The organism is Phytohabitans houttuyneae (assembly GCF_011764425.1).
GTDB lineage: Bacteria > Actinomycetota > Actinomycetes > Mycobacteriales > Micromonosporaceae > Phytohabitans > Phytohabitans houttuyneae.
Window position 1 is genome coordinate 2,112,616 of record NZ_BLPF01000001.1, and the last position, 57,671, is coordinate 2,170,286.

37 protein-coding genes and 4 pseudogenes (2 of these 41 only partly in view) are annotated in these 57,671 nt (G+C 69.7%); 14 read left to right on the forward strand and 27 right to left on the reverse strand.

Annotated features, from left to right (window positions below):
• A protein-coding gene (gene miaB, locus Phou_RS09515; protein WP_173055412.1) for a tRNA (N6-isopentenyl adenosine(37)-C2)-methylthiotransferase MiaB crosses the window boundary here: on the reverse strand, positions 1–1,445 show its 5' portion. The gene continues 13 nt to the left of window position 1, outside the view; the window shows 1,445 of its 1,458 coding nt (coding positions 1–1,445); the start codon lies at positions 1,443–1,445; the stop codon falls past the left edge of the window.
• Between the two features lie 55 nt (positions 1,446–1,500).
• Here miaB and Phou_RS52415 point away from each other — a divergent pair.
• Positions 1,501–1,701: pseudogene (locus Phou_RS52415) on the forward strand (DUF2277 family protein); the annotation flags it as partial.
• 62 nt (positions 1,702–1,763) lie between these two features.
• On the opposite strand, the gene Phou_RS09525 reads toward Phou_RS52415, so the two are convergent.
• A complete protein-coding gene (locus tag Phou_RS09525; RefSeq protein WP_173052338.1) occupies positions 1,764–2,261 on the reverse strand; it encodes a hypothetical protein in 498 nt (165 codons plus the stop codon).
• A gap of 156 nt (positions 2,262–2,417) precedes the next feature.
• Here Phou_RS09525 and Phou_RS09530 point away from each other — a divergent pair, with 156 nt between their 5' ends.
• The 4 genes from Phou_RS09530 to Phou_RS09545 all read left to right on the forward strand — a co-directional run bounded on the left by Phou_RS09530 (position 2,418) and on the right by Phou_RS09545 (position 6,048).
• Positions 2,418–3,164 carry an amino acid ABC transporter ATP-binding protein gene (locus Phou_RS09530; RefSeq protein ID WP_173055414.1) on the forward strand — a complete coding sequence of 249 codons (747 nt, stop codon included), beginning with the start codon at positions 2,418–2,420 and terminating at the stop codon, positions 3,162–3,164.
• A gap of 60 nt (positions 3,165–3,224) precedes the next feature.
• Positions 3,225–4,109 (forward strand): glutamate ABC transporter substrate-binding protein, encoded by an 885-nt coding sequence (locus tag Phou_RS09535; protein ID WP_173055416.1) that lies wholly within the window; start codon positions 3,225–3,227, stop codon positions 4,107–4,109.
• Between the two features lie 40 nt (positions 4,110–4,149).
• A complete protein-coding gene (locus Phou_RS09540) occupies positions 4,150–4,857 on the forward strand; it encodes an amino acid ABC transporter permease (RefSeq protein WP_173055418.1) in 708 nt (235 codons plus the stop codon).
• A gap of 213 nt (positions 4,858–5,070) precedes the next feature.
• Complete coding sequence (locus Phou_RS09545) at positions 5,071–6,048, forward strand: amino acid ABC transporter permease (RefSeq protein WP_173055420.1); 978 nt, start codon at positions 5,071–5,073, stop codon at positions 6,046–6,048.
• A gap of 152 nt (positions 6,049–6,200) precedes the next feature.
• On the opposite strand, the gene rny is transcribed toward Phou_RS09545, so the two are convergent.
• From rny to Phou_RS09580, 7 genes are all read right to left on the reverse strand, one after another.
• Complete coding sequence (rny, locus tag Phou_RS09550) at positions 6,201–7,979, reverse strand: ribonuclease Y (RefSeq protein ID WP_173055422.1); 1,779 nt, start codon at positions 7,977–7,979, stop codon at positions 6,201–6,203.
• Positions 7,980–8,396: 417 nt separating this feature from the next.
• A complete protein-coding gene (locus Phou_RS09555; RefSeq protein ID WP_173055430.1) occupies positions 8,397–9,119 on the reverse strand; it encodes a 3-keto-5-aminohexanoate cleavage protein in 723 nt (240 codons plus the stop codon).
• Positions 9,120–10,500: 1,381 nt separating this feature from the next.
• Positions 10,501–11,298, reverse strand: a complete 798-nt coding sequence (locus Phou_RS09560; RefSeq protein ID WP_173055432.1) for a regulatory protein RecX — start codon at positions 11,296–11,298, stop codon at positions 10,501–10,503.
• An 11-nt stretch (positions 11,299–11,309) separates the two neighbouring features.
• A complete protein-coding gene (gene recA / locus Phou_RS09565) occupies positions 11,310–12,359 on the reverse strand; it encodes a recombinase RecA (protein ID WP_173058220.1) in 1,050 nt (349 codons plus the stop codon).
• Between the two features lie 227 nt (positions 12,360–12,586).
• The gene (locus Phou_RS09570; protein WP_173055434.1) at positions 12,587–12,787 is read right to left on the reverse strand and encodes a DUF3046 domain-containing protein; all 201 of its coding nucleotides are present in this window, start codon (positions 12,785–12,787) and stop codon (positions 12,587–12,589) included.
• Positions 12,788–13,145: 358 nt separating this feature from the next.
• Positions 13,146–14,519: a cation:proton antiporter gene (locus tag Phou_RS09575; RefSeq protein ID WP_173058221.1), complete on the reverse strand. Its 1,374-nt coding sequence runs from the start codon at positions 14,517–14,519 to the stop codon at positions 13,146–13,148.
• Positions 14,520–14,567: 48 nt separating this feature from the next.
• Positions 14,568–14,999: a cold-shock protein gene (locus tag Phou_RS09580; RefSeq protein WP_173055436.1), complete on the reverse strand. Its 432-nt coding sequence runs from the start codon at positions 14,997–14,999 to the stop codon at positions 14,568–14,570.
• A gap of 389 nt (positions 15,000–15,388) precedes the next feature.
• Between Phou_RS09580 and Phou_RS09585 the strand changes: the two genes are divergently transcribed.
• Positions 15,389–16,978 carry an MBL fold metallo-hydrolase gene (locus Phou_RS09585; RefSeq protein ID WP_173055438.1) on the forward strand — a complete coding sequence of 530 codons (1,590 nt, stop codon included), beginning with the start codon at positions 15,389–15,391 and terminating at the stop codon, positions 16,976–16,978.
• Positions 16,979–17,047: 69 nt separating this feature from the next.
• Here Phou_RS09585 and dpgD read toward each other — a convergent pair whose 3' ends face one another.
• The 4 genes from dpgD to Phou_RS09605 all read right to left on the reverse strand — a co-directional run bounded on the left by dpgD (position 17,048) and on the right by Phou_RS09605 (position 21,096).
• On the reverse strand, positions 17,048–17,854 hold the full coding sequence (gene dpgD, locus Phou_RS09590; protein ID WP_173055440.1) for an enoyl-CoA-hydratase DpgD: 807 nt from the start codon (positions 17,852–17,854) through the stop codon (positions 17,048–17,050).
• Positions 17,854–19,221: a (3,5-dihydroxyphenyl)acetyl-CoA 1,2-dioxygenase DpgC gene (gene dpgC / locus Phou_RS09595; protein WP_218578908.1), complete on the reverse strand. Its 1,368-nt coding sequence runs from the start codon at positions 19,219–19,221 to the stop codon at positions 17,854–17,856. Before dpgC ends, dpgD begins: the two co-directional genes overlap by 1 nt.
• Positions 19,222–19,260: 39 nt before the next feature.
• Complete coding sequence (locus tag Phou_RS09600; protein WP_218578909.1) at positions 19,261–20,304, reverse strand: ParB/RepB/Spo0J family partition protein; 1,044 nt, start codon at positions 20,302–20,304, stop codon at positions 19,261–19,263.
• Positions 20,305–20,784: 480 nt separating this feature from the next.
• Positions 20,785–21,096 (reverse strand): phosphopantetheine-binding protein, encoded by a 312-nt coding sequence (locus tag Phou_RS09605; RefSeq protein ID WP_173055442.1) that lies wholly within the window; start codon positions 21,094–21,096, stop codon positions 20,785–20,787.
• A 294-nt stretch (positions 21,097–21,390) separates the two neighbouring features.
• Here Phou_RS09605 and Phou_RS09610 point away from each other — a divergent pair, with 294 nt between their 5' ends.
• The gene (locus Phou_RS09610) at positions 21,391–21,708 is read left to right on the forward strand and encodes an acyl carrier protein (protein ID WP_173055444.1); all 318 of its coding nucleotides are present in this window, start codon (positions 21,391–21,393) and stop codon (positions 21,706–21,708) included.
• Positions 21,701–23,056 (forward strand): NAD(P)/FAD-dependent oxidoreductase, encoded by a 1,356-nt coding sequence (locus Phou_RS09615; protein ID WP_173055446.1) that lies wholly within the window; start codon positions 21,701–21,703, stop codon positions 23,054–23,056. The genes Phou_RS09610 and Phou_RS09615 overlap by 8 nt, the downstream gene beginning before the upstream one ends.
• A 47-nt stretch (positions 23,057–23,103) precedes the next feature.
• Here the strand turns inward: Phou_RS09615 and Phou_RS09620 are convergent, their stop codons facing one another.
• Together Phou_RS09620 and Phou_RS09625 are read right to left on the reverse strand one after the other, a co-directional pair.
• Positions 23,104–24,234 (reverse strand): acyl-CoA dehydrogenase family protein, encoded by a 1,131-nt coding sequence (locus tag Phou_RS09620; protein ID WP_173055448.1) that lies wholly within the window; start codon positions 24,232–24,234, stop codon positions 23,104–23,106.
• Positions 24,235–24,279: 45 nt separating this feature from the next.
• Positions 24,280–25,314 (reverse strand): ketoacyl-ACP synthase III family protein, encoded by a 1,035-nt coding sequence (locus Phou_RS09625; protein ID WP_173055450.1) that lies wholly within the window; start codon positions 25,312–25,314, stop codon positions 24,280–24,282.
• Positions 25,315–25,482: 168 nt separating this feature from the next.
• Between Phou_RS09625 and Phou_RS09630 the strand changes: the two genes are divergently transcribed.
• Positions 25,483–26,958 (forward strand): amino acid adenylation domain-containing protein, encoded by a 1,476-nt coding sequence (locus Phou_RS09630; RefSeq protein WP_173055452.1) that lies wholly within the window; start codon positions 25,483–25,485, stop codon positions 26,956–26,958.
• A gap of 268 nt (positions 26,959–27,226) precedes the next feature.
• Here Phou_RS09630 and dpgB read toward each other — a convergent pair whose 3' ends face one another.
• The 6 genes and pseudogenes from dpgB to Phou_RS09655 all read right to left on the reverse strand — a co-directional run bounded on the left by dpgB (position 27,227) and on the right by Phou_RS09655 (position 34,071).
• On the reverse strand, positions 27,227–27,937 hold the full coding sequence (dpgB, locus tag Phou_RS09635; RefSeq protein WP_218578911.1) for an enoyl-CoA-hydratase DpgB: 711 nt from the start codon (positions 27,935–27,937) through the stop codon (positions 27,227–27,229).
• Complete coding sequence (dpgA, locus tag Phou_RS09640) at positions 27,934–29,058, reverse strand: 3,5-dihydroxyphenylacetyl-CoA synthase DpgA (protein ID WP_173055454.1); 1,125 nt, start codon at positions 29,056–29,058, stop codon at positions 27,934–27,936. The genes dpgB and dpgA overlap by 4 nt, the downstream gene beginning before the upstream one ends.
• Positions 29,059–29,247: 189 nt before the next feature.
• Positions 29,248–30,276, reverse strand: coding sequence for a ParB/RepB/Spo0J family partition protein (locus Phou_RS09645; protein ID WP_218578913.1), 1,029 nt, complete (start codon positions 30,274–30,276; stop codon positions 29,248–29,250).
• Between the two features lie 563 nt (positions 30,277–30,839).
• A complete protein-coding gene (locus tag Phou_RS54940) occupies positions 30,840–32,090 on the reverse strand; it encodes an aminotransferase-like domain-containing protein (protein WP_308784484.1) in 1,251 nt (416 codons plus the stop codon).
• A gap of 63 nt (positions 32,091–32,153) precedes the next feature.
• A pseudogene (locus Phou_RS54945) lies at positions 32,154–33,173 on the reverse strand (alpha-hydroxy acid oxidase); the annotation flags it as partial.
• Positions 33,174–33,192: 19 nt separating this feature from the next.
• Positions 33,193–34,071 (reverse strand): siderophore-interacting protein, encoded by an 879-nt coding sequence (locus Phou_RS09655; protein ID WP_173055458.1) that lies wholly within the window; start codon positions 34,069–34,071, stop codon positions 33,193–33,195.
• Positions 34,072–34,310: 239 nt separating this feature from the next.
• Here Phou_RS09655 and Phou_RS09660 point away from each other — a divergent pair, with 239 nt between their 5' ends.
• Positions 34,311–35,114: an alpha/beta fold hydrolase gene (locus tag Phou_RS09660; RefSeq protein ID WP_218578915.1), complete on the forward strand. Its 804-nt coding sequence runs from the start codon at positions 34,311–34,313 to the stop codon at positions 35,112–35,114.
• Positions 35,115–35,859: 745 nt separating this feature from the next.
• On the opposite strand, the gene Phou_RS09665 is transcribed toward Phou_RS09660, so the two are convergent.
• Both Phou_RS09665 and Phou_RS52420 read right to left on the reverse strand, forming a co-directional pair.
• Positions 35,860–39,348 carry a non-ribosomal peptide synthetase gene (locus Phou_RS09665; RefSeq protein WP_173055460.1) on the reverse strand — a complete coding sequence of 1,163 codons (3,489 nt, stop codon included), beginning with the start codon at positions 39,346–39,348 and terminating at the stop codon, positions 35,860–35,862.
• 62 nt (positions 39,349–39,410) lie between these two features.
• A pseudogene (locus Phou_RS52420) lies at positions 39,411–45,418 on the reverse strand (amino acid adenylation domain-containing protein); the annotation flags it as partial.
• A 520-nt stretch (positions 45,419–45,938) separates the two neighbouring features.
• Here Phou_RS52420 and Phou_RS54375 point away from each other — a divergent pair.
• Together Phou_RS54375 and Phou_RS09695 are read left to right on the forward strand one after the other, a co-directional pair.
• On the forward strand, positions 45,939–46,781 hold the full coding sequence (locus Phou_RS54375) for an ABC transporter ATP-binding protein (RefSeq protein WP_218578917.1): 843 nt from the start codon (positions 45,939–45,941) through the stop codon (positions 46,779–46,781).
• Positions 46,782–46,863: 82 nt separating this feature from the next.
• Entirely contained in the window at positions 46,864–47,889 is a 1,026-nt protein-coding gene (locus Phou_RS09695) for an ABC-2 membrane transporter-related protein (protein WP_173055464.1), read from the forward strand.
• An 85-nt stretch (positions 47,890–47,974) separates the two neighbouring features.
• On the opposite strand, the gene Phou_RS09700 is transcribed toward Phou_RS09695, so the two are convergent.
• Both Phou_RS09700 and Phou_RS09705 read right to left on the reverse strand, forming a co-directional pair.
• On the reverse strand, positions 47,975–48,505 hold the full coding sequence (locus Phou_RS09700; RefSeq protein ID WP_173055466.1) for a flavin reductase family protein: 531 nt from the start codon (positions 48,503–48,505) through the stop codon (positions 47,975–47,977).
• An 8-nt stretch (positions 48,506–48,513) separates the two neighbouring features.
• Positions 48,514–50,103, reverse strand: a complete 1,590-nt coding sequence (locus tag Phou_RS09705) for a tryptophan halogenase family protein (RefSeq protein ID WP_173055468.1) — start codon at positions 50,101–50,103, stop codon at positions 48,514–48,516.
• A gap of 581 nt (positions 50,104–50,684) precedes the next feature.
• Here Phou_RS09705 and Phou_RS09710 point away from each other — a divergent pair.
• Together Phou_RS09710 and Phou_RS09715 are read left to right on the forward strand one after the other, a co-directional pair.
• The gene (locus Phou_RS09710; protein WP_246273751.1) at positions 50,685–52,532 is read left to right on the forward strand and encodes an ABC transporter ATP-binding protein; all 1,848 of its coding nucleotides are present in this window, start codon (positions 50,685–50,687) and stop codon (positions 52,530–52,532) included.
• 95 nt (positions 52,533–52,627) lie between these two features.
• On the forward strand, positions 52,628–53,572 hold the full coding sequence (locus Phou_RS09715) for a TauD/TfdA family dioxygenase (protein WP_173055476.1): 945 nt from the start codon (positions 52,628–52,630) through the stop codon (positions 53,570–53,572).
• Between the two features lie 111 nt (positions 53,573–53,683).
• On the opposite strand, the gene Phou_RS55395 is transcribed toward Phou_RS09715, so the two are convergent.
• Together Phou_RS55395 and Phou_RS51010 are read right to left on the reverse strand one after the other, a co-directional pair.
• A complete protein-coding gene (locus Phou_RS55395; protein ID WP_371872175.1) occupies positions 53,684–54,451 on the reverse strand; it encodes a thioesterase domain-containing protein in 768 nt (255 codons plus the stop codon).
• Between the two features lie 23 nt (positions 54,452–54,474).
• Positions 54,475–57,671: pseudogene (locus Phou_RS51010) on the reverse strand (condensation domain-containing protein); it runs 6,838 nt beyond the window's last position.

Here is a 57,671-nt window from a genome sequence, read left to right on the forward strand (position 1 = left end):
ACGGCGGGCATCCCGAGAAGCACCCCTGGTGTGCGGGGTGCCCGCCCCTTCTCCCACGCGTCACCGGCCCGCGTGCGCCGGTGGTGCAGCGGGGCACCGTCGGCGTTGAGGTGGTGCGGCGCCGCGTACGTCACGACGGTGTGCACGATGTCGCCCGGCCGGATCTGGTCGCCGATCGCGCCGGTGGCGAAGTGCACCAGGCGGCCGTCGCGCGCGCGGCCGGACAGGCGGCCGGTGCGCTCGTCCTTGCGCCCCTCGCCGACGGCCACGAGCAGCTCGACGCTCTCGCCGACGAGCGCCTTGTTTTCCGCCCAGGTGACCTCTTCGACCAGGGCCATCAGCCGCTCGTACCGCTCCTGCACCACCTGCTTCGGCAGCTGGTCGGGCATGGTCGCGGCGGGCGTGCCGGGCCGCTTGGAGTACTGGAACGTGAACGCGCCGGCGAACCGGGCCTCCCGCACCACGTCGAGCGTGCGGGCGAAGTCGTCCTCCGTCTCGCCCGGGAAGCCGACGATGATGTCGGTGGTGATCGCCGCGTCCGGCATCGCCGCGCGCACCTTCTCGATGATGCCGAGGTACTTGTCCGCCCGGTACGACCGGCGCATCGCCTTGAGCATCGCGTCGGAGCCGGACTGCAGCGGCATGTGCAGCTGGTGGCAGACGTTGGGCGTCTCGGCCATCGCGGCGATCACGTCGTCGGTGAAGTCCTTGGGGTGCGGGCTGGTGAACCGCACCCGCTCCAGCCCCTCGATGCCCCCGGTGGCGCGCAGCAGCTTGCCGAAGGCGAGCCGGTCGCCGAACTCGACTCCGTACGAGTTCACGTTCTGCCCGAGGAGGGTCACCTCCAGCACGCCCTCCGCGACGAGCGCCTCGACCTCGGCGAGGATCTCACCCGGCCGGCGGTCCTTCTCCTTGCCGCGCAGTGCCGGGACGATGCAGAAGGTGCACGTGTTGTTGCACCCCACCGAGATCGACACCCACCCGGCGTACGTGGACTCGCGGCGGGTCGGCAGCGTGGAGGGGAAGACCTCCAGCGACTCGAGGATCTCCACCTCGGCCGCGGCGTTGTGGCGGGCCCGCTCCAGCAGGGCGGGCAGCGAGCCGATGTTGTGGGTACCGAAGACGACGTCGACCCACGGCGCGCGGCTCACGATCTCACCGCGGTCCTTCTGCGCCAGGCAACCGCCGACCGCGATCTGCATGCCGGGGTGCTTGTCCTTGACCGGGCGCAGGTGGCCGAGGTTGCCGTAGAGGCGGTTGTCGGCGTTTTCCCGCACCGCGCAGGTGTTGAAAACCATCACATCCGGCTCGTCCGACTCGCTGGCACGCACATAGCCGGCCTGCTCCATGAGGCCGGAGATGCGCTCGGAGTCGTGGACGTTCATCTGGCAGCCGTACGTCCGCACCTGGTAGGTGCGCGGGTTGCCGGTGGGTGCGGTAGTCATGGCAGAGTCAAGACTAACTGTCGGAGGTCGGAAGCCAATTTTCTGGGAGGCGTAAATGTGCCGGAGCATCATGACGCTGCGGGAGCCGTTCGTCGAGGAGGTCACCGAGGCTGACATCCAGGCGGCCGCGCTGCAGTACGTCCGCAAGATCTCCGGCTTCCGTACCCCCGCTGCCCACAACGCCGATGCCTTCAACGCCGCGGTCGCCGCGGTCGCCGATGCGACGCGGACGCTGCTCGAAGATCTTGTGGTCCGCCCCAGCCCGAACGCGGACTCCCCGAGGTGCGGCGCGAGAAGGCCCGCGCCGCCCGCCTGGCCTCAGGCCGCGGTTAGGTCGGACGCGGTCACGATCAGATCGGGCTCCCAGCGCGACTGGCGGCACTCCTCCGACTCGCGGCACCGCTGCGTGGCGATCGTGCACGGGCGGGCGTTGGAGTGCGCCGCGCCGTCATCGGTGTCGGCCACGTCGACGTGCGTGGGCCGGAGCGTGCCGTCCGGCATCGCCAGCAGGTGGCGGCCGGGGTTGAGCGTGTCGTCGGCGACGAGGCAGCGGTGACCGAGCCGGCGCGCGACGGCGGCGACCACCGCGGACTCCGGGATGCCGGTGGGAGGGCCGTAGCACTCCACGATCGTGGGAAAGTCGCCCGAGGTATGCCACACGTCACAGAGCACCGCATCCGCCGGTAATCGGGCGGGGTCGGCGGCGCCCAGCGGCACCACGGGACGGCCGAGCACCGCTTCGAGAGTGGCGCACAACCGGGCCGGGTGAACCCGGGCGTCGACCGACCAGGACCAGATCACGGCCGGAGATTCCATATGACGATGGTCGCTGGCCAGCACCGTATGCGTGGCCGGTGTTATTCCTCCGTGACCAAGTAAGTGGCTTTACCGAACTCTGAGCCGCTTAAAGTTGCCGAAGCCGAGGAATCGGCCAACGGAGAGTAGTTGCGACGTTACAGGGCGGTGACCACAGTGGCAGCGGGCGAACCGCTCATCGTGCTCGACTCAGTTAACAAGTGGTTCGGACCGCTGCACGTGCTGCAAGACGTCAGCCTCTCGGTCGACCGCGGCGAGGTCGTCGTGGTCATCGGGCCGTCCGGTTCGGGCAAGTCCACACTGTGTCGGGCGATCAACCGGCTCGAGCCGATCAACTCCGGCACCATCACGTTCGACGGCCAGCCGCTCCCCGCCGAGGGTCGCGACCTCGCACGGCTGCGCAGCGAAGTCGGCATGGTGTTCCAGTCGTTCAACCTCTTCGCGCACAAGACCATCCTGCAGAACGTGACGCTGGGTCCGATCAAGGTGCGCAAGGAGAAGCCGGCCGCGGCCCGCGACCGGGCGATGACGCTTCTGGAGCGCGTGGGCATCGCGAGCCAGGCCCAGAAGTACCCGGCCCAGCTCTCCGGCGGTCAGCAGCAGCGGGCGGCCATCGCCCGGGCCTTGGCGATGCAGCCCAAGGCGATGCTCTTCGACGAGCCCACGAGCGCGCTCGACCCGGAGATGGTCGGCGAGGTGCTCGACGTGATGACGTCGCTGGCCCGGGACGGAATGACGATGGTGGTGGTGACGCACGAAATGGGGTTCGCGCGGCACGCCGCCAAGAGGGTGGTCTTCATGGCTGACGGCCAGTTGGTCGAGCAAGCACCACCGGACGAGTTCTTCGGCAGCCCGAAGAGTGAACGGGCCAAGGATTTCCTGTCGAAGATCCTGACGCACTAGGCGTCCATTGTGGAGCGCACCGCCAGGATTCGGGGGCTCCGTCGAACGAGGAGGGTAACAATGCGTATTGCTCGCTTGACCGCGGTCGCCGCGGCGGCGGTGCTGTCTTTGGGTATCGCCGCTTGTGGTGGCGATGACGGTGACGACAGCGGTTCCACGGGTACCGGGACCAAGTCCTTCGAGGCCGGCAGCACCATGGAGCGGCTCAACAAGGCACAGAAGATCGTGATCGGCACCAAGTTCGACCAGCCGGGCTTCGGCCTGAAGGGCCTCGACGGCAAGCCGGCCGGTTTCGACGTCGAGATCGGCAAGATCATTGCGGATGAGCTCGGCATTCCCGCGGGCAACATCGAGTACATCGAGACGCCGTCCGCGGTGCGCGAGGAGAAGATCGAGAAGGGCGAGGCGGACATCGTCGTCGCCACGTACACGATCAACGACAAGCGCAAGCAGCGGATCGACTTCGCCGGCCCGTACTACGTCGCCGGGCAGAACATCCTTGTGAAGGCCGACGACACCTCGATCACCGGCCCGGACTCCTTCAAGGCCGGCGACAAGAAGGTCTGCTCGGTGCAGGGCTCGACCCCGGCCGCGAAGATCGAGGAGTACCTGTCGAACAAGGCCGAGCAGCTGGTGCTCTTCGACGTGTACACCAAGTGCATCGACGCCCTCAACAGCGGTCAGGTCAACGCGGTGACCACGGACAACGTGATCCTGCTCGGCTTCATCGCCCGCAACGAGGGCAAGTTCAAGCTCGCCGGTGAAAACTTCACCGAGGAGCCGTACGGCATCGGTGTGAAGAAGGGCGACACGGCCTTCCGCACGTTCATCAACGACACGCTCGAGAAGGCCTACAGCGACGGCCGCTACGAGAAGGCGTGGAAGGACACGGCCGGCAAGTTCGACGACCAGGTGCCGACCGGCCCGGCCGTCAACCGGTACTAGGTCAACGCGGTAGCTGGAAGGTGAGCGGTAGGAGATTTCCGTGAGTGTGCTAATCGATCACTTCGACGTCTTCGCCAGCGGCCTGTGGCTCACCTTCCAGCTATGCCTGCTCTCCGCGATCGGTGCCCTGATCCTGGGCACCATCGTGGCGGTCATGCGAATCTCGCCGGTCCCGCCGCTGCGGTGGGTCGGCACGGCGTACGTCACCGTTTTCCGCAACTGCCCGCTGACGATCGTGTTCTTCTTCGCGGCGTTCGGGCTGCCGGCGCTGGGCTCCAACGGCGACTTCCTCAGGATTCCCGGGCTGACGACGCTCTTCACCCGGCTCGGGGTGGACATCCCGTACTTCCGGTTCGCCATCATCGCGCTCAGCGTCTACACCGGCGCGTTCGTCTGCGAGGCGATCCGCAGCGGCATCAACGCGGTCCCGCCGGGACAGGCCGAGGCCGCGCGGGCGATCGGCCTGACGTTCACGCAAAACCTGCGCTTCGTCGTGCTGCCGCAGGCGTGGAAGGCGGCCATCGTGCCGCTCGGCAGCGTGATCATCGCCATGATCAAGAATTCCGCGCTGGCCGGCTTCTTCGGCCTCGTCGGCGACCTGTCCAACTCGGGGGTCAACCTCACGAGCGCGCTCGGTGAGCCGATCATCCCGGTCTTCATCGGTGTCTCGATCGGGTTCCTCATCATGACCGCGCCCCTCGGCATCCTCCTCGACCGCATCGAGCGCCGCCGCGCGGTGGCCCGATGACCGAGGCGACGGTGCACAGCCGCGCGCGAGCCCGCCAGGCGTCTGGACGGAGCCGCACGGCCGACGCAGTCGGGGTTTCCGGGCGGCGGAGGAAGGCATGAGCGGGAGTCGCGAGGCTACGGGCCCGGACCACGACGGCGGACGAGCGCCGAACGACGGAGCGTGGCAGGCACTGCCCTCAGCGCCGCACGAGCGAGCCAGCCAGGAGAGACTGTGAAGGACCAGCAGACCGTCCTCTACGACGCGCCCGGCCCGCGTGCCCGCCGCTTCACGATCATCTTCAGCGTCTTCGCGGTGCTCGCGCTTGCTGCCGGCGCCTACTTCCTCGTGTACCGGCCGCTCGACGAGCAGGGCCAGTTCTCCATGGAGCTGTGGGGCCCGCTGATCGACCCGAACAACGAGGTCTTCTCCCTGGTGTGGGCGCGCCTCCGGGACGGCTTCGTGGCCACGCTGACCGCGGCCGCGCTGGCGATCGTCTCCTCGCTGATCTTCGGTACCGCCCTCGCCGTGCTGCGCATCCAGCTCAAGGCGCTCAGCCGCCGCAAGTTCACCGGGTTGGCCGCGCCGGCCGCGTACGCGCTGCGCGGGCTCAGCTGGTTTCTCAGCCTCGTGTCGCGCTTCTTCGTGGAGGTCTTCCGCGGCCTGCCGGTCGTCATCACGATCTTCTTCGTCGCCAGCGCGCTGCCCGAGCTCGGCGTCGACCTCGGCGACATCCTGTGGTACCTGGTGATCGGCCTGACCCTGTACAACATGGTGGTCATCGGCGAGATCCTCCGCTCCGGCATGGAGGGTCTGCCCGGCGGCCAGCGCGAGGCGGCGGAGGCGATGGGCCTCAGCTCGTTCCAGACGACGCGCATGATCCTGCTGCCACAGGCGTTCCGCATCATGCTGCCGGCGCTGATCAGCCAGCTGGTGGTCGTGCTGAAGGACACCTCGCTCGGCTTCATCATCGGCTACGAGGAGGTGCTGCGGGTCAGCGGCCAGATCATCCAGGCCCTCCCGGAGCCCAACCCCATCCAGGTGTACTTCGTCGTCGGCGCCATCTACATCCTGGTCAACTACCTGCTCTCCAAGCTCGCGGAGTACGTGCAGCGCCGCCTCGCCCGCGGCCGCAAGACGGCTGCTCTGCCCGCCGAGCAGCCGCCGGCAGCCGTGGCCGCCGAGATCGAGCCGACACCCAGCAGCATCTGATCTGCGGGCCCGCCAAAAAGCGGCGCGGGCCCGCAGGTCAACCGCTCAGCTCGCGTGGGGCGACCTTCACCACCGCGAAGGGTGAGGCCGCGGGAGCAACGGTCCGGGCCACCGCGGACATCGCGGTAGCTCTATGAATCTCGAAAGATCGGTCAGCGGGCGATCTCGGTGACGCGGGACTCGCGAACCACCGTGACCCGGATCTGGCCGGGGTAGGTGAGCTCTTCCTCGATCTGCTTGGCCACGTCGCGGGCGAGCACCGCGGCGCCGATGTCGTCCACGTCGTCGGGCTTGACCATCACGCGGATCTCGCGGCCGGCCTGCATGGCGAAGACCTTCTCGACGCCCGTCTTGCCGGCGGCGATCTCCTCGATCCGCTCCAGCCGCTTGACGTACGCCTCAAGGCTCTCCCGCCGCGCCCCCGGCCGCCCGCCCGAGCAGGCGTCCGAGGCCTGCGTGAGAACCGCTTCGATGGTCTGCGGCGGAACCTCGTTGTGGTGCGCCTCGATCGCGTGCACCACCTCTTCCGGCTCGCCGTACTTGCGGGCCAGGTCGGCGCCGATCAGCGCGTGGCTGCCCTCCACCTCGTGGGTGAGCGCCTTGCCGATGTCGTGCAGGAAGGCGCACCGCTTGATCATCTGGGCGTCCAGGCGCAGCTCGGCGGCCATGATGCCGGCGATGTGCGCGGTCTCGACGAGGTGCTTGAGCACGTTCTGCCCGTACGACGTGCGGTAGCGCAGCCGCCCCAGCAGCGTCATCAGCTCCGGGTGCAGGTCGGTGATGCCCACCTCGACGAGTGCGTCCTCCGCGGCGCGCTCGCAGAGCCGCTCGACCTCCTGCTTGGCCGAGTCGAAGACCTCCTCGATGCGGTGCGGGTGGATCCGCCCGTCGAGCACGAGCTTTTCCAGCGTGAGGCGGCCGATCTCGCGGCGCACCGGGTCGAAGCAGGAAAGCAGCACCGCCTCGGGCGTGTCGTCGATGATCAGGTTGACGCCGGTCACCGACTCGAAGGCGCGGATGTTGCGCCCCTCGCGGCCGATGATGCGTCCCTTCATCTCGTCGCCGGGCAGGTGGAGCACGCTGACGACGCTCTCCGCGGTCTGCTCGCTGGCCACTCGCTGGATCGCGTCGACAACGATGTGGCGGGCGCGCTGCTCGGCGGTGTTGCGGGCGTCGTTTTCGATGTCGCGGACGAGCAGCGCCGCCTCCCGCTTGGCCTGGCCCTCGATCGCCTCGACCAGCTCGCCGCGGGCCGCGTCGGCGGTCAGCCCGGCCACCCGCTCCAGCTCGCGGCGCCCCAGCTCCTCGGCCTCGATCAGCGTGGACTCGCGCTTGGCGAGGGCCGCCTCGCGCTCGGCCAGCTCGGCCTCGGCCGCCGCGATCCGCCGGTCGCGCTCGCCGAGCCGGTCCAGCTCCTCCGTGTGCTGCCGCTCGCGCTCGTCGATCCGCGCGGTGCGCCGCTCAAGCTCCGCGGCCTGCTCCTTGACGGTCGCGCTGAGCACCGAGATCTCGCGTTCACCGCTGCGCCGCGCCGCCGACCGCACCTGCTCCGCGTCGGCCTCGGCCTGCCGGTGCGCCCGCTCAAGGATGGTGTCCGCCTCGGCCCGCGCCGCGTCGAGCACCCGGCGCGCCTCCGCACGCGCCGAACGTGCCTCGGCCTTGGCCTCCGCGGCATCGGTGCGGGCCGCCGCGGCGGCCGACTTGGCCTCCTCGATGGCCGACGACGCCTCACCGGCCGCGCTCCGCAGCGCGGCGAGGGACTGCTCCTGGCGGTCGCGCTCCTCGACGAACGCGGGGTCGTCAGGCCGCTTCGCCGCGGGCTGGGCCACCGTCAGGCCGCGCAGGGTCCGCGCGCCGAGAAAGAGAGCCACCACCACGAGTACGGCTAGCGCCAGCACCGCGATCAGCAGTACCACGGTCATCCCGCCCATGCCGCCTCCCTTCGCCGCCTCGGGCGTCGCGGACGGGTTTTGCCCACCCACCAACGCGCCTTACGGCTGTGTCGCCCGACCGAGGCAGCTGGCCGCAGGTACGACCACCAGCGGCACCCTCGCGGGCACCGCCACTGGCCTGATATGTACGTGCCGTCGCCGACGCGGCCTGGTCGACGACGGATCTAAAGTGATGCCGTACTGTTACGCGATCTATGTTGTGCGATTAGCCTGCGATGGTCGGGCTTCCTCGTCTGTAACGCGAGGCTAGGTCGCGAGTGGCGGTTCGGTCAAGGACCCATGATCCGGCCGAACCGGGGACGTAGGGCATCGGAACGCTCACGCGCAGGTCATGGCCGGTACGGGCATTCCGGGACGAGTCACGAACGCCGCACATTTTTCGGATGACCCAGCAGGTCATTCGGCTGATCGAGGGGTCCTCTGAAAGGTCAGCGCGGCTTCCACCAGAGCGCGATTGTCGGGTGCCATCGTGCCATCCGGCATCATCCGGGTGTCTTCCAGCCCCACCCGCGCATGCAGGCCGAGCCGCATCGCCTCCTCCAGGACGGCCCAGACGGCGGGACCTTCGGCGTGGAGCAGTACCGGCACGGGCTGCCCCCCGCCCAGCGCGTCGAGCATGGCGTGCGCGTTGGCCAGCGCCGCCTCCTCCTCGGGCTCCATGCACTCCAGCAGCAGGCGGAGGCAGGGGACGCGCCAGTCCCGGTACGCCGCGACGGCCGCCGGGGTCCACAGCCCCGCCTCCACCCCGATCCCCCGCGAGTGCAGGGCCGCCGCGACCCGCTCTGCGCCCTCCTCGTGCACGTTGACCGAGGCGAAGTCGGGCAGCACCGTCCACGACTCCACGGCCGCCACACGCTCGTCCGGATCGGGCGCCACCCACGCTCCGGTGGTCACCCCCACGGGCAACTCCGGGCAGGCCCGCCGCAGCGCCGCCACGGTCGCGTCGACCGCCTCGGCCGCGAGCGTCTCCCGCCCGTCCTCGTCGCGCGGATGGACATGGACGGCCGTTGCGCCCACCGTCTCGCACCGCACGGCGTCGGCCGCCACCTCGGCTGGGGTGATCGGCACGGCAGGGTGCTGGTGGCGGAGTACTCCCCCGTTGAGGCAGGCCTTGAGCATCTCTTCATTCTGGGGAGTGCGGGGGTGTGGCGCTCGCCGTTGGTACTCGGCGGGACGGGGGCGCTGGGTGTTGTCGTCGCCCAGGCGGGCGGCTGTCACGCCCGTGGCGCCGGGGTGACTCGGCGCTTCTGGTGTCCTCCCAGCACACAGTGCCCGCGCCGCACTGGCCAGCTTTTACGGGGTAAGGCATTGACCAGGCAAGATGCAAGATCCACGTGTCCTATCGACCCCGCCCGTGCTTCTGCAGATCTTCGAGGCGGGAGTGCCCGAGTCCGCCGTCGTCGCGGTCTGTGACTGTTGATCAGGCGCAGGCGGTGTGAGCTTCGAAATCTTGGTGAGTTAGCGCGCCATTTCGACGCCAACTTGCCAAGATCTGCCGGAGCAGGCTCCCGGGTTGAACTGGGCGACCACGGAGGGTGAGGCGGTGACCGCGAAGGACTCCAGACGACGAAAACTCCGAGTGTCGAGTTGTCCCCTCCAGGGGCGGCTAGTGCGCTGGCCACTTACCTTCAACGGGTGACCCGTGGCCTTCGGCAACTGGTCACCCGTGCCGGCGAAGGGCCAGGGTGAGTGGTCACCGCACTAGCGACCACGATCTCGACGCGACCACTCAACGCACACGGCAGCATCCTGCGGTGATCTCCGCGGCGAGCGCCAGGTCGCAAGGTTGGGACCCCTCCGAGATGCCTTGCAGACAGCGAGGTTGCCGCGTACGCCGAGGAGATCACCGCCCGAGCCCTTCCCATCGTGAGGCACCGTCACCGCCCAGACGACTGGACGCTGGCGACCACGCCAGCGGCGCAGGCCATGCCACGGCTCAGAGGACTCATCGCCGGCGCCCCCGGGCCGCGCCGACAACGCCGACACAACTCGACGACCGGCAGGCCGCTGTCACCGCTGGGGCGACCCGCCAGACCGGCCACAGCCGAACGGCCGACGCTCTTCGCTACATACGCCACAACGGCTCCCCACTTGGCCAGCCACGGGGCACGCCCCAGCGGGCGGCGCCAGCCAGACACCAACGCGGCGGCACCACCCACCCGCGGGACAAGCTGCCGGATCGTGGTACGGATCGGCCCTCCCAGGGGCGGATTCCCACCACGATCTACTCCCCAAGAGCGGTAGCGCGCTCCCGCTGGGTCCGCGGACCGGCCCGGACAGTCACCGAACGCGCGGGCTGACCCTAAGACGGCCCGCACCGGGCTCCGGCGGCACAGGGCCACGCCCGAGCACCACGACGACGTCCCAGACCGTCAACAAGGCCAGACAACGACCAGCCGCAAGCCGCACACACCACCCCGGCATGCGACCCCGCGCCCGCCCACCAGCAGCGAACCTGCTGACTCACCGGGACGCCCGCCCAGCTCACCTCAACAGAATCTCACTCGGTGCGCTCGCCGCCCTCAAGGTCGGCAAGCGCATCCGCGTCGACCCCGTCGGCGAACTCGGCTGCCTCCGCGCTCTGCGCCGCCATCGCGTCCTTGACCACGCGGATGGCCAGCCCGGCACCGTATCCCTTCCGGGCCAGCATCCCCACCAGCCGCCGGAAGACGGCCTCGGGCTCGCCCCGTGCGCTGCGCAGCTTGCGGTCGACCAGCGCCCGCGCGGTGGCCGCCTCGGTGTCGGGGTCGAGGTCGTCGAGGGCGGCGCCGGCCGTGTCGGCGTCGACGCCGCGCTGGCGCAGCTCGCTGGCGAGAGCGCGGCGGGCCAGGCCTCGGCCGCGGTGGCGGTCGGAGACCCACGCGCGGGCGAAAGCGGCGTCGTCGATGATGCCGACCTCGTCGTAGCGCTCCAGCACCTCGACCGCCACCTCGGTGGAGATGCCGCGCCGGGCGAGCGCGGTGGCCAGCTCGGCGCGGGTGCGCGGTCGAACGGCGAGCTGGCTGAGACAGATCTCGCGGGCCCGCTCGGCCTCGTCGCGGGGTTGGGGGGCCTGCTGCGCCCGGCCACCACGGCGCTCACGCGGGGCCGGGGTCTCCTCCGGCTCCCGCTCGACGGTGATCGGCACGGGCACCGACCCCTCCGGCCACTCGAACTCGCCCTCGTCGGTGCTCAGCGTCGGCGGCGGCGCCCCTCGGCGGGAACGCGCCGCAGACGCACCATCCGATCCGGAACGCGCTCGGGACGGTGCGGCATCCCAGCCCCGCCCCGAGCGTGCGCCACGCCGTCGTCCAGGCATGGCGAGCCGGGTCAGAAGTCGACCGGGGGCAGCTCGACCCCGCCGGCCTCGTCGCTCGCGCCCTGCCCGACGCCGAGCTTTTCGAGGATCTTCTTCTCGATCTCGGCCGCCACGTCGGGGTTTTCCTTCAAGAACTCGCGGGCCTTCTCCTTGCCCTGCCCGAGCTGGTCGCCGTCGTACGTGTACCACGCGCCGGACTTGCGGATGATGCTCTGCTCGACACCGACGTCGATGAGCGAACCCTCGCGGGAGATGCCCTTGCCATACATGATGTCGAACTCGGCCTGCTTGAACGGCGCGGCCACCTTGTTTTTCACGACCTTGACGCGGGTGCGGTTACCCACCACGTCGGTGCCGTCCTTGAGGCTCTCGATGCGCCGCACGTCGAGGCGGACCGACGCGTAGAACTTGAGCGCGCGGCCACCCGTCGTGGTCTCCGGCGAGCCGAACATGACGCCGATCTTCTCGCGGAGCTGGTTGATGAAGATGGCGGTCGTGCCGGAGTTGTTGAGAATGCCGGTGATCTTCCGCAGGGCCTGGCTCATCAGGCGGGCCTGGAGGCCGACGTGGCTGTCGCCCATCTCGCCCTCGATCTCGGCGCGCGGCACGAGCGCGGCCACCGAGTCGATCACGATGATGTCGAGCGCGCCGGAGCGGACCAGCATGTCGGCGATCTCCAGCGCCTGCTCACCGGTGTCGGGCTGGGAGACGAGCAGCTGGTCGGTGTCGACGCCGAGCGCCTTCGCATACTCCGGGTCGAGCGCGTGCTCCGCGTCGATGAACGCGGCGATGCCGCCGGCCCGCTGCGCGTTGGCCACCGCGTGCAGCGCGACAGTGGTCTTACCGGAAGACTCCGGACCGTAGATCTCCACCACGCGGCCGCGGGGCAGGCCACCCACGCCGAGGGCCACGTCAAGGGCGATCGAGCCGGTGGGGATGATCGCCGTCTGGATGACCGGCCGCTCACCCAGCCGCATGACCGAGCCCTTGCCGAACTGCTTGTCAATCTGCGCCAGAGCGAGGTCGAGCGCCTTTTCCCGGTCAGGTGTTCCTGCCCCCATTGCCGCCACCCCTACATTCGCCGCCTTCGCGGGCGTCTTCGCCGAAGAGCTTCTCGTCACGCGGACACGCTAGGCGCTGGGTCTGACAGAAAACAGCCGACGGGCCGCGTCCTGTGGACAAGCACCCAGCTGTGGACAATAGCCGAACACCTGTACGACGCAAGTGCCGACACGCCGCACAAAGCGTCCGTTAACCCAAAGGTGACCGAACGAAGCGGCGGCGGCACTCAGCGCAGCCGAGCGGGCACCCGATCGGGGTACGCCGCCACCACCGCCCGCCACACCACGACCGTCTCCATGCCCGCGTCGAGTGCCTCCCGGATGGTCCGGCCACCGAGCTGGGGCAGCACCTGGTCGGAGGCGAGGCTGGACGCATACCCCGCGCCGAACGTCTCCTCCAGCCGCGTCCAGAAGTCCGTGAGCCGCACCCCAACCCCCAAGAACGAGCCGCGCGCCGAAGCCCGCGTCGAACCCACACCAGCCGCAACGCTAGCGCGACCACCGGCACGGCGATCGACGGCGTACGCGTACACCCTTGACAGCCAGGTCAACCCGCATTATTGAGCGGTAGATATATGCCCCGGTCCGCATCAGCTGCGGACCGCATGCTCCCGCGGGCACCGCGGAGGCCGGCGGCTCGCAGGGCTCGCCGAGATCCCCGCCCTCCGCTGCCGGGTCCGCGCGCCAAGCCCAACACCGCCCGGCAGGCGGCAAAGGGTGTTGATGTCCGTCGTCACAGACGGATCGTCAACACCCTTCGCCGCACTCGCAGGCCCGAACGCTCGTCTAGGCGGTGGCCTCGCCGGCACCGGCCTTTCGCGACGTGCCGGTGTCCTGCTTGTCGCCGCTGGGCGCGAGGCCGATCCAGGCGCCGTGCTCCATCTCGCGCAGGCGCTCCTCGTCGCTGTGCTCCACCTTGGCCATCGCCCGCCGCAGCATCGGCGGCGCCATCAGCGAGGTGACGATCGCGACCAGGACGAAGACGGTGTACATCGCCGGGTTGAGCACGCCCAGCCGCAGGCCGGTCATCGCGACGATCACCTCGACCACGCCACGGGCGTTCATGCCGGCGCCGATCGCGATGCCCTCCCACCGGCTCATGCGGCTGAGCCGGGCGCCCGCGTAGGCGCCGGCGAACTTGCCGGCGATCGCGATGGCGAGCACGGCCAGGGCGGCGAGCGCGACCGTCGGGTCGGCCAGCGCGGTGAGGTCCATGCGCAGGCCGGCGGTGGCCAGGAAGATCGGGGCGAGCACCGACATCACGAGCGTGCGCAGCGGCGCCAGCTTCGCCTTGTTGGGCGCGACGGCGCCGATGAGGATGCCGGCCACGAACGCGCCGAACACCGCCTCCATGCGCAGCACGTGGGTGGTCACGGCGCCGGCCAGCACCACGGTGACCGCCGCGGCGACGCTCGGGCCGGACTCGTCGGAGCGGTCCGCGACCTTCATGAAGCGGCCGACCAGGGGGCGGCCGAGCAGCGCGGCGAGGATGACGAAGCCGACGAGGTACACAAAGGTCAGTGACACCTGGCCCGCGCTCAGGCCGCTGATCGCGACGGCCGACACGATGGACAGCAGGAACCATCCGACGACGTCGTCGAGCGTGCCGGCCAGGAGGATGAGCTGGCCGACGTTGCGGTGCAGCAGGCGCATGTCGGTCAGCGTCTTGGCGATGACCGGGATGGCCGACACGCACATCGCCACACCCACGAAGAGCGCGAAGCTCACGCGGTCCTTGTCGCCGGTCTCCATGACCGTCGGGAGGAACGCGCCCAGCGCGAGGCCGAAGACCAGTGGTATCAACAGTCCGCCCAGGCTGACCTTGGCCGCGGTGCCACCGCGCCGGCGCAGCAGGCGGAGGTCCAGGTGCGCGCCGGTCACGCCGACCAGCAGGAGTACGCCGATCTGGCCGACCGCGTCCAGCAGGTGCATCTGCTCCGACTCGGCGGGCAGCAGCCAGTCGGTGATCCCCGGTGCCAGGTGGCCGAGGATCGACGGGCCCAGCACGACGCCAGTGAGGAGCTCACCGACCAGGGCGGGCATTCCCGCTTTTCGGGCGAGCCACCCGAAGCATCGGGCGAGTACGAGCAGGACCGTGATCGCGAGCAGGAAGACCAGCAGCTTGTGGCCCCCAACGGTGGTGCTACCGACGCCGCCCAGGTCACCTGTCGTCCTCCTTGTACATTTCCGGGTTGCCCGCTACTCGGCTCAGACCTCGATCCACCCGTGGGACCGGGCGTGCTCGCCAAGTCGCTCGCGGATCTGCGAGATCTGCGCCCCGGTGAGCGTCGGCACGTGCTGCAGCAGGATCTCGGTCACCTCCGTGGTGAACTCGGACGGCGCCAGCACGTCGCACATGCCGTCGTCGTCGGCGGCAGCCGCCTTGGCGCGCGCGTCGACGCCCGGCGGGCGGCGGTCGGCCGGCCGGTTGACCAGCGGATCGACCATCCGCACCGACGAGACCTTCGGACCGCGCTCGCCTTGCTCCACCTCATATTCGACGCGCATGCCGGCGTGCACCAGATGCCTGAGCTCACCGAGGTCGTTCGCATGGACGAAGACGTCCACGCCGCCACCGGCCGGCGCGATGAAGCCGTATCCGCGAACGTCGTCGAAGCGCAGCACTCTGCCGACAGCCACCGCCACCACCCGTCATCCACCAACTCCCATAGGCCCGACCTCGGCGGCGGACGGGCCAGACCCTACGTCGCCCCGGCTGAGTTCGGTGTCGCGAAGTTATATCCCCGCGCACAAGTTGCACACATCCGTGTGGTGGACAAAAAATCGCTGCTACGGTCCCGCGCGGCTTCTTTTCTCCGCTGGTGCCGTGGTGTGCAACCGTACCGTCGCGGCAGTCGCACAGCACGGTTCACGCAGGGAGTCGGCGCTATTGACACACTTCCGGCCGGCCCTGCGATAGTAGGGCCCGGAACGCGACGGCAGCCCGCTGCCCGCTCCCGCTGATGCGGCCGCAAGGCAAATCAATTCTTACCGAAAGTACGACTGACTATCCCAACGGGAGGGCTCAAATGGGTGTCAGTGAGGAGCCGGTCTTTCTGCGCTCCAATGCGATTATCGAGCCACTGGTTGACAGGTTCTATGCGTGGCTGCATATCACCGCACCGGTGCAGGCGTCGATGAACCTGAAGAACCTGCAGGTTCCGCTGCTCGAGTCGTATCTGCAGAATCCGCAGGTGCACATGGCCGCGAGCGTCAACCCGGCCCTGCGCGGCGGATACTTCGTCAACATCGACGAAACCCGCAGCATGGAGGTCGCGGCCCTGCTCGACACCATCAAGCGGGACCGCGCGGACATGCTGAACCTCGCGGCCGCCGTGGCCGAGGCGGACGACCTTCTGCGGCAGAGCGCGACGGGCTTCGACCTGACGCCGCTCTACCCCAAGCTGCCGTCCGCGCTGAACGGTCTCGTCGAGCTGGCCTACGACACCAGCAACCAGGCGTCGATGCACTTCATCGAGCCGCTCACCTACACCAGCCCCTACTACGACGTGAGCCGCCAGTCGGTGCAGCTGTCGTTGGAAGACGGTGTGGAGCGGCCGTTCATCCTCAGCACGCCGCGGCTGCCTGGACCCAACGTGCTGGACCTGCAGATCCCCTTCAACCACCCCGGGCTCGACGAGCTGTTCAAGGCGCGCATCAAGCCCACCACCGCCGCGCACCTGCGTGAGGCGCTGGAGCTCAACGACGAGCAGGCGGCCTGGCTCCAGCGGCTGCTGACGTCGGAGCCCAGCGGTGCGCCGGACCGGCACATCACCGCGGGCGGGCGGGCCCGCTACTTCGGCCACGCGTGCCTGGTGTTCCAGTCGCCCGAGGCGACCGTGGTTACGGACCCGTTCATCAGCGCGGACAACCGCCACGGCGACCGGTTCACGCTCGACGACCTGCCGGACTACATCGACCTCGTGCTGATCACCCACGGCCACCAGGACCACATCGTGCTGGAGACCCTGGTGCAGCTGCGCTCGCGGATCGGCGCGGTGGTGGTGCCGCGGTCGTCCCGGGGCAACCTGTGCGACCCGTCGATCGCCCTGTACCTGAAGGCGCTCGGCTTCACCGTGATCGAGGTGGACGACTTCGACGAGGTGCCGATCCCCGGTGGAAAGGTGATCGCGACGCCGTTCCTCGGCGAGCACTCCGACCTGGACATCCGCGCCAAGTCGACGTTCATCGTGAAGATCGCCGGCGCGAGCCTCTTCGTCGGCGCGGACTCCTCCGGCATCGACCCGGTCCTGTACCGCTACATCCGCAGTCACCTCGGTGACGTGGACATGGCGTTCCTGGGCATGGAGTGCGACGGCGCCCCGCTCACCTGGCTCTACCAGGGCCTGCTCACCCGCCCGGTGACCAAGAAGATGAGCGACTCGCGCAAGCTTTCGGGCTCCAACGCGGCGCAGGCCGCGGCGATCATGACCGAGCTCAAGGCCGACGAGGCGTACATCTACGCCATGGGCGAGGAGAGCTGGCAGGGCCACGTCATGGCCACGACGTACACGGAAGACACGTACCAACTCAAGCAGATCGAGGAGTTCCTGGGCTGGTGCTCCGGTCGCGGCATCACTGCCGAGCATCTGTTCAACAAACGGGAGTGGCGCTGGTAGGACACCAGTAGCTGGCCGACGGCAGGGCCCCCACTGCCGTCGGCCAGCTTTTTTATGCGCGAAACGCGGTCAGCGCCCCCGCCACACGGGATCCCGGCGCTCCGCGAACGCCTTCGGACCCTCGACCGCGTCCTGGCTGTGCATCCGCCGCTGCTCCCACTCGAAGCGGGTCGCGAACGCCTCGTCCAGCGGCATCTCCAGCGACCGCATCGCCGCCTCCTTGATGGCCCGTACCGCCAGCGGCGCGGCACGCACCAGGTCCTCGACCCACCCGGCGACGCACTCGTCGAGCCGGTCGGCCGGTACGACCTCGTTGACGAGGCCGAGCTCGGCGGCCACCCGCGCGGGCATGCGGCGCCCGGTCAGCAGGTAGCCCATCGCCGTCTTCAGCGGGATCTGCCGCGGCAGCCGGAACGCACCTCCCGCGCCCGGCACCAGCCCGAGCCGCGCCTCCGGCAGCGCGAAGACCGCGTCCTCCGCGGCGATCACGATGTCGCAGGCGAGGACGAGCTCGAATCCCCCACCCAGCGCGTACCCGTTGACCCGCGCCACGACCGGCTTCGAGAACGTGGTCCGCTCGGTCAGCCGCGGCCAGCCGGGCAGCCCGCGGCTGCCGAACGTGGTCGGCGGCGCGCCCCCCTCGTTGAGCCGGGCCCGCTCGCGCAGGTCCTGCCCCACCGAGAACGCGCGGTCGCCGGCGCCGGTGAGCACCACCACCCGGACGTCGTCGTCGGCCTCGGCCTCGTCCCAGACGGACCCCAGCTCCTCGTGCATGCGCAGGTCCATCGCGTTGAGGACCTCGGGCCGGTCGAGCGTCACGTACGCGGCGTGGCCGCGCTTCTCGTAACGCACGCGGGAGCGCTCGGCGGCGCTCATCACACGGTCGCCCGCACGCCTGCCGTAAACCGCCCCACCTTGCCGATGACGTCGTCGCTGTACAGCCGCTGCGCCTGCTCGAGGGCGAAGTCGGCCAGGTACCCGCGGAACGCGTCCAGCGGCTCCTCCACGGCGAGCAGCATCCGGCGGTTGGCCACGACGGCCGCCCCGCGCAGCCGGTCCGCGGCGCGCTCCGCGGCCGCGTCGAGCTCGGGGCCGCTCTCGTACACCTCGTCGACGAGCAGCCGGGCATCCGGCTCCACCACGCGGATCCGGCGGCCGAGCAGGATCACCTGCCGCGCGATGCGGCTGCCGGCGGCGCGGGTCAGGCGCAGCGCCGAGGCGCCGGGCACGATCCCCTCCTGTGCCGCCGGCAGGCTCAGGTAGGCGTCGGAGGCCGCGATGACGTGGTCGGCGACGAGGAGCAGCTGGGTACCGCCGCCGATGGCGAAACCGTCGACGACCGCGACCCAGGGCTTGGCGGCCGGCGGTGACCACCACCCGTCTTCGACGCGCACGCCCCGCACGAGCTTGTGCACGTAGCCCAGCTCGCGGCGCAGGAGGAAGTCCACCAGCCCGATCCGGCCGGCGTGCAGCGCCTTGAGGTTGATGCCGGCGCTGAAGACGCGGCGGCCCCGGTAGCGCGGGTGGGTCATCACGTCGCCGCGCAGCACGCACACCTCGACGGCCGGATCCAGCAGCGCGAGGTCGACGGCGGCCTCCATGTCGTCGATCTGCTCGGCGTCCTCCGCGTTCAGGTTGTCGCCGCGGCACATGGTCAGATGTGCCACGCCGTCGCGGCGCTCCAGTCGCACGGAGCCGAGGTCGACCCGGCCGTCCGCGAGGTACCCGTCGCGCAGCCCCAGCGCGCGCGGCGTCGGCCGGAGCATCGCGTCGACCAGGTGGCCGCCGGCGCCCGGCAGCCGCAGCACGCTGCTGAGGAAGATGCCCTGGTCGACCTCGTGGCCTTCCTTGTCCGCCTGCGGCCGCTCCGCCTCGGCGGCCAGGACCTTCGGATCCGGCACGAGCCCGGGAAACGCCGCGGCCGCCGCGGTGCACAGCTCGTCCAGTCGCAGGTGGCGGCTGTGCCCGCCGGTGAGCTCGGCGTAGACGGCCTCGGCGTGCCGGTCGAGGAAGTCGCGACGGACCTGCCGGGCGGCCGCGTGCGCCGACGCGGCCGCCGCGCGCTGCTCCGGTGTCCGGTGCGGCACGTCCGGCAGGCCGGCCAATGTGGACTCGACGCGCTCGGCGGCGTCGAGGAGGGCCCGCCGGGCGAGGGCCAGAGGACCCTCGCCCGCCGAAGAATCTCTACTCACTTCGCCCAACCCGAGCACCAGCGCCTCCTCACGCGTGAACGTCGCCCGCACCCAGGAATGCACGCCTTCGGATCAGCCGGGAAAAGCGGATCAGCCGGGCGAGCTCGTGCGTTGCTCGAGTTCGTTGGCCAGCTGCAACCACTCATCCGCACAAACCCGAGCCACGTTAGCGACTATGTACGTGCAGTGTGGAGGCACCTTACCCACCACATCAAGCCGCTCATCCGACCGGATCGCACGCGAAAAAATCCACCGCAACAACATCCGACCAGACTCCGTAAACCGCAACGACGGATCACTCTGCAACCCACGCAACATCGAAGCCAACCGCGGACCCTCAACACCACCCACACCAAACGACTTCACACCCGAACCATCACCACGCCCACGACGCACCGACGGCACCGGATCCTCACCACGCTCAATCCGCTTCCGCACATCCCGCACCGTCGACGGCGACACCCCCGCCTCCCGCGCCACCTCACGCAACGACGCACCCGGCCGCTCACGAATAATCGCCGAAGCCCTCAACCGACCCTCAGCATTATCCAACGGACGCACCCGACCATCCCGACCAGTCCGCGCCCGCACCTCACCATCCCCACCACCCAACGAACGACGACGAACATTCCCCACCGTCCGCGCACCCAACCCCGTCACCGACGCAATCGCCCGATCCGACCAATTCGGATGCGACGCAATAATCCGCTCCGCAGCCCGCGTCCGATCCGCCAACGACAACGGCAACCCATGAGCAATATTCGTCTGCACCGCAAGCACAAACGCTTCCTGCTCCGAACCATCAAAAAACCGAACCTCAATCAACTCGTCACCACGCAACAACGCAGCACCAAGCCGATGATTACCATCAATCACCCGCATCGAAGAACGATGCACAATAATCGGAGGCAACCGCTGATCCACACTCGCCAACATACGAGTATGCTCAATATCCTCCCCCGCCTGCCGCGGCGAATTCGCCGGCAGCAACGACTTGACGGGTACGAACTGGACTTCCTGGTCGATCTCGAGTGAGTTAACCGCTGGTAACTTCTGGTCGGACAGGTCGAATTGCATCCATGCCGGCACAATCGGTGACGCCGTCACCGTGGCGACATTGCTCCCGTACTCCAAGGTGTGTCCCCCCGATAAGGATTGGATCCTCGGCACAACCCGTTGCATTTGGTGCAGCCATTTGGCCAGGAATGAGCTTCATAGCTGACCAAGATTCGGATTGATCGTACGGGAGATGACCAAGCCCGCGGGGGTGTCCAAGTGCGCATCGACGCAGTTGAACACCGGCGTCCGGCTATGCTGGCGCGCTCCAGATCGCCCATATACGGGCACAGCTGGCATTTTGCAGCGCTAACACACGCGTCACTGTCCGAAACTTTGAGGAAATACACAGGCGACGTAATGACGACAGCGGCATTCTTCGCGGGTAATGGCCTCGGATCGCCCACTTAGTGGGATCGGACCGCGAGCATCCGATGTGGATGAAAACGATCCAACCACGGTGATCCACATGGATACGGCTAAGGCTCGAAAAGCCGCAAATCACCCACGCGCCTGGTCTGAGAGGCGGCGCGGGGTCGGATGGCGATTGTTCGGCCGCTACGCGGCGAGACCGTGCTCCGCCACGTACGCGTGGCCGGCCCGGTCCAGTTCGGACGACGGGACGCCGGAGTCTCGAAGAGCCCGTGCCAATGCGGCGACCGTGAGGTGCTCTAGCACCATTCCGTAGTCCACCGTCACGCCGAGGCTCTTCCGCAGCCGAGTCGCGACCCTCATCGCGGCCAGCGAGTGGCCGCCGAGCGCGAAGAAGTTGTCGTCCACGCCGATCGGCTTCTTCCGCAGGGTCGACTCCCAGCAATGCACGAGCACGACCTCAAGGACGTCACGCTGGGTGCCAGTTTCCACGGACATCGACGGCTCCTCCTTCGCCCAGGCGACAGGTGGGCGTCGCGCGGCCGGCGCGGCATCGGCCGCGCCCGGACTTGGTTCACTCTGGACAGTCGGGAGATTCGCACGGGGAAGGCGCGGCCGTCAACGCGGCGCCGGCGCAGGCTCATACGGCTTGGGACAGCGAATGTGCAACTGCGAAAACAGCAGCAGTCGCACGACTGCGACCACCAATCATCGCGGTCTACCCTCTGCTCGAAATGGCGTGGCGGCGTGGCGTCCCACGTCCGGGACAGACTCGCGATTCGGAGAGGTTCGATGCCAACGGATCAGTACACGCATGTGCTGGAGATCCTGACCAACTACGTTTCCACCGGTCTGCTCGGTGACGAGAACGCAGCGGATCTCACCGCCGACACCCCTCTGCTGGAGCTCGGCGTACTCAACTCGGTCGAGACGGCGCGCCTCGTCGCGTACATCCGCGAGACCTTCGGGGTGCGGCTGCCGCCGGCCTCTATGACCGCCGGCAACTTCCGTGACCTGAAGGCGATCGCCACCCTCGTGGCCGCCCAGCTGCCGGAAGCTGCCGCCGACAAGCCGGTCCCGGCCGGTGTGGACGGAGGCGTCCGTGGCTGACGACTACAAGTACGACGTCGGTGTGATCGGCGGCGGACCGGCCGGCTCCACCGTCGCGTCCTACCTGGCCAAGGCGGGCCTCGACGTCGCCGTCTTCGAGTCGGAGATGTTCCCGCGCGAGCACGTCGGCGAGTCGCTCGTGCCGGCGACGACGCCGGTGCTGCACGAGATCGGCGCGCTCGACAAGATCGAAGCAGCCGGCTTCCCCCGCAAGTACGGCGCGGCGTGGACCTCGGCCGACTCCCGGCCGACCGCACCGCTCGACTTCCACGTCAGCTCGCACGGCTGGGGCGTCGCGGAGATCAGCTACCACGAGCGCAACCAGCGGGGCGTCGACCGGCCGTACTCGTTCCACGTCGACCGCGGGAAGTTCGACCTCATCCTGCTCAAGCACGCCGAGGAGCTCGGCGCCTCGGTCTTCAGCGGCGTACGGGTGAACCGCGTCGACTTCACCGACCCGGACCGTCCGGTGCTGGAGACCACGATGGGCCGTACGCGGGTGCCGATCCCGGTGCGGATGGTGGTCGACGCCAGCGGGCGGCAGACCCAGCTCGGCAACCAGCTCAAGATCAAGGTGTCTGACCCGGTCTTCAACCAGTACGCGATCCACACCTGGTTCGAGGGCCTGGACCGGGAGAGCCTGGCCCGCGACCACGCCCAGTCCGACTACATCCACGTGCACTTCCTGCCGCTGGAAGACACGTGGGTCTGGCAGATCCCGATCACCGACACGATCACGTCGATCGGCGTGGTGACCCAGAAGGAGCGGTTCAAGGCCGCCAAGGACGACCTGGAGACGTTCTTCTGGGACTCGGTCCGCAGCCGCCCCGACCTGTACGACAGCCTGCAGGCGTGCAAGCGGCTGCGGCCGTTCAAGTCGGAGGGCGACTACAGCTACGCCATGCGGCAGATCGCCGGCGACGGCATGCTGCTCATCGGCGACGCGGCCCGGTTCGTCGACCCGATCTTCTCCAGCGGCGTCAGCGTCGCGATGAACAGCGCGCGGTTCGCGGCGGCGGACATCGTGGCCGCGGCCAAGGCCGGAGACTTCCGGCGGCCGAGGTTCGACAACTACGTCGACACGCTGCGGCGCGGTGTGAACAGCTGGTACGACTTCATCTCGATCTACTACCGGCTCAACATCCTCTTCACCGCGTTCATCGACGACCCGCGGTACCGCAACGACGTCATCCGCATGCTGCAGGGCGACGTCTACGACGGTGAGGAGCCGCCGGCGCTCGGCGCCATGCGGGACTTCGTCGCCGCGGTCGAGGCGGATCCCGACCACCTGTGGCACGACCGGCTCGGAAACCTCAAGGCGTCAGCGAGCGCCGCGGCCCTTTTCTGAGCAACGCGATGCGCGAGCGGTCCGGCGGCACGAGGCTCCGGCCGACCTCACAGACCCAGCTCCCGAGCGATGATCTGGCGCTGGATGTCCGAGGTACCGGAGAAGATCGTGCCGCCGACCGCGTCGCGCAGTGCCGCCTCGACCCCGTTTTCGCTCAGGTAGCCGCGGCCACCGAGGACCTGCACGGCGTCGGCGGCACTGGCCACCGCCGCCTCCGAGACGGCCAGCTTGGACAATGCCGAAGCAAGCGGGTCGGCGTCCCCGCGGTCGATCGACCAGCAGGCGCGGTACAGCAGGAGGCGGCCGCTCTCCAGCCGCAGCTTCATGTCCACGATGCGGTTGGACACCGACTGAAACTCGCGCAGCGCCCGGCCGAACTGGCTGCGCCTCTTGGCGTGCTCCACGACCGCGTCGACGAGCCGGTCCTGCACGCCGAGGTAGAGGGCGAACAGGCAGGTCCGCTCCCAGAGCATCGAGTGCTGGAAGACGACCGAGCCCTGGCCCCGCTCGCCGAGCACGCCCTCGTCCGGCACGAAGCAGTCCACGAACTCGACCTCGCTCGCCGGGCACGACGCCATGCCGAGCTTGCGGAACGGCGGGCCCACGCGGATCCCCTCAGCGTCCCGCCCGACTGCGAACGCCGTGAGCGAGAAGTGGCCGGCCGCCGGGTCGGTCGTGGCGTAGGTGACGAACACGTCGGCCGCCGGGCCGTTGCTCACGAAGCTCTTGGTGCCGTTGAGCAGGTACCCGCCGTCGACGCGGGTCGCCGTCGTGGCCAGTGTGGACACGTCGGAGCCGGCGCCGGGCTCGGTCATCGCGTTGGCGGCGACGGCCCGGCCGGCGCACATGTCGGGCAGCAGCCGCTCCCGCAGCGCCGGCGCGCCGAAGTCGGCGATCGGCATCGCGCAGGCGAACAGGTGCGCGGCGGCCGCGAAGACAAGCCCGGTGTCCGGGCAGCCGCGGCCGAATGCCTCGAAGAGGTGGGCGGTGTCGAGGGCGCCGAGCCCCGCCCCGCCGTACTCGGGTGCCACGCTCGCCCCGAGCAGCCCCTGCTTGCCCAGGGCCAGCCAGTCGTCGGGCGCGAGGCCCGGTGCGCCCGTCTCGGGCCCGAAGCCGCGCGCGGCAGCGAGCGCCTCGTCGTACCGCGCCCGCTGCTCGGGCGTCCAGCCGAACTCCATCGGTCCTCCCACAATCGATCGGCCCGGTCGGCCGCGCCAGACCGGCTACGGCGCCCAGGGCGGTGCGGCGAGCACGCGGACCACCGCGCCGGCGATGTTGACGCCCGGCCCGACGCCGAGCAGCAGCAGGTGCGTCCCCGGCACGGCCACGCCCGTGTCCAGCAGGTGGTCGAAGCCGATGACCTGGTCCGCCGCGCCGACGTGCCCGATCGTGCTGCCGTACTCCCAGGTGGTGCGCGTGAGCGGCACGTCCAGTGGGCCGAGCCGGTCTTCGACGAGCTCGCGGCCGGCGTGGTTGAACAGGACCCGGTCGACCTCGTCGAGCTTGATGCCGGCCTCGTCGAGCAGCTGGTCGACCAGCGCGCCGAACTGCTGCACGAAGCGCAGCCCGCTGTTCGTGCCGAAGCCGCCGGAGCTGGCGAACTCGGCGAACCGCGCGCCGAAGTCCAGCCGCTGCCCGAGCGTCATGTCCGGCGGGAAGAGCGGCGTGTCGCCGCGGTGCAGGCCCTCCAGCTCGGCCAGCGTCACCGAGGAGACGGACAGGATCTCGGCGAAGCCGGCTTCCCGGCTGAGCACCAGCGCGCCCGCGCCGTCCGCCATGACCAGGCCCGGGTTGCAGCGCCACCGGTCCAGCAGCGGGGAGCCGCCGAAGTTGTCAGCGGCCACGAGCAGGGCCGACCGGTCGGTGGGCACCACGCGCAGCGCCGCGTCGGCCAGCAGGAGCGCGCCGAACATGCCGTTGCAGCCCTGCCGGATGCCGGTCGCGAACACGTCAGCGGCGTCCAGGTTGCGCTGCAGGTAGGCGTACGGGCACCAGCCCTCCGGACCGGAGTGGTAGACGTCGATGTGAAAGAGGTGGCTCAACGACCGCCCCGGCACGCCCGCGCGACCCAGTGCCGTCCGGGCCGCGGACAGCGCAAGGTCGGGAGCCGACTCGTCGCCGGCGATCGCGATGCTGACGAACCCGGTCGCCTCGGCCTCGTCGGCGTCGTACCAACCGGCGGCGACCGCGTCCTCGACCGGCACCCGGTCGGCGACCCGCACCCCTATCCCACGTACGAACAGTCCTGGTGTCCGCATTCCTTCACCACCGCCGGTAGTTCGTCCGTCCAAGTGGCGCCGTTCCGTGGTTCGGCGCCCTCGGAACACTATGTAGGCGGCCGAGGCGAGGCAAGCGAAGTCAGTTCGTGCGACAAAAACCCTATCGAGGTGGCAAATGACTGGTAAAAGCATGGCGGTGCGCGCGCGATGAACACCCATTCCCATGCGGCTCATCTCCCGGCCCTGGTCCGCGACGCGGCTGCCCGCACCCCGCACGCGCCGGCCGTTCGGGACGGCGACACCACGTTGTCCTATGTAGACCTTGACCGCCTCGCCGGCCGGTACGCGCAGGCCTTGGCCGCGTCGGGTGTCGGCCGCGGCGAGCGGGTCGTGCTCTGGACGTCCAAGAGCGTCGACACGGTGGCGGTCATGCAGGGCGCGCTGCGGCTCGGCGCCGTGTACGCACCCGTGACGCCGTCGAACCCCGTCGCGCGGGTCCTGCGCATCGCGGACGGCTGCGCCGCGACGGTCATCGTCACGGACGAGCCGGTGGCCGGCGACCCCCGGTTCGTCAGCCTCGGTGAGCTGCTCGCCAAGCCGGTCCTGCCGACGCCGCGCGTGCCTACGCACGACGTCACGCCGGAGCCGGACGACTGCGCGTTCATCCTCTACACCTCCGGTTCGACCGGTGAGCCGAAGGGCGTGTGCATCAGCCACCGCAACGCACTGGCCTTCGTGTGCTGGGCCGCGGACGAGACCGGCCTTGTCGCCGGCGACCGGCTCGCCAACCACGCGCCCTTCAACTTCGACCTGTCGGTCTTCGACATGTACGGCGCGTTCCACTCTGGAGCGTGCGTCGACCTGGTGCCGGCGGCGTTCGCGTACGCGCCGGAGGCCCTCACCGAGTTCCTGTTCGACCGCGGCATCACGGTCTGGTACTCGGTGCCGTCGGCGCTCCAGCTGATGATGAACGACGGCGGGATGCTCGACCGCGGCGTACCGGCCTCGTTGCGGGTCTGCGTGTTCGCCGGCGAACCGTTTCCGCTCGCCGACGCGCAGCGCCTGCGGGCCGCGTGGCCCTCGGTCCGGATGTTCAACTGGTACGGGCCGACGGAGACGAACGTCTGCACGTCCTACGAGATGACGGAGCGGGACCTGGCCGCGACCCGGCCGCTGCCGATCGGAAAGGCGTGCAGCTCCGACCGGGTGTGGCTCGACCCGCCCGGCGCCGAGATCGGCGAGATCGTCGTGGAGGGGCCCACGGTCATGCTCGGCTACTGGGGCCAGCCCCGCCACGAAGGGCCCTACCGCACCGGCGATCTGGGCCGGGTCGATCCCGACGGCAACTTCGAGTACGCCGGGCGCCGCGACCAGATGATCAAAGTGCGCGGCCACCGCGTGGAGCCCGGCGAGATCGAGACGGTCCTCGCCACGCATCCCGCGGTCGCCACGGCCGCGGTCGTCGTGGTCGGCACCGGCCTCGAGGCCCGCATCCTCGCCGTCGTCGTCGCGGCCGACGGCCAGCGCCCCACGCTCCTCGGGCTGAAGGCGCACTGCGTCGCCCACCTTCCCGGCTACATGGTGATCGACGCGCTGCGACTCGTCCCCGAGCTGCCCCGCACCTCCAACGGAAAGGTGGACCGGACCGCCCTCACGACCGGCTCGCCGGTCCGCGTCGGATAACCAACTCCGGTCTCAAAAGGCAGATTGCCCGCGCGGGCACCGCGGAGGTCGGCGGCGAGCCGGCGCTCGCCGAAATCCCCGACCTCCGCTGCCGGGCCCGCGCGACAAGCCCAACGGTTTTTGAAGCCCGACCCCCGCGGCGGGTGAGGCCGCGGGAGCGACGGTCCGGACCACGACGGGCGTCGCGGTAGCTCACCTCTGCCTTTGTCCAAAATGGAGCAACGACAATCGGCCCGACCGCGGTGGTCGGGCCGATCGCGTTTTCGGGTCAGGCCGGTGTCGCCTCGGCGGCGGCCCGCCGCAGCGCCCGGTCGCAGGCGGCCAGGTGCACGCCCAGCGCGTCCTCGTAGCCGACGCTCTGTGCCTCCGAGGTGAGCTGCCGGCGCACGGCCAGCTCGGTCCCGGAGCCGGCCGCGACGCGGCGGACGGCCGCCGCGAGAGCCGCGGAGGGATCACCGCTCACCTCGTGCACGAGGTGCAGGTCGCGCGCCTCGTTAGCGGTCAGCGCACCGCCGAACAGCGCCGCCCGGCGGACCACGCCGGCCGGCAGCTGGCGGGACAGCCGGTAGAGCGACATCCCCGGCCACATGAGGTCGCCCTCGGTCGAGAGCACCAGCCGGGCCGACTCGCCGGCGATCCGCAGGTCGGTCACGAGCAGCGCGTCCAGCGCGGCCCCGCCGCAGTCGCCGGTGGCCACCGCGATCGTGGCGGCCGGAAGCCGCTCCAGGCGGCGCAGCGCCTGCTCCCATTTGCTCACGAGCTTGACCGTCAGCCCGCCGGCACGCGCCCCCGCGGGCGCACCGGCCGCCTGCACCACCACGATGGCCTTGCCATCGAGGTCTTCCGCCCGGTCGCAGGCCGCGGCGACGGCGGCGGTGTGGTCGACCAGCCGCCCGTCCGCGCCGTCGATCCGGACCACCAGAACATCGCCGTCGCCCGACACGCTCACGTCGGTGAACATGTTGCTCCCCCCGTTCACCACTGCACCAGCACCGTCTCGATTGTGGAGCCCGGTCCCATCGTCATCAGTACGCCGTAGTCCCCCGGCGCCACGATCCGCTCGCGCAGCAGGCGCTGGTAGGAGAAGAGGAACGAGCCGCTGGACAGGTTGCCGTAGTCGCGCAGCACACCGGTCGTGTGCCGCAGGTCGTGCCGGGTCAGCCCCAGGTTCACCCGCACCGCGTCGATGACCTTCTTGCCGCCGGAGTGGACCAGCCAGTGCTTGACGGCGCCGCGGCGCAGGCCGGCACCGGACAGCAGGCGGTCCACGACCTGCTCCGCGTGCGCGCCCACCACATACGGGATCTCGGGGTCGAGGAAGAAGCTGAACTTGTTCTGCTCGTCGTCCCAGTCGTAGCGCATCGCGTCGAACGCGTCGGTGATGATGTGGCTGGCGAACGACAGCACGCGCGGGCCGTCGAAAGCGGCCTCGCCGCCGGTCGCGGGCGCCATCAGCGCGATGGCCGCCGCGCCGTCGCCGAAGAGGCTGTTGACCACCGCGGTGCGCATCGTCGAGTCCATCACGTACGCCGCGGAGCACGCTTCCGCGCACACCATGACGGCCACGCGGCCCGGGTTGGCCTTCGCCCAGTTGGCGGTCGCGTTGAGCCCGTTGAGGCCGGCGTTGCAGCCCATGCCGACGACGTCGGCGCGGTGGCAGCTCGGGTCGATGCCGAGCTCGCGGATGAGCAGCGCGGTCAGGCCCGGCGTGAGGAAGCCGGTGGACGTCACGCAGCACAGGTAGTCGATGGCCGACAGCGTGATGCCCGCGTCCGCCAGCGACGCCCGCAGCGCGTCGGCGCCCATCTCGACCGCGAGCTTCTTGTGCTTCTGCAGCAACGCACCCTGCCGCTCCTCGGCGAAGGTGCCGTCAGCATTGAGCGGCGGCACCGTCAGGTGCCGCCGCTCGATGGCGCTGTTGCCGAACACCGAACGCACCTTCGGGTCGGCGATCCGGAACATGTCGAGCAGCTCCTGCTGCGTGTACGACATGTCGGTGACAGCCGTGCCGACGCCGATGATCTGCGCGTCCGGGACGACCGTCTCGTGCCGGGCCGCACTGAGGGCGTGGGGCGCCGGGGCGTTGAGGGTCAGTGTCATCGGAACGTCCACCCCCACATACGGGGTTTGCTGCGCGGACGGAACACTACCGTGGTCATGTCGACCGCCTTTCTGCGTCGTTCGGACATGGGTAGGGATACCGGCACGGGACAGCGGACGCTGTCCCGTGCCGTCGTCGTTTGGCCCACGCGACACAGCGCGCGGGAGCTGAGCGGGCAACGGCGCCAATCAGGCCGTTTCGGCGGTGCGTTGCTCGAGTTCGTTGGCCAGCTGCAACCACTCATCCGCACAAACCCGAGCCACGTTAGCGACTATGTACGTGCAGTGTGGAGGCACCTTACCCACCACATCAAGCCGCTCATCCGACCGGATCGCACGCGAAAAAATCCACCGCAACAACATCCGACCAGACTCCGTAAACCGCAACGACGGATCACTCTGCAACCCACGCAACATCGAAGCCAACCGCGGACCCTCAACACCACCCACACCAAACGACTTCACACCCGAACCATCACCACGCCCACGACGCACCGACGGCACCGGATCCTCACCACGCTCAATCCGCTTCCGCACATCCCGCACCGTCGACGGCGACACCCCCGCCTCCCGCGCCACCTCACGCAACGACGCACCCGGCCGCTCACGAATAATCGCCGAAGCCCTCAACCGACCCTCAGCATTATCCAACGGACGCACCCGACCATCCCGACCAGTCCGCGCCCGCACCTCACCATCCCCACCACCCAACGAACGACGACGAACATTCCCCACCGTCCGCGCACCCAACCCCGTCACCGACGCAATCGCCCGATCCGACCAATTCGGATGCGACGCAATAATCCGCTCCGCAGCCCGCGTCCGATCCGCCAACGACAACGGCAACCCATGAGCAATATTCGTCTGCACCGCAAGCACAAACGCTTCCTGCTCCGAACCATCAAAAAACCGAACCTCAATCAACTCGTCACCACGCAACAACGCAGCACCAAGCCGATGATTACCATCAATCACCCGCATCGAAGAACGATGCACAATAATCGGAGGCAACCGCTGATCCACACTCGCCAACATACGAGTATGCTCAATATCCTCCCCCGCCTGCCGCGGCGAATTCGCCGGCAGGATGGTTTTGACCGGCACCCATTCTGTTTCCACAGTCTCCGCGGGTGTTGCCTGGATCAATACCGACGAACTTCTCCACACCGCTGGTTTGGGTTGGTCCAGGACCGTCCCGACCAAACTCGCTTGTTCCACGCCTGTCGTCCTCCCCCGTTTGCGTGCAACTCCTGGCAAAACGCGAAGACCAATCGCTTTTCGCGCTCACAGCCGCCAAGAAGATCGATGCCCGTAATGACTGCGAAGCTAGCCGACGGGGACACACGTGTGCGACCGCGCACTTTACGCACTCGAACATCGATGCGAGGGGCGGATGCGAGGGGAACTTGCGTTCGCCAATAGCGGGTTTGGTGCCGATTTGCACTGCATTGGGGCGACTGCGCCATCACGCAGTCATACGAACGTAGGAGGCGATCTTACCCAACAGGGCGCCTGTTTCACCAGGGCGGGTCAAGCGAGCCGGCCCGGTAGGCGGCGCGACGTAACCCTCCGTCGTCATATCTCGCTCCACTGGCGGCGGAGACTCCCCCGCGCGACCCCATGGACATCGATTGTCACTTTTCGGCAAAGCTAACGAGAATACGATTTCCCTGCCCTGGAGCAGCAGATCTTTGCACTGCCCGTGAATCTATTGCAGCCTCAAGCAAATGCCAAGCCGACACGCTTGGTTATGGTTTGGTTAGCCCTGCGTCGACTGGAGATTACTGGCTCATGGCGATCTGGGCGTTGATGAACCGGGCCAGGCGAGCGGTCCCCTCCGCAATCTGCGCGCCGGTGAGGTAGCTGGTCGACAGCCGGATGCCCCGCTCGCCCCCGCCACCGGGATGGAAGTAGGACATCGGCGTCCACAGCACTCCGAACTCTTCTGCGGAACGCACCAGGGCCGCGTTGTCGGCGCGGAAGGGTACGGAGACGCTCAGGAAGAAGCCGCCGCTCGGCCTGTTCCAGGTGACGCCCAGCTCGGTGCGGATGGCCGGCGGAAACCGCTCGTCGAGCTGCTCCAGCATCAGGCGCATCGACTCGCCGTAGTGGGTGGCCGGTCCGGCGTTGAGGGCGGTGAGGCTGCTGTCCGCGGCGAGGAGCGCGCCCGCGACCGCCGCCTGGCTCAGCGACGAGGTGTTCACCGTCACCATGCTCTTGATCCTGGTCAGCTCGCCGGCGAGCAGGCCCGCCCGACCGTCGTCGTCGACCACCGGCTGGTCGGCGACGACGAAACCCACCCTCGCGCCCGGGAAGATCGTCTTCGAGAACGAGCCGAGGTGAACGACCTGCCGCCGCGTGTCCAGCGACTTGAGCGTCGGCAGCTGCGCGCCAGGACTCACCAGCCGGTACGGGCTGTCTTCCAGCACCAGGACGCCGGCCTGCGCGGCGATGTCGAGCAGCACCCGCCGCGCCTGCAGCCGCATCGTGGTACCGGCCGGGTTGGAGTGGTCCGGGATGACGTAGAGCGCCTTCGGGCGGCGACCCCGCGCCACCTGCGCCGCGATCGTCTCGGCCACGTCGGCGGGGTCGAGCCCGTCCGCCCGTTCCAGGACGGGCACCACCTCGATGTCGAGCAGCCGCGCCACCCCGCTGATGCCGACGTAGCAGGGGCTGGACACGAGCAGCACGTCGCGCGGTTCGGAGAACAGCGCGCGCAGCGTGAGAAGCATCGCCTCCTGCGCGCCCACGGTCACCACAATGGACTCGGCCGCCACGTCGATGCCTTCGTCGCGCCGCAGCGTGTCGGCGATCAGCTCGCGGATCTGCCCGGCCGTCGGGCCGTACTGGTACATCGCGCTGCGGATCTGCTGGGGTGTACGCCCCTCGTCCTCGAGGTGCTTGAGGTACCGCCTGATGTGGTCGAAGATCTGCTCGGTCGAGAAGAACTCGTCGTTGGGACGCCCCGGCGCGAACGAGATCGCCTCGGGGTAGCGCATCGCGATCTCGTTCAAGAAGTTCATCGTGTCCATGACCGGGTCGGACAGGCTGGCGTGCAGCTCCGACCGGCGCAGCGCGATGCCGCCGCTGGCCGGCTCGACGGGCGTCACCAGGTCCGGGCCGGCCGCGGCCACGTCCTTGACCCCGGCGAGCGACATGGCCTCGACCAGCTCCTCCCGCACGATGTCGAGGACCTGGGCGACGCCGGCCTGGTCTCCGATCGCGAGCCCGTGCAGCACCGGGCGGCCGAGCAGCACGCCGTCCGCGCCGAGCGCGAGCGCGGCCAGCACGTCGGTGCCGCGGCGCACCCCGCCGTCGACGAGGACCGCGCAGGTCCCCGCCACCGCGGCGGCGACCTCGGGCAGCACGTCGAGTGCCGGCGGCGCACCGTCGAGCTGGCGGCCGCCGTGGTTGGACACCACGACACCCTGCGCGCCGGCCTTTGTCGCTTCGAGCGCGTCGGCCCCGCTGAGGACGCCCTTCACCACGACGGGCAGCGAGCTTTCCGCACGCAGCCACTCCACGAACGACCAGTCGAGCGCCGGGTCGAGGTCGGCCCCGCCGGGAAGGTTTGCCGCTCGCACGCCCGCGGGGAGCGTGAACCCGTTGCGCTCGTCGCGCAGCCGCCGGCCCGGGTGCGGCGTGTCCACGGTGAGCACCAGTGCCCCGAAGCCCGCGGCCTGCGCACGTGCCACAAGGTCCCGCGTGATCCCGCGGTCGCGGAAGCAGTACACCTGCGCCCACAGCGGCGCGCCGGCCGCCTCGGCGAGCTCCTCGAACGTGCGCCCGGCGAACGCGCTCACCACGACCGGGAGGCCCGCGGCAGCGGCGGCGCGCACGGTCGCGAGCTCACCGTCCGGGTGCAGCAGCGTCTGGTACTCCAGCGGGGCGACGCCGAACGGCGCGGCCCACCGCCGGCCGAGGATCGTGGTGTCGGTGCGCGGCGTGCCGGCGGCCCGGAGCGCGGTCGGGCGCAGCCAGAACCGGTCGAAGGCGGCGCGGTTGGCGGCGAGGGTGCGCTCCTGCCCCGCTCCGCCCTCGATGTAGTCCCAGATCGCCGGCTCGAGTCGCGACTCGGCCAGCCTGGCTACGTCGGCGAGGGTCTGGATGCTCATGCACCGCCTCCTACTTGTCTCACTGGTGAATCCCGCTGCGAGGCGCCGGCGGGGCGTCGTCGACCGGGTGGGCCGCTTTCCACGCCCGCCACGCCTCGTCGTTCATGCCGAGGCGCCAGTAGCCGGAGATCGACAGCTGGTCCTTGCGCAGGCCGCGCTCCTTGAAGAGGTGCCGGCGCAGCAGGTGGGTCGCCCTGGCCTCGCAGTGCACGAACGCGTCGACCTCCCCGTCGCCGAAGCGCATCCGCTCGACGGTACGGACGACGTCGTCGCCCTCGGCCCGGTGCAGCCAGGTGACGTCCAGGTCGGCGGCGCTCACCAGCGGCTGGTGGTCGGCGGCGTCGGTGACGTCGAGGACCACGCGGGCCCGCGCGCCGATGTCGAGGGCCTCCAGCGCCGCGGCTATCGCGGGCAGCGCCACCTGATCGCCGACGAACAGGTGCCAGTCGGCGTGCTCGTTCGGCCGGTACCGCCCGCCCGGCCCCTGCATGAGCACGTCGTCGCCGGGCTCGACGCTCGCGAGCCACGACCGCGCCAGGCCGGGGCGGCCGTGGTCGAAGAAGTCGATGGCGAGCTCGCCGGCCAGCCAGTCGACGTACCGCACGGTGTAGGTGCGGGTGCGCGGCCAGTGCTCGCGCGGCAGCCGGGCGAGGATCCACCGCATGTCGAAGTCGTCCGGGTACGTGACGCCCGCCCGGGGAAAGAGGATCCGGACGTGAGCGTCGGTACACCCGTTCTCCTGGAAGGCCGACAGCCCCGGACCACCGGCCACCATGCGGGTGACGCGCGGACTGATCCTCTGGAGGCTGCGGACCGTGAGCCGGAAGGTGGGGCACCCGTTGACCGAGCCGCGGACCGCGGTGGTGCCCGCGAGCGGGGGTCGGGTCAGCCGCACCATCTGGCTGCCCTCCCCTGTGGACGCGATGGCGTTGGATTTGTTGGATGTTCCGCCAGCGTCACAGGGTGATGCGGCGGGCGCAATCGATGTACAACCGAAGCGGTGACTCAGTCGCACAGGCTGGGATAGGTTCGTGCGCTTCCGCGGTGTTGACGGTGTCGCGCCCCACGATGCGATAGTGAAACACGCTCCACTCTCCGGCCGCGCCTCTCGCGGACCGTCCTATTCGGAGGATTCACGTGCCGTACCTGGCCGCCAACGGCATCCAGCTCTCCTATCAGCGCTCCGGTAGCGGCGAACCCGTCCTGCTCATCATGGGATCGTCGGCCGCGGGTCACGTCTGGACGTTGCATCAGACACCCGCGCTGCACAAGGCGGGATACGAGACCGTCGTATTCGACAACCGCGGCATCCCGCCGTCGGACGCGCCGCCCGGAAAGTACACGCTCCCCGAGCTGGTCGCCGACACCAAGGCCCTCATCGAGGAGCTCGACCTCGCCCCCTGCCGGATCGTCGGCACGTCGATGGGCGCGATGATCGCGCAGGAGCTGGCGATCGGCTGGCCCGACCTGGTCCGCTGCGCGGTGCTGATGGCCACACGAGCCCGGGCGGACGCCGTCCGTCTGGCTCAGGCCGCCGCCGACCGCGCCCTGATCGAGAGCGGGATCAAGCTGCCGGCGAAGTACGAGGCCGTCGAGACGGTCATGAAGATGCTGTCGCCGACAACCCTCAACAACGACGACGCCATCGCCGGGTGGCTGGAGGTCTTCGAGCTCGCGGGCGAGGCGAGCACCACGGCCAGCGGCCAGGTGTGGGTCGACCTCCTCCAGGACCGCCGCGACGCCCTCCGCACGATTTCCGCTCCTTGCCGCGTCATCGGCTTCGCCGACGACCTGATCACCCCGTCACACTTGGCCGCCGAGGCCGCGGACGCCATTCCCAACTGCGACTTCGTGGAGATCCCCCGCTGCGGCCACCTGGGCTACCTGGAGCGCCCCGACGAGGTGAACGCCGCCATCATCGAGTTCCTCGACAAAAACTGACGCCGCGTCTTCCTTGAGGCTCCCGCGGCCTCACCCTCCGCCGTAGCGCGGCCACCCTGACGCCCCAGTCCGCGGCTGGGCTCGGACCCTAGGGATGGGGCGGGAGGAAGCGGGACCCTCTCAAGCTGGTAGCAGCAATGCGCCCAGTCGACAGCCCGGCTATACCCGTCACCGCCACCGGCGCTCGCGGCCGCTTCCCCACCGCCGCGTCGCTGGCCGGGCTGGCCGGCGTCGCACTCTCGGCCGCCGGATGCGACAGGTCCGCGTGGCCGCGTTTCGGCTGGGCCGTCGACAACAACTCCGCGGCGCGGTCCATCGACTCGACACCGGATACGGATCAGCCGGCGAACCGAACGGACCCCGACACCGGCGCCCCGTAGGCCACCGGCAGCTCCGGCACCGACGGCGCCACCCCAACCGCTCGACGCGGTTTGAGGCCGGCCCTTGCTCTGTGCCGAAGAACGCCGGGGCCCTCTACACCGAAGCCAGCGCCTGCGGCCAGCGCCCCCACGCCGCGCGCATCCTGGCCCCAGGGCCCGCCTCGGGCCCTGCGACAACCGCCGACACCCGCGCTGTGAGCGTTCCCCTCGAAGGCTGGGCGCATTGCTGCTACCAGCTTGAGAGCGTCCCGCGGCCCAACCCCGGCGGGGGTTGGTTCTGCAAACGCGGAGGGTGAGGCCGCGGGAGCAACGGTCCGGACCATCGCGGACGTCGCGGTAGCTCAAAGCTTCTTCGGGTCGAAGGGTCAGGAATCCCTCCGCATCGGGCGCAGGGCGGGGCGCTCCGACTTCGTCGTCGGCAGCGCGCCGGCGAGCTCGGCCACCGTGGGCGCGTCGAAGAGCTCGCGGACCTCGACCTCGACGCCGAGGGCCGACCGGATCCGGGAGGTGAGCCGGACGGCGAGCAGCGAGTGGCCGCCGAGGTCGAAGAAGTTGTCGTCCACGCCGACCGAGTCAAGGCCGAGTACCTGGGCGAATGCGCCGCAGAGCAGCTCCTCCGTGCGGTTGGCCGGCTCCCGCCTCGGCCCGGCGGCCACCGCGGCGTCGGGCGCGGGCAGGGCCTTGCGGTCGAGCTTGCCGTTTGGCGTGAGGGGCAGCTCGAGCAGCACGACGACCGCGGCCGGCACCATGTAGTCGGGCAGGCGCTGGGCGGCGTACTTGCGCAGTGACGTGGGCAGCTCGCCATCCGCGTCCTCGGGCTCGTCCGGCACGACGTAGGCGACGAGTCGCCGGTCGCCGGTGCTGTCTTCGCGGGCCACCACGACAGCCTGGGCGACGGCCGGGTGGGTTTGCAGGACCGTTTCGATCTCGCCCGGTTCGATGCGGAAGCCGCGGATCTTGACTTGCTCGTCGGCGCGGCCGAGGAAGACGACGTTGCCACCGGCGGTCCACTTGGCACGGTCGCCGGTGCGGTACATCCGCTCGCCGCTGCCGAACGGGCACGCGACGAACCGGGCACCGGTCAGGCCCGCCTGGCGCACGTAGCCGCGGGCCACACCGGCACCGGCGACGTACAGCTCACCGGGCACACCGACCGGCACGGGCCGCAGCCCGTCGTCAAGGACGTACAGACGGGTGTTCCCGATCGGGGAGCCGACCGGGACCACGCCGCCCTCCACGGCGTCTGCGGTCAGCTGTGTGGTGGCGACACCGATCGTGGTCTCGGTCGGACCGTAGTGGTTGAACACCTTCCGGCCGTTCTGATCCGCCGCGGCCACCAGCTCCCGCAGCCAAGCAATCGGCGCTGCCTCACCACCCAGGACCAGGGACCGGGCCGGCAGCACTCCGGCGACATCGGAGCCGCTGGACAGCGCGGCGAGATGGGACGGGACAGCCTTTACGTAGTCGATGCGGTGCTCGGCCAGGTATCGAGATACCGCCGCCGGGTCCACGACCGCCCGCTCGTCGAGGATGTGCAGCTGACCGCCGGTCGCGAGGCTGATGAAGACCACCGTGTTGCCGAGGTCTGTCACCTGGGCTTGCAGCAGTGCGTAGCGGGCGTCCTGGCCGGTCCACTCCAGACGGTCCGACACGCTCGACACATAGTTGGTCAGCGAGCCGTGGGTGACCGCGACACCCTTCGGCGTGCCGGTCGAGCCCGAGGTGTAGATGACGTAGGCGAGGTTGCCCGCATTCGGCGTCACGCCGACCGGGGTGTCCGGGCTCGCGTTGATCATCATCTCCACCAGCGGAGAGTCGATCGCCACCAGACGCACCCGACCCGCCGGCAGATCGCCGATCACGTCCTCGGTGCCCAGCAGCATCGTGGCCTTGCTGTCCGCGGCCATGAACGCGATGCGGTCCACCGGCAGCGTGGCGTCCACCGGGAGATAGGCCGCGCCGGCCTTCCACACGCCGAGAATCCCCGTGATCATCTCCACGCCGCGGGGCAGGCAGAGACCGACCACCGACTCGGCACCCACACCCTGCTGGCGCAGGTAATGACCGAGCCGGTTCGCCGCCGCGTCCAGCTCCCGGTAGGTCAGCTCGACGCCGTCGGCGACCACCGCCACCGCATCCGGGCTCGCCGCCACCCGCCGCTCGAACAGCGCGGTCACCGACTCGTCCGGCACGGCGGCCGAGGTGTCGTTCCAAGCGGACACGACGCTGGTCCGCTCGGTCTCGCCGAGCACGTCGACGGCGTGTACCCGCACCTCGGCCGACCTTGTCACGACGTCGAGCACGCGCCCCAGCCAGCCGGCGAACCGCTCCGCCGCATCGGCGTCGAACAGGTCCGCCGCCACCGTCACCGAGCCACGCAGCCCGGCCGGCCGCCCCTCGCCGTCGAACACCTCCCCCACCAGCACGTCCAGGTCGAACTTCGCGGCCGGCTTGCCGGCGAAGACCGCCTGCGCCTCGACGCCGGTCAGGTCCAGCACGTCGACGCCGGTCTGGGTGGTGGAGGCGGGGTTCAGCATCGTGAGGACGACCTGGAAGAGCGGGTGCCGGGCCCGCGATCGGGCCGGTGCCAGCTCCTCGACAAGCCGCTCGAACGGCACATCCTGATGCGCCAACCCGCTCAGCGTCGTCTCCCGCACCCGCGACAGCACCTGCCGGAACTCCGGATCACCCGACAGGTCCGTACGGATCACCAGCGTGTTCACGAAGCAACCCACCAGGTCGTCGACGGCGCCGTCGGTGCGGCCCGCGATGGCCGAACCGATCGGCACGTCGTCGCCGGCGCCCACGCGGGACAGCAGCACGGCCACCGCGCCGTGCAGCACCATGAACGGCGTCACGCCCTCGACCCGCGCCAGATCCACGAGCCGCTGATGTACCTCGGCCGGCACCTGCAACGGCACGCTGAACCCACGGTGGCTCGCCACCTGCGGGCGCGGCCGGTCATGCGGGAGCGCCAGCTCGTCGGACATCCCGGCCAGGGCCTGCCGCCAGTAGCCGATCTGGGCCGCCAGCAGGCTCTCCGGATCGCCTTCGTCGCCGAGCAGCTCGCGCTGCCACAGCGTGTAGTCCGCGTACTGCACCGGCAGCGGCTCCCACGCCGGCGCCACACCACGGATGCGGGCGGCGTAGGCGGCGGACAGGTCGCGGCTCAGCGGCCCCATCGACCAGCCGTCGCCCGCGATGTGGTGGACGACGAGCACGAGGACACCCTCGTCCGCGCCGCTGTCGAACAGCCAGGCCCGCACCGGCACCTCGACCGAGAGGTCGAACGCGTGCTGCGTCGCCCGCGCCACCGCGGCGTCCACATCGGACGCACCGACCCGCTCGACCTCCAGCCGCCAGTCAAGGTCCGCCGGCTCCAGGATCCGCTGGTACGGCTCACCCTCCTGGGTGGGGAAGACCGTGCGCAGCGACTCGTGCCGGCCGATCACGTCCTGCAGCGCGGCGTCGAGCGCGACGGTGTCCACGGCGCCGGTGAGGCGGACGACGATCGGGAGGTTGTAGGTCGGGCTGGGGCCTTCGAGCTGCGCCAGGAACCACAGCCGCCGCTGGGCGAACGAGAGCGGTACAAGCTGGGGACGGTCACCCGCGCGCAGCGCCGGGCGTACCCGATCGGTCTCCGCCTCGTCCAGCAGCGCCGCGAGGCCAGCCGGGGTGGGCGTCTCGAAGAGGGTGCGGATCTCGATCTCGACGCCGAGTACCGCCCGGATCTGGGAGGTGAGCCGCACCGCAAGCAGCGAGTGTCCACCGAGGTCGAAAAAGCTGTCGTCGACGCCGACCGAGTCGACGCCGAGCACCTGCGCGAACGCGGCGCACAGCAGCTCTTCGCGCACCGTCCCCGCGCGGCGTCCACCGCTGGCACCGGTCGCGTAGTCGGGGCGGGCAGCGCCTTGCGGTCGAGCTTGCCGTTCGGCGTGAGGGGCAGATCGGACAGGGTCACAACGGCGGCGGGGACCATGTACTCCGGCAGCCGCTGCCCGACGAAGGCTTTCACGTCGGCGTCGGTGAAGCCCGGCTCGTCCAGGTCGTCCGGCACGACGTAGGCGACGAGTCGCTTGTCACCCGCGCTGTCTTCGCGGGCCACCACCACAGCCTGGGCGACCGCCGGGTGGGTTTGCAGGACCGTTTCGATCTCGCCCGGTTCGATGCGGAAGCCGCGGATCTTGACTTGCTCGTCGGCGCGGCCGAGGAAGACGACGTTGCCGCCGGCGGTCCACTTGGCACGGTCGCCGGTGCGGTACATGCGCTCGCCGCTGCCGAACGGGCACGCGACGAACCGGGAGCCGGTCAGGCCGGCCTGGCGCACGTAGCCGCGAGCCACGCCGGCGCCGGCGACGTACAGCTCACCGGGCACACCGACCGGCACGGGCCGCAGCCCGTCGTCGAGGACGTACAGACGGGTGTTGCCGATCGGGGAGCCGACCGGGACCACGCCCCCGTCCACGAGGTCCGGGGTCAGTTGTGTGGTGGCGACACCGATCGTGGTCTCGGTCGGGCCGTAGTGGTTGAACACCTTCCGGCCGCCGGCCGCGGCGACCAGCTCCCGCAGCCAAGCAATCGGCGCGGCCTCACCACCCAACACCAGGGACCGGGCCGGGAGTACGCCCGCCATCCCGGCGCCCGCCGACAGCGCGGCAAGGTGGGACGGAACAGCCTTCACGTAGTCGATCCGCTGGTCGCTGAGGTAGCTCGCGACCGCCACCGGATCCACCACCGCGTCCTCGTCGAGGATGTGCAGCTGACCGCCGGTCGCGAGGCTGATGAAGACCACCGTGTTGCCGAGATCCGTCACCTGCGCTTGCAGCAGGGCGTAGCGGGCGTCCTGGCCGGTCCACTCCAGACGGTCTGACACGCTCGACACATAGTTGGTCAGCGAGCCGTGGGTGACCGCGACACCCTTCGGCGTGCCAGTCGAACCGGACGTGTAGATGATGTAGGCGAGGTTGTTCGGGTCCGTGCGCACGCCGACCGGGGTGGCCGGGCTCGCGTTGATCATCATCTCCACCAGCGGAGAGTCGATCGCCACCAACCGCACCCGACCCGCCGGCAGATCACCGATCACATCCTCGGTGCCCAGCAGCATCGTGGCCTTGCTGTCCGCGGCCATGAACGCGATCCGGTCCACCGGCAGCGTCGCGTCCACGGGCAGATACGCCGCGCCGGCCTTCCACACGCCGAGAATCCCCGTGATCATCTCCACGCCGCGGGGCAGGCAGAGACCGACCACCGACTCGGCACCCACACCCTGCTGGCGCAGGTAATGGCCGAGCCGGTTCGCCGCCGCGTCCAGCTCCCGGTAGGTCAGCTCAGTACCGTCGGCGACCACCGCCACCGCATCCGGGCTCGCCGCCACCCGCCGCTCGAACAGCGCGGTCACCGACTCGTCCGGCACGGCCACGACCGTGTCGTTCCAGCCGGACACGACCCGCACCCGCTCCGCCGGATCGACCACGTCGACGGCGTGTACCCGTACGCCGGCCGAGGCCGTCACGACGTCGAGCACCCGGCCGAACCAGCCGGCGAACCGCTCCGCCGCCGCGGCGTCGAACAGGTCCGCCGCCACCGTCACCGAGCCACGCAGCCCAGCCGGCCGCCCTTCAGTGTCGAACACCTCCCCCACCAGCACGTCCAGGTCGAACTTCGCGGCGGCCCGCGAGGTGGCACGCGGTTCGAGGGTGACGCCCGCCAGGTCGAGGGTGATCTCGTCCGGGTCGAAGACCGTCAGCACCACCTGGAAGAGCGGGTGGCGGGCGAGCGACCGGGCCGGCGCCAGCTCCTCGACAAGCCGCTCGAACGGCACATCCTGATGCGCCAGCCCACTCAGCGTCGTCTCCCGCACCCGCGACAGCACCTGCCGGAACTCCGGATCACCCGACAGGTCCGTACGGATCACCAACGTGTTCACGAAGCACCCGACCAGATCGTCGACAGCCTCGTCGGTACGGCCCGCGATAGCCGAACCGATCGGCACGTCCACACCCGCGCCGAGCCGGGACAGCAGCACCGCCAGCGCCCCGTGCAGCACCATGAACGGCGTCACGCCCTCGACCCGCGCCAGATCCACCAGCCGCTGATGCACCTCGGCCGGCACCTGCAGCGGCACACTGAAACCACGGTGGCTCGCCACCTGCGGACGCGGCCGGTCATGCGGCAGGGCCAGCTCCTCCGGCGCGCCGGTCAACGCCTGCCGCCAGTAGCCGACCTGCTTCGACAGCAGGCTCTCCGGATCGCCTTCGTCGCCGAGCAGCTCGCGCTGCCACATGGCGTAGTCCGCGTACTGCACCGGCAGCGGCTCCCACGCCGGCGCCGCACCACGGGTCCGCGCCGTGTAGGCCGCGGACAGGTCGCGGCTCAGCGGCCCCATCGACCAGCCGTCGCCCGCGATGTGGTGCATCACCAGCACCAGCACGCGCTGGTCCGCGCCGCTCTCGAAGAGCCAGGCCCGCAGCGGCACCTCGGCCGAGAGGTCGAACGCGTGCTGCGTCACCCGCGCCACAGCTTCGTCCACATCGGACGCCGCGACCCGCTCGACGCTCAACCGCCAGTCCAGCGCGGCCGGCTCCAGGATCCGTTGGTACGCCTGGCCTTCGCGGCTCGGGAAGACGGTGCGCAGCGACTCGTGCCGGCCGATCACGTCCCGCAGCGCGGCGTCGAGCGCCTCGGTGTCCACGGGCCCGGACATGTTCAGCACGAGCGGCGCGTTGTAGGTGGGGTTGGGCCCCTCGATCTGCCCGAGAAACCAGAGCCGCTGCTGGGCGAAGGAGAGCGGGATCCGTTCCGGGCGCGCCATCGGCCTGATCGGGCTGGCCGCCGGGGCCTCGCCGGCGCCGCGCGACTCGATCCACTCGGCGAGCTCGGCGACCGTGGGCGCTTCGAAGAGGGTCCGCAGCGGTACCGCCGCTCCTGTCGTCGCCCGGATCCGGCCGAGCAGTCGCGTCGCGGTCAGCGAGTGGCCGCCGAGCGCGAAGAAGCTGTCCTCCACGCCGATCGTGTCGAGCCCCAGCGCGTCCGCGAATTCCGCACACAGCCGCTCCTCCAGGGCGGTGGCGGGCGCCCGGCCGCCGCCGGTCCGGTACTGCGGTGCGGGAAGGGCCTTGCGGTCGACCTTGCCGTGCGGGGTCAGCGGAAGCTCGGCCAGCACGACGATCGCGGCCGGCACCATGTGCTCGGGCAGCCGCTCGCCGGCGAACGCCCGCAGCTCCTGCTCCTCGACGTCGCCCACAACGTAGGCGACGAGCCGCTTGTCGCCGGGTACGTCCTCCCTGACGAGGACCGCGGCCTGCGCGACGCCGGGGTGCCTGAGCAGGACCGCTTCGACCTCGCCGGGCTCGATCCGGAATCCGCGGATCTTCACCTGGTCGTCGGCCCGGCCGAGGAAGACGAGCTGGCCGTCCTTGTTCCACCGGACCCGGTCGCCGGTGCGGTACATGCGTTCGCCGGAGCCGAAGGGGCAGGCCACGAAGCGCGCCCCGGTCAGCCCTGCCCGGCCGATGTACCCGCGCGCGAGCCCGGCACCGGACATGTACAGCTCGCCCGCCTCGCCAACGGGCGCCGGGCTCAGCTGGTCGTCGAGCACGAAGGCCCGCATGTTGGTGATCGGGGTGCCGATCGTGGGGTCGTCCCCGGCGACGAGCCGCGGCGAGATCGTGGCGGCGACTGTCGTCTCGCTCGGCCCGTACCCGTTGAACATCTGCCGGCCCGGCGCCAGCCGCCCGATCAGCGTGGCGTCCAGCGCCTCACCGGCCGATACGAGCGTGGTCACCGAGGCGAGGGCGTCGGTGTCCATGGCGGACAGCACCGCGGGCGGCAGTCCGGCGTACGTCACGCCGTGCCGGGAGATCACCTCGGCGAGGCCGGCACCCGGCAGCAGCTCGTCGGCGTCCGCGACGACCAGCGCCGCCCCGGTGCACAGCGCGGAGAGCACCTCCCACGTCGCGGCGTCGAAGCCGATGGACGCGAACTGCAGCACCCGCTCGCCGGGGCCGACGCCGAACCGCTGCTGGAGCGTGGCGGTCAGGTTCACCGCGCCGGTGTGGCTGAGGCCGACGCCCTTCGGCGTGCCGGTGGAGCCGGAGGTGTAGATCACGTACGCGAGGCCGTCCGGCGACACGCTGACCGCCGGCGTGGTGGCCGGCTGGTTGTCGACGACGGTCCGCACCAGCGGGTTGTCCATGTGAACGGGGATCACGGCGGACGAGGGCCCGGCGGCAGGGCCGTCCGAGGCGGTCAGCAGGACCTTCGCGCCGCTGTCCTCGATCATGAAGGCGATCCGGGCGGCGGGGTACCGAGGGTCGATCGGCAGGTACGCGGCGCCGGCCTTGAGCACGCCGAGGAGCGCGACGACGAGGTCCACCCCGCGTTCCAGCGCGACGGCGACCACCGACTCCGCGTCCACGCCGAGCCCTCGCAGGTACCCAGCCATCCGGTTGGCCCGCTCGTCGAGGTCGGCGTAGCTCAGCTCGACGCCGTCGCCGACGACCGCGGTGGCGTCCGGCGCGGCGGCGACCCGCGACTCGAACAGCTCGACGATCGAGCCGCCCCCGGTCGGCCACCCGGTCGTGTTCCAGCCGACCAGCACGCGGCGGCGCTCGTCCACGCTGAGCAGGCTCGTCCGGGACACCGGCTCGTCGGGCGCCAGCTCGGCGAACGCGCGCAGCACCCGCAGGTACCGCACGGCGATGCCCTCCGCCGCGGCCGGTTCGTGGATGTCGTCGTTGACCTCGGCCTCGATGACCATCTCGGCGGTGCCCGGCCGGTCGTAGACGTTGATGCGCTGGTCGTGGGTGGGCCCGGACCACAGGGTGCGGGCGACCGCCGTGCAGGCGCCGAACCGCTGCGGGTACTCGAATCCCATGATGTTGAGGCTCAGGTCGAAGAGCGGCGCGCCGTCGACGATCTTGAGGTCGCGCAGCATGTCCTCGTACCGGTACCGCTGGTGCCGCATCGACGCGCGCACGACCCGCGAGGTCTGCCGCACGACTTCCGCGAGGGTGTGCCGCGGATCGATCCTGAGGCGCAGCGGCAGTACGTTGGCGGTCATGCCGACGGCGGCGAGCTCGTCGGTGTCGCCCCGGCCGAGTGCCGGCACGCCGAGGACGATGTCGCGTGCGCCGGTGACCCGGTGGCGGTACACGGCGGCGGCCGCGATCGCCAGCTGGGCGAAGCTCGTGCCGTACCGCGCGGCGGTCGTCCTGAGGTCGGCGGCGTCCTGGCGCAGCAGCGGCCGGGCGTGCCGCGTCAGCGTGTCCGGCAGCCACCGGCGCCGTCCGGCGTGCCGCGCCGGCTCCGGCGGGTCGGCAAGCGTGTCGAGCCAGAAGCCGCGGTCGCCGGCGAAGTCGGCCGACTGCCGGTAGTCGCGCTCCGCGTCGAGCAGGACGGAGATCGGCTCCAGCTCGGCGTCCGGCGAGCGGCCCTCGGTCAGCGCGTCGTAGTTTTCGGCCACGGCCGAGGTGAAGAGCGAGAGGCTGTAGCCGTCCACGACGAGGTGGTGCAGGCGCTGGTACCAGAAGTGCCGCCGCGGCTCGAGCACGAAGACGATGTGGACGCAGAGCGCGCTGCCGGTCAGGTCGATCCGCTGGGCGCGGTCGGCCCGCATCAGCTCCTCCGCGGCCGCCTGCGGGTCGGCCTCGCCGCTGACGTCGACGACCCGGATGGGGCACTCCCCGCTGGGTCGACGTACTGCCGGGGCCCGCCGCCGGAGTCGGTGAAGCGCAGGCGGAACGCGTCGGCCCGGTCCAGCGTCCGCCGCAGCGCCTCCTGGAAGAGCTCGACGTCGAACTCGCCACGGAGCTCCACGTACTCGCTGACGTTGAACGCCAGGCTCTCCGGTTCGAGCTGTTGAGCGTTCCAGATGCCCAACTGTCCGGCCATCAGTTCGCGGAGCACGTTCTCAGCAGCAGCCATTCCGCTTCCTCAGTCCTTGGGCCACGCCATGCGGCAATCAAACTCGCGGCCATCTTGTACGACGGCCATCCCCGCACGCCATGGCGTGCGGGGATGGTGTGAGCGCAGGATCGGCACCGGCCCGAAAAGGGCTGTGCAACTGGTGCGACGCTTCAGTCGAACAAGCAGAATCCCGGCCGACATTGGCATCGTGCCGCTTTACGGCGATGGTTGGCCATTGGACTAAGTGGACACTCGACCGGCGGGCGCACGCGGCGCGGTCGGGGTCAGGCTGGGCTCGCGCCGGGCGCGGTGCGCCAGGGTCGGCGGCTGCCCTTGACAGCCGAGGTGCACCTTGTCATTCTACTAGTATCGTAGTTATATACAGGTAGCGCAGTTTGCGTCAGTCATGCCTCTTGCCTCGGGGGCCCTTCAGCCGGCACCGCGCGTGCTCAGCGTGCCGCCGCCGCGCGGATTACCGCAGGCCGGAGCAGACCCCTTTTCCGTGTTCGTGTCTGAGAAAGGCCGCGAGGGTGCACCCATGATCCCAGTCCTCCACACCCAAGGACTCACCAAACTCTACGGACAACACCCCGGCCTCATCGAGGCCAACCTCACCATCCCCGCCGGCCGCGTCGTCGGACTCGTCGGCCCCAACGGCGCCGGAAAATCCACCCTCCTCGGCCTCATCTCCGGCATGCACAAACCCACCCACGGCACCATCCACGTCCTCGGCAACAAACCCGCCGCCAACGCCCACCAACTCGCCCGCGTCGGCTTCGTCGCCCAAGACACCCCCGTCTACCCCACCCTCACCGTCGCCGACCACCTCAAACTCGGCGCCAAACTCAACAAAACCTGGGACCACCACCTCGCCCAACGCCGCATCAACCAAGTCGGCCTCAACCCCAACCACAAAGCCGGCCGACTCTCCGGCGGCCAACGCGCCCAACTCGCCCTCGCCCTCGCCGCCGCCAAACGACCCGACCTACTCATCTTCGACGAACCCGTCGCCGCCCTCGACCCCCTCGCCCGCCGACAATTCCTCCAAAACCTCATGGAATTCGTCAGCGAACTCAACGTCACCGTCATCCTCTCCTCACACCTACTCTCCGACCTCGAACGCGTCTGCGACTACCTCATCCTCCTCGCCGCCGCCAAAGTCCAACTCGCCGGCGAAGTCGACGACCTCCTCGCCACCCACTTCCGCCTCACCACCACCCCCACGACCTCCACCACCTCCCACCCCAACTCGACATCATCACCACCCACCACACCAACCGACACACCACCCTCATCGCCCGACGCACCACCACCACACCCATCCCCCACACCATCCACACCGAACGCATCGACCTCGAAGACATGGTCCTCGCCTACATGACCCGCGCCACCAACCCCACACCCACCCACTACCAGCAGCAGCCGTACAACACCGGCTGGCCGCACCCGATGGAGGCACAGCGATGACCTGGCTAACCTGGCGGCAGTTCCGCGCCCAGTTCTTCGCGACCGTCGGGCTGCTGGTGATCCTCACGGCGTACCTGATCTACCTCGGCACCTCGATGCGCAGCGCCTACACCTCTGACATCGTCGGCTGCCTCGCCGCCAACGGCTGCCAGCTCGACGACGCCAAAGACCGCTTCATCCAGGACTACCGCAGCCTCGTCACCATCCCGGCCATCATCCTGATCGCGGTGCCCGCCATCATCGGCGTCTTCTGGGGCACGCCGCTCATCACCCGCGAGCTGGAGACGAACACCCACCGTCTGGTGTGGAACCAATCCATCACCCGCACGCACTGGCTCGCCGTCAAGCTCGCCGTCGTCGGCCTCACCGCGATCGTGACCACGGCCGCCTTGTCGCTGCTGCTGACGTGGGCCGCCAGCCGGTACGACCAGACCCTGGGCAACCGGTTCGACCCGCTCTCCTTCGCCACCCGAAACGTCGCACCACTCGGCTACATCACGTTCGCCTTCGTTCTCGGCCTCACCGTCGGCCTGCTCATCCGCCGCACGGTCCCGGCCATGGCCGCCACGCTCCTGATCGTCGGCGTCGTGCAGCTGCTCCTTCCGACGATCACCCGCCCGTACCTGCGCCCGCCGGCCACGATCACGGTGGCCTACAACCAGGAGACGCGGTTCAACGGTGGGCAGTTGAGCGTGAGCCCGGCCGAGCCGTTGATGATTACCGGCTACTCCATTCCGGGTTCGCTGACGCTCACCGAGCGCACGCCGCTGCTGACCTCGGGGGGCAAGCAGGTCAGCGCCACGGACGTGCAGGACTGCACGAACGCTCCCGGCCAGTCGGAGGTCACCGCCGCGTCATGGGACGCGCTGGAGCAGTGCATCGGCGGCAAAAACCTCCACTTCGAGATCGAGGCGCAGACTCCCGACCGGTACTGGCCGTTCCAGTGGACCGAGTTCGGTGCGTTCCTCATCATGGGGTTCGTGCTCACCGGCGTCGCGTTCTGGCGGATCCGGCAGCTGTAAGCCCGAAAGCGAATGCGTCCCGAGACGGCTGTCTCGGGACGCATTTTTTGTGCCCGGCCGCGGCCGCGCGGATGGTGAAGGTTCGTCAGGCGATGGCCGGTGCGGTGCTGGACCACTGGCCGTACTGCCGGAAGCCGTACAGCAGGGCGCTGTCACTGCGCAGCCGCTCGACCGACCGCACCGCCCCGATGACGATCACATGATCGCCAGCGGGGTGGGTGCGTTCGACGACGCAGTCGGCGACGGCGTGAGCCGCCTCGACCAGCGCGGGGCTGCGCGTGTGGAGCGTCGGGCGCCAGAGCACGCGGTCGAACCGGTCCGGTGCGCCCGAGGCGAAGAGCGAGGCGACCCCCTGCGCGTCACCGTGGAGCAGGTTGACGGCGAACCCGCCGCTCCTGACCGCGGCCTGTAGCGTCGGGCTCTCCGTACGCAGGCACACGAGCAGGGTCGACGGGTTCATGCTGAGGCTGCACAGCGCCGAGCAGGTCATGCCCCACGGCGCCGCGTTTGCATGCTGGGCCGTGACAACCGAAACCCCGGTTGGGAACGACGCCATCATGTCGCGGAAGTCGACGTCCATCGTCAGTCCTTCCCCGCGCTCCCGCAGATCGTCCATGCGAGTGCTCAGATCTCGTTGCGCATCCTCTTGAAGTACTCGTTCTGCGTCGGCAGCTTCTGCACAAGCTCCTTCGCCTTGCCGGCGATGAGCTGGAACTCGGCCAGCGCGGCCTTCTCGTCGGCCAGGCTGAGCGCCGGCGACGGCTTCACGTCGATGCCACCCATGCCGAGCAGGATGCAGTTGTACGAGTAGGGCGGCAGCCCGTGGTACCGCGAGTACACCGTGCTGGCGTCCGGCACCTTGCTCCCCCACATCTCCAGGCGCTCGGCCAGCGAGTCCGGGATCACGCGGGTCTTCGTGTCACGCCAGTACTGGTTGTCCTGCCGCTTCGCCGCGCGGTAGTGCAGCACGAGGAACTCGCGAACGCCGTCCATGACGTGGTTCATCGAGTTGTTGTACTGGGTGCGCAGCGACGGGTCCCAGTCGAGGCCGGGGAAGTACTTCACCAGCTGCTCGATCGCGTAGTGGATGAAGAAGATGCCGGTGGACTCCAAGGGCTCCACGAAGCCGCTGGACAGGCCGATCGCCACGCAGTTGTTGACCCAGGAGCGGCGGCTGCGGCCGATGCGCATCCTGATGTGGTTGGCGGTGGCGTCCTTCGCGGCCGGGCCGACGAACTCGCGCAGCGTGCGCTCGGCCTCCTCGGGCTCGAGGTAGTCGCGCGCGTAGACGTACCCGGTGCCGATCCGGCTGATCAGCGGGATCGTCCAGATCCAGCCGGCGTCCTGTGCGGTGGCGGTGGTGCACGGCCGGATCGGGTCACGGTCCATGTCCATCGGCACCTGCAGCGCGACCGCGCTGTCGTTGGGCAGGGTGTCCTGGTAGGACTCGAACGGCTCGCCGAGCGCCTTGTTCAGCAGCAGCGCGCGGAAGCCGGTGCAGTCCACGAAGACGCCGCCGTCGATCTGGCCGTTTTCCTCGGTCTGGATGTGCGAGACCCAGCCGCGCTCGTCGAGCGCGACGTCCACCACGTTGTCGACGATGTGCCGCACGCCGCGCTGCGTGGCGTAGCGCGTGAGGAACTTCGCGAGCAGGTGCGCCTCGAAGTGGTAGGCGTACGGGAACTGGGCACCCTGGTACTCGGCGATCGTGGAGGGGATCTCCTCGTTCTCCACGAACTCCTGCTCCAGCAGGCGGCCGTCGGCGTACCGCGGGCTGCGCCCGGCGTCGCAGAGCGAGGCCATGACGAAGCAGTCGACGTCGAAGCGGCTGGTCGTCGGGTAGCGCAGCCACCAGTCGGTCATCGGGAAGCCCAGCACCGAGCGCAGCTGCTCGAACGGGTGGTAGAAGTGATGACCTGGCTCGCGCCAGTCCTGGAAGCGGACCGCGAGCTTGTACGTCGCGTTGCACGCCGGCATCCAGTCCCGCTCGGCCAGGCCGAGGAACTCGAAGAAGTGCCGGATGTCGCTGAAGGTGGCCTCGCCTACGCCGATGGTGCCGACGCTCGCCGACTCGACCAGCGTGATCTTGACTCGGTCGCCGAACGCGGCTGTCAGGTATGCGGCAGTCATCCAACCGGCGGTACCGCCGCCGACGATGACGACGTCATTCGCGGCGGTCTCGGTGCCCTGTCCGGTCGAAGGGTCGTTCGCCATTTCCCACTCCATTTCAACGGTTCGGGGTCGTCAGCACCATGTGGACTGCCCCGAAACGGGCCAGCCGCTCGCAGGCCGGTCGGAAGTGAGCTTGTGACCGCAACGCAGCAAGTACGGCACGTGGGCAGCACCAGACGCCGCCGGAGCACTCGTTCCGGTGCCGTCTCCGGCCGTCACTCTGGCCTGCGGAAGCCGGTGTGACAAGCGGTGACCGCCACCGTCCAACCGCCGCACACCCGCAGTCGAACGCCGCCATCGCACAGCATGGCGTCCCCCACCTGTCCGGTGCGATAGTGGCTCCCGCACCGGACTGTAGTACGCGAGACGGGGCCCAGCATCGGGCGAAATTCGACGCTCGCGCGAACGAGACGGTACCCGCCACCGGCCTGGTGGCCCACCAGCGGACGTCTGCGACCGGCCCGAACGCGAGAGCGAGGTTTTGCTACGTGGCGATGATGGGCGGCCCAGGCCTCGGCCCGATGGGCATGCGCAGCGGTCCCGACTTACCGCGGGGCCGGAAGGTCCGTGCCGGTACGTTCCGGCGCATCCTCCCGTACGCCAAGCGCTATCGCGGGTCGTTGGTGCTTCTCGTGATACTCACCGCGATGCACGCCGCGTTCGCCGCAATCACACCGATCGCCCTCAAAGTCATCATCGACGACGGCATCCTCGACGAGCAGCGGGATGTCGTCGTCTCGCTGTCCGTGGCGGTCGTCGGTCTGGCCATCGTGGACGGTTTCGTGATCTTCCTGCAGACCCGCTTTTCCGGGCGGATCGGCCAGGGACTCCTCTACGACCTGCGCACCACGGTCTTCACCCACGTGCAACGCCAGTCGCTCTCGTTCTTCACCCGGACGCAAACCGGCGCGCTGGTCAGCCGCCTGAACACGGACGTGATCGGCGCCCAGCAGGCGGTGACGACGCTGCTGTCCCAGGCGACCTCGACGATCATGACGCTTGTCCTGGTACTCGGCACGATGTTCCTGCTCTCCTGGCAGCTCAGCCTCGCGGCGCTGGCGATGGTGCCGGTCTTCCTGCTGCCCAGCCGGGCGGTCGGCCGGAAGCTGCAGCGCCTCACCCGCCGGCGGATGCAGCTCGACGGTGAGATGGGCTCGGTGATGAACGAGCGCTTCAACGTCGACGGCGCCACGCTGTCGAAGCTCTACGGCCGCCCGGAGATGGAGTCGGCCTCCTTCGCCGCGAAGGCCGGCGCGCTGCGCGACATCGCCACGACCATCATGGTCTGGGGGCAGATGCTCTTCATCCTCGTCACCGTCCTCACGGCGGCGACGACCGCAGTGGTGTACGGCATCGGCGGCACGCTCGTCATCGACCGCACGTTGGAGATCGGCACCCTCGTCGCGATGGCGGCGCTGCTGCTGCGGGTGTACGGCCCGATCAACCAGCTGGCCAACATGCAGGTGAACGTGATGACCGCGCTGGTCAGCTTCGACCGCCTGTTCGAGGTGCTGGACCTCAAGCCGCTCGTCCAGGAGCGCCCCAACGCGCGCTCCCTCCCGCCCACCGGCTGGCGCGGCTACCCGGCACCGGACGTGGAGTTCCAGTGGGTCTCGTTCCGGTACCCGAGCGCCGAGGAGACGTCGGTCGCGTCGCTGGAGGCGACCGACCGGGGCAAGCCCGAGCGGCGCAGTGACACGTGGGCCCTGCAGAACGTGAGCTTCGTGGCGCCGGCCGGTCAGCTGACCGCGCTCGTCGGCCCGTCGGGCGCTGGCAAGACCACGATCACGCAGCTGGTGCCCCGGCTGTACGACGCCACCACGGGAACGGTGCGGATCGGCGGCGTCGACGTCAAAGACCTGGCGCTCGACGCGGTCAGCGAGACCGTCGGCGTGGTGACCCAGGACGCGCACATGTTCCACGACACGATCCGGGGCAACCTGCTCTACGCGCGCCCGGACGCCAGCGAGCGTGACCTGATCGAAGCCTGTGACGCGGCCCGCGTGTGGGACGTGATCTCGTCCCTGCCCGACGGCCTCGACACGATGGTCGGCGACCGCGGCCACCGGCTGTCCGGTGGCGAAAAGCAGCGGATCGCGATCGCCCGGCTCCTGCTCAAGTCACCACCGGTCGTCGTGCTCGACGAGGCGACGGCGCACCTGGACTCCGAGTCGGAGGCGGCCATCCAGCGCGCGTTGCAGACCGCGCTCGTCGGCCGTACCTCCCTCGTGATCGCACACCGGCTCTCCACCGTGCGTGAGGCACACCAGATCCTCGTCGTCGACAAGGGTCACATCTGGGAGCGCGGCACGCACAGCCAGCTCCTGTCGGCCGGTGGGCTCTACGCCAACCTCTACGGCATCCAGCACGAGCCGCAGATGGACGGCTGGGCGCCGCGTGGGCGGGCGCCGGTGGGATACGACCCGGACCAGACCCAGTTCCTCGGTTTCATCGTGCCTCGGGTGAAATAGCGCGTCCTCGGCGAGGGACGCATACTGGCGAGGAATCACCATTCATCAGTGGATCGCCGCAACAGCCAGATCGGATATTCACCGTGAGGGAAGCGATGGACACCGCCGTAGAGAATGACCACGCCTGGACGCCGCACGAGATAACCGCCGACTCCGCCGGTACAAAGGATCTCGTTGGCTGGCTGACCGCCCTCGGCCCCGATCCGCTCAACGAAATGCTCATCGAGCGGAAGGCGTTGGTCTTCCGCGGTTTCGGCGTCGACGCCGGCTCCATCGAGACGGTGTTCGACAAGCTGGTGCCGGGCCGCCTGCCGTACGTACACGGCAACTCGCCCCGCACCAAGGTCGGCGGCAATCTCTACACCTCGACGGAGTACCCGCAGCAGTTCACCATCTCGATGCACAACGAGATGGCGTACGCCCACCGCTGGCCGAGCCGGCTCGCCTTCTACTGCGAGATCGCGGCCGAGCGCGGCGGGGCGACGCCGGTGCTGGACGGCGCGCTCTGGTATTCCTCGCTCGACGCCGAGGTCCGCGACGCCTTCGCACCCGGCGTCCGCTACGTGCAAAACCTGCATGACGGTTTCGGCTTCGGAAAGAGCTGGCAGGACACGTTCGAGACGGACGACCGGGCCGAGGTCGAGGCGTTCCTCAAGAGCTCCGAGGCTGAGTGGGAGTGGGGCTCGGAGGGCCTGCGCATCTCCCAGCACCGCCCCTCGACCGCTAAACACCCGGTCACCGGCGCCGAGGTCTGGTTCAACCAGGCCGACCAGTTCCACCCCGCCGGCCTTGGTGACGAGACCGCGTCCGAGCTGTACGACATCCTCGAGCCGGAGGAGTTTCCGCAGTACGTGACGTTCGCCGACGGCACCCCGATCCCGGACGCCTACATCGAGCAGATCCAAAACCGCGGCCTCGAGCACGCGGTCGACGTCGACTGGATCGCCGGCGACGTGCTGCTCATCGACAACGTGCTCGTCGCACACGGCCGCCGCCCGTTCGAGGGTTCGCGCCGGGTCCTGGTGGCCATGTCCGACTGAGCACGACCCTTTTCTTCCGGTAGCGGGGACGGCACGTTCGTCCCCGCTACTTTTTGTGTGTACTCACGCGAAGGACCGCGACCCGGTGTGGGCCGCGGTCCCGTGCGCGGTCTACTTCTTGGCGTCCAGCCAGGCCGAGATCTCGCTCCACACCTGGCCCAGCATCTCCGGAAGCACCATGTCCGAGTGCTTGCAGGGCAGGCTGACCTCGGTGACGCTGCCGGTCACGTAGGGCTCCCAGAGGTGACCGCCGGCCACCTTCTCCTTGCGGTCGACGCCCGCGGCGAGCAGCAGCACATCACCGGTGAAGACGCTGGGCTCGTGCTCCATCCTGAGCGTCTGGTTGTTGCGGTACACCTTGGCGAGGCGCAGCAGTTCCTCGTCCGAGGCGCCACCGAACATGTCGCCGAGGTCTTCCCGCAGCCGCAGCATCATGTTGCGCAGGTCCTCGTCGCCGCCGCGGAGCGGGCGGTCCTCGACCTCCTCGACCGGTTCCAGCTCGGGCCGCTCGCCTTCCTTGGGCCGGTCGCTCGGGTAGGTGTCCATGATGACCAGCGCGCCGACCTCGCCGCCGAGGGCCTGGAGCTGCACGGCGACCTCGTGGGCCGGCACGCCGCCGAAGGACCAGCCGAGCAGGTGGTACGGCCCTTCCGGCTGGATCTCGCGGATCTTCTCGGCGTACGCGATCGCCATCTCCTGGACCGACGCGGCCATGGTGCCGTCGCCGTCGAGGCCGGTGGCCTGCAGCCCGTAGAGCGGGATGTCGTCCGGTACGAACCTGGCCAGCGGCATGTAGCACCAGCTCAGGCCACCGGCCGGGTGGATGCAGAAGAACGCCGGCTGGCTGCCCTGGGCCCGGATCGGCAGCACGACCCCCATCGACTCGTGCACCGACGAGAGGCTCATCTGCGCGATGAGGCCGGAGACCGTCGGGGAGGCGAAGATGTTGCGCACCGACAGGGACACTCCCCGCTCCTGGAGCCGCACCACGAGGGTGACCGCGAGCAGTGAGTGGCCGCCGAGCTGGAAGAAGTCGTCGTCCAGCTTGACCGAGGAGACACCGAGCACCTCCGCGAACGCTTCGGAGATCACTTGCTCGAGTGCGGTGGCGGGGCCGCGGCGCTCGCCCGCCACGACATCCGCCGCGCCGGCGTAGTCGGGGGCGGGTAGTGCCTTGCGGTCCAGCTTTCCGTTTGCGGTCAACGGAAGCTGCGGCAGGATGACGACCGCGGCCGGCACCATGTACTCCGGCAACCGCTGCCCGACAAACGCCTTCACATCGGCGTCGGTGAAGCCCGGCTCCTCCACATCCTCCGCGACGACGTAGGCGACAAGCCGCTTGTCACCGGCGGTGTCCTCCCGGGCGATCACCGCCGCCTGGACCACACCCGGCTGGGTACGCAACACCGACTCGATCTCACCCGGCTCGATCCGATAACCCCGGACCTTCACCTGCTCATCGGCCCGGCCAAGGAACACCACGTTTCCATCGCCGGTCCACTTGGCCCGGTCACCGGTCCGATACATCCGCTCACCACTACCGAACGGACACGCCACAAACCGCGAACCCGTCAGCCCGGCCTGACGCACATAGCCACGGGCCACACCGGCACCAGCGACATACAGCTCACCAGGCACACCAACCGGCACCGGGGCCAAGCTGTCGTCGAGGACATAGAGGCGGGTGTTACCGATCGGCGAACCAATCGGGGCCACCGCCCCGTCCAGCGCCTCGACGGTCAGCTGCGTGGTGGCGACACCGATCGTCGTCTCGGTCGGACCGTAGTGGTTGAACACCTTCCGACCATCAGCCGCGGCAACCAGCTCCCGCAGCCAGCCGACCTGGGCCGCTTCACCGCCCAGCACGAGGGACTGGCGGGGCAGGACGCCGGCCATGCCCGCTCCCGCCGACAGTGCGGTCAGGTGGGACGGGACAGCCTTGACGAAGTCGATCTGGTGCTCGGCCAGGTAGTCGGCGACGGCGGCCGGGTCGATCACGGCGTCCTCGTCGAGGATGTGCAGCTGCCCACCGGTCGCCAAGCTGATGAACACCACCGTGTTGCCGAGATCCGTCACCTGCGCTTGCAACAGGGCGTAGCGGGCGTCCTGACCGGTCCACTCCAGACGGTCCGACACGCTCGACACATAGTTCGTCAGCGACCCCTGGGTGACCGCGACACCCTTCGGCGTCCCGGTCGAACCCGAGGTGTAGATGACGTAGGCAAGGTTGCTCGGGTCCGTGCTCACGCCGACCGGGGTGTCCGGGCTCGCGTTGATCATCATCTCCACCAGCGGAGAGTCGATCGCCACCAACCGCACCCGACCCGCCGGCAGATCACCGATCACATCCTCGGTACCCAGCAACATCGTCGCCTTGCTGTCCGACAGCATGTATGCGATCCGGTCCACCGGGAGCGTGGCATCCACCGGCAGATACGCGGCGCCGGCCTTCCACACGGCAAGGATCGCCGTGATCATCTCCACACCACGCGGCATGGACAAACCGACCACCGACTCCGCACCCACACCCTGCTGGCGCAGATAGTGACCGAGCCGGTTCGCCGCCGCGTCCAACTCCCGATAGGTCAGCTCCGTACCGTCGGCGACCACCGCGACCGAGTCCGGGCTCGCCGCCACGCGCTGCTCGAACAGCGCCGTCACCGACTCGTCCGGCACCGCGACCACGGTGTCGTTCCAACCCGTCAGGACGTTGGCCCGCTCCACCTCACCCAGCACATCGATCGCGCGCACCCGTACCTCGGCAGAGGCGGTGACGACGTCGAGCACCCGGACGAGCCAGCCGGCAAACCGCTCCGCCACGACGGCGTCGAACAGGTCGGCGGCCAGGGTGACGACACCTTGGATGCCGGCCGGGCGGCCCTCGGCGTCGAACTCCTCGCCGGCTGACACGTACACGTCGAACTTCGCCGCCGTGTCGACCGCACTGTCCACGCCGGTGTCCGCGGCGGGCGTGCTGCTTCCGGGCCGCAGCCCTGGCAGGTCCACAGTGGCCTGTCCGGCGTTCTGCATGGTGAGCACGACCTGGACCAGCGGGTGACGGGCCAGCGACCGCGCCGGCGCCAGCTCCTCCACGAGCCGCTCGAACGGCACATCCGCGTGCGCGAACGCACCCAGCGTCGCCTCCCGCACCCGGGCCAGCACCTGCCGGAACTCCGGGTCACCCGCCAGGTCCGTGCGGATCACCAGCGTGTTGAGGAAGAACCCGACCAGGTCGTCGAGCGCTTCGTCGGTACGGCCGGCGATCGGCGAACCGATCGGGATGTCGGTACCGGCACCGAGGCGCGAGAGCAGCACCGCCAGCGACGCCTGGAGTGTCATGTACGGCGTGACGCCCTCGGCGCGGGCCATCTCCACGAGCCGCTCGTGGGCTTGCGCTGAGATCTGCCAGTGGACGGTGTGCCCCCGGTGGCTGGCCACCTGGGGACGCGGCCGGTCGTGCGGCAGCGCCAGCTCCTCCGGCAGGTCGGCCAGCGTCTCCCGCCAGTAGCCGATCTGCTGGGCGAGCAGGCTGTCCGGGTCGTTCTCGTCGCCGAGCAGCTCGCGCTGCCACAGGGTGTAGTCGGCGTACTGGACCGGCAGCGGCTCCCACTGGGGTGCCTCGCCGCCGACCCTTGCCGCGTACGCCGTGGAGAGGTCGCGGCTCAGCGGCCCCATCGACCAGCCGTCGCCGGCGATGTGGTGCACGACGAGCACGAGTACCCGCTGGGGTTCGGCGCCGGGCTGGTCGACCTCGGGCTGGAGCAGTGAGGCGCGGATCGGCACGTCCGTGGACAGGTCGAACGCGTACTCGCTGGCCTGCGCGATGACGCCGGGCAGTTCGCCCGCGCCGACCCGGATGACGTCGAGCCGCCAGTCGAGGTCGGCGGGTTCGAGGACGTGCTGGTACGGCTCGCCGTCCACGGACGGGAAGACGGTGCGCAGCGGCTCGTGGCGGGCGATTACGTCGCGCAGGGCCGCGTCCAGCGCCGCCGGGTCGACCTCACCGCCGAGTCGCAGGACGGTGGGGATGTTGTAGGTCGGGCTGGGGCCTTGGAGCTGGGCCAGGAACCAGAGGCGCCGCTGGGCGAACGACAGCGGC

Coding starts and splice junctions, on each gene's coding strand:
- Phou_RS09525 (WP_173052338.1), bottom strand. CDS start 2,261: ATGGAATCTCCGGCCGTGATCTGGTCCTGGTCGGTCGACGCCCGGGTT.
- Phou_RS09535 (WP_173055416.1), top strand. CDS start 3,225: ATGCGTATTGCTCGCTTGACCGCGGTCGCCGCGGCGGCGGTGCTGTCT.
- rny (WP_173055422.1), bottom strand. CDS start 7,979: ATGGGCGGGATGACCGTGGTACTGCTGATCGCGGTGCTGGCGCTAGCC.
- Phou_RS09555 (WP_173055430.1), bottom strand. CDS start 9,119: ATGCTCAAGGCCTGCCTCAACGGGGGAGTACTCCGCCACCAGCACCCT.
- Phou_RS09560 (WP_173055432.1), bottom strand. CDS start 11,298: ATGCCTGGACGACGGCGTGGCGCACGCTCGGGGCGGGGCTGGGATGCC.
- recA (WP_173058220.1), bottom strand. CDS start 12,359: ATGGGGGCAGGAACACCTGACCGGGAAAAGGCGCTCGACCTCGCTCTG.
- Phou_RS09585 (WP_173055438.1), top strand. CDS start 15,389: ATGGGTGTCAGTGAGGAGCCGGTCTTTCTGCGCTCCAATGCGATTATC.
- dpgD (WP_173055440.1), bottom strand. CDS start 17,854: ATGAGCGCCGCCGAGCGCTCCCGCGTGCGTTACGAGAAGCGCGGCCAC.
- Phou_RS09605 (WP_173055442.1), bottom strand. CDS start 21,096: ATGTCCGTGGAAACTGGCACCCAGCGTGACGTCCTTGAGGTCGTGCTC.
- Phou_RS09610 (WP_173055444.1), top strand. CDS start 21,391: ATGCCAACGGATCAGTACACGCATGTGCTGGAGATCCTGACCAACTAC.
- Phou_RS09620 (WP_173055448.1), bottom strand. CDS start 24,234: ATGGAGTTCGGCTGGACGCCCGAGCAGCGGGCGCGGTACGACGAGGCG.
- Phou_RS09625 (WP_173055450.1), bottom strand. CDS start 25,314: ATGCGGACACCAGGACTGTTCGTACGTGGGATAGGGGTGCGGGTCGCC.
- Phou_RS09630 (WP_173055452.1), top strand. CDS start 25,483: ATGAACACCCATTCCCATGCGGCTCATCTCCCGGCCCTGGTCCGCGAC.
- dpgA (WP_173055454.1), bottom strand. CDS start 29,058: ATGACACTGACCCTCAACGCCCCGGCGCCCCACGCCCTCAGTGCGGCC.
- Phou_RS54940 (WP_308784484.1), bottom strand. CDS start 32,090: ATGGACACGATGAACTTCTTGAACGAGATCGCGATGCGCTACCCCGAG.
- Phou_RS09655 (WP_173055458.1), bottom strand. CDS start 34,071: ATGGTGCGGCTGACCCGACCCCCGCTCGCGGGCACCACCGCGGTCCGC.
- Phou_RS54375 (WP_218578917.1), top strand. CDS start 45,939: ATGATCCCAGTCCTCCACACCCAAGGACTCACCAAACTCTACGGACAA.
- Phou_RS09695 (WP_173055464.1), top strand. CDS start 46,864: ATGACCTGGCTAACCTGGCGGCAGTTCCGCGCCCAGTTCTTCGCGACC.
- Phou_RS09700 (WP_173055466.1), bottom strand. CDS start 48,505: ATGGACGATCTGCGGGAGCGCGGGGAAGGACTGACGATGGACGTCGAC.
- Phou_RS09705 (WP_173055468.1), bottom strand. CDS start 50,103: ATGGCGAACGACCCTTCGACCGGACAGGGCACCGAGACCGCCGCGAAT.
- Phou_RS09715 (WP_173055476.1), top strand. CDS start 52,628: ATGGACACCGCCGTAGAGAATGACCACGCCTGGACGCCGCACGAGATA.
- Phou_RS55395 (WP_371872175.1), bottom strand. CDS start 54,451: ATGGGGGTCGTGCTGCCGATCCGGGCCCAGGGCAGCCAGCCGGCGTTC.